This window comes from Stenotrophomonas veracruzanensis (assembly GCF_032911525.1).
In the GTDB taxonomy this organism is placed as follows: Bacteria; Pseudomonadota; Gammaproteobacteria; order Xanthomonadales; family Xanthomonadaceae; genus Stenotrophomonas; species Stenotrophomonas africana.
Genome location: NZ_JAWJTI010000030.1, coordinates 1 through 48,580 on the forward strand (window position 1 = coordinate 1; position 48,580 = coordinate 48,580).

At 66.8% G+C, this 48,580-nt stretch carries 45 protein-coding genes and 4 tRNA genes; 22 read left to right on the forward strand and 27 right to left on the reverse strand.

Features of this window, described 5'->3' with window-relative positions; translation table 11 throughout:
- From R1H25_RS15710 to R1H25_RS15735, 6 genes are all read right to left on the reverse strand, one after another.
- The coding region (locus tag R1H25_RS15710; protein ID WP_317224057.1) for a GTP-binding protein at positions 1–661 on the reverse strand (661 nt) is incomplete at its 3' end.
- Positions 662–702: 41 nt separating this feature from the next.
- A tRNA-Thr gene (locus R1H25_RS15715) sits at positions 703–778 on the reverse strand.
- A gap of 49 nt (positions 779–827) precedes the next feature.
- Positions 828–901: transfer RNA gene (locus R1H25_RS15720), tRNA-Gly, on the reverse strand.
- 24 nt (positions 902–925) lie between these two features.
- Positions 926–1,011, reverse strand: a tRNA-Tyr gene (locus R1H25_RS15725).
- Between the two features lie 137 nt (positions 1,012–1,148).
- Positions 1,149–2,165, reverse strand: a complete 1,017-nt coding sequence (locus R1H25_RS15730) for an isoaspartyl peptidase/L-asparaginase family protein (protein WP_154348567.1) — start codon at positions 2,163–2,165, stop codon at positions 1,149–1,151.
- Positions 2,166–2,270: 105 nt separating this feature from the next.
- Complete coding sequence (locus tag R1H25_RS15735; RefSeq protein ID WP_317224058.1) at positions 2,271–3,290, reverse strand: cyanophycinase; 1,020 nt, start codon at positions 3,288–3,290, stop codon at positions 2,271–2,273.
- Positions 3,291–3,460: 170 nt separating this feature from the next.
- On the opposite strand from R1H25_RS15735, the gene R1H25_RS15740 reads away from it, so the two are divergent.
- Positions 3,461–6,199, forward strand: a complete 2,739-nt coding sequence (locus tag R1H25_RS15740) for a TonB-dependent receptor domain-containing protein (protein ID WP_317224059.1) — start codon at positions 3,461–3,463, stop codon at positions 6,197–6,199.
- 616 nt (positions 6,200–6,815) lie between these two features.
- Here R1H25_RS15740 and ychF read toward each other — a convergent pair.
- From ychF to R1H25_RS15780, 8 genes are all read right to left on the reverse strand, one after another.
- Positions 6,816–7,907, reverse strand: coding sequence for a redox-regulated ATPase YchF (ychF, locus tag R1H25_RS15745; RefSeq protein ID WP_014036087.1), 1,092 nt, complete (start codon positions 7,905–7,907; stop codon positions 6,816–6,818).
- A 150-nt stretch (positions 7,908–8,057) separates the two neighbouring features.
- Complete coding sequence (gene pth, locus R1H25_RS15750) at positions 8,058–8,636, reverse strand: aminoacyl-tRNA hydrolase (RefSeq protein WP_317224060.1); 579 nt, start codon at positions 8,634–8,636, stop codon at positions 8,058–8,060.
- A gap of 48 nt (positions 8,637–8,684) precedes the next feature.
- A complete protein-coding gene (locus R1H25_RS15755) occupies positions 8,685–9,302 on the reverse strand; it encodes a 50S ribosomal protein L25/general stress protein Ctc (RefSeq protein ID WP_107379152.1) in 618 nt (205 codons plus the stop codon).
- 110 nt (positions 9,303–9,412) lie between these two features.
- Positions 9,413–10,372, reverse strand: coding sequence for a ribose-phosphate diphosphokinase (locus R1H25_RS15760; protein WP_005415400.1), 960 nt, complete (start codon positions 10,370–10,372; stop codon positions 9,413–9,415).
- Between the two features lie 139 nt (positions 10,373–10,511).
- Positions 10,512–10,588: transfer RNA gene (locus tag R1H25_RS15765), tRNA-Gln, on the reverse strand.
- Between the two features lie 11 nt (positions 10,589–10,599).
- On the reverse strand, positions 10,600–11,469 hold the full coding sequence (gene ispE / locus R1H25_RS15770; protein WP_317224061.1) for a 4-(cytidine 5'-diphospho)-2-C-methyl-D-erythritol kinase: 870 nt from the start codon (positions 11,467–11,469) through the stop codon (positions 10,600–10,602).
- Positions 11,466–12,125, reverse strand: a complete 660-nt coding sequence (gene lolB / locus R1H25_RS15775; RefSeq protein ID WP_317224062.1) for a lipoprotein insertase outer membrane protein LolB — start codon at positions 12,123–12,125, stop codon at positions 11,466–11,468. The genes ispE and lolB overlap by 4 nt, the downstream gene beginning before the upstream one ends.
- The gene (locus R1H25_RS15780) at positions 12,122–13,807 is read right to left on the reverse strand and encodes a tetratricopeptide repeat protein (protein ID WP_317224063.1); all 1,686 of its coding nucleotides are present in this window, start codon (positions 13,805–13,807) and stop codon (positions 12,122–12,124) included. Before R1H25_RS15780 ends, lolB begins: the two co-directional genes overlap by 4 nt.
- Positions 13,808–13,870: 63 nt before the next feature.
- Between R1H25_RS15780 and hemA the strand changes: the two genes are divergently transcribed.
- From hemA to R1H25_RS15795, 3 genes are read left to right on the forward strand one after another with little or no spacing between them, the layout of a single operon-like run.
- Positions 13,871–15,154 carry a glutamyl-tRNA reductase gene (gene hemA / locus R1H25_RS15785; protein ID WP_049444762.1) on the forward strand — a complete coding sequence of 428 codons (1,284 nt, stop codon included), beginning with the start codon at positions 13,871–13,873 and terminating at the stop codon, positions 15,152–15,154.
- Positions 15,132–16,214: a peptide chain release factor 1 gene (prfA, locus tag R1H25_RS15790; protein ID WP_057501638.1), complete on the forward strand. Its 1,083-nt coding sequence runs from the start codon at positions 15,132–15,134 to the stop codon at positions 16,212–16,214. Before hemA ends, prfA begins: the two co-directional genes overlap by 23 nt.
- Before the next feature lie 5 nt (positions 16,215–16,219).
- Entirely contained in the window at positions 16,220–17,932 is a 1,713-nt protein-coding gene (locus R1H25_RS15795; protein ID WP_317224064.1) for a tetratricopeptide repeat protein, read from the forward strand.
- Positions 17,933–17,969: 37 nt separating this feature from the next.
- Here R1H25_RS15795 and R1H25_RS15800 read toward each other — a convergent pair whose 3' ends face one another.
- Positions 17,970–18,914, reverse strand: a complete 945-nt coding sequence (locus R1H25_RS15800; protein WP_317224065.1) for an IS481 family transposase — start codon at positions 18,912–18,914, stop codon at positions 17,970–17,972.
- Between the two features lie 223 nt (positions 18,915–19,137).
- Between R1H25_RS15800 and ppk2 the strand changes: the two genes are divergently transcribed.
- Positions 19,138–19,920: a polyphosphate kinase 2 gene (gene ppk2 / locus R1H25_RS15805; protein ID WP_019661160.1), complete on the forward strand. Its 783-nt coding sequence runs from the start codon at positions 19,138–19,140 to the stop codon at positions 19,918–19,920.
- A gap of 524 nt (positions 19,921–20,444) precedes the next feature.
- Here ppk2 and R1H25_RS15810 read toward each other — a convergent pair.
- Together R1H25_RS15810 and R1H25_RS15815 are read right to left on the reverse strand one after the other, a co-directional pair.
- A complete protein-coding gene (locus tag R1H25_RS15810) occupies positions 20,445–21,020 on the reverse strand; it encodes a TlpA disulfide reductase family protein (protein WP_317224066.1) in 576 nt (191 codons plus the stop codon).
- Positions 21,017–22,291 carry a YihY family inner membrane protein gene (locus R1H25_RS15815; RefSeq protein ID WP_049447343.1) on the reverse strand — a complete coding sequence of 425 codons (1,275 nt, stop codon included), beginning with the start codon at positions 22,289–22,291 and terminating at the stop codon, positions 21,017–21,019. The genes R1H25_RS15810 and R1H25_RS15815 overlap by 4 nt, the downstream gene beginning before the upstream one ends.
- 77 nt (positions 22,292–22,368) lie before the next feature.
- On the opposite strand from R1H25_RS15815, the gene wrbA reads away from it, so the two are divergent.
- The 3 genes from wrbA (at position 22,369) to R1H25_RS15830 (ending at position 23,859) form a co-directional block, all read left to right on the forward strand.
- Positions 22,369–22,962 (forward strand): NAD(P)H:quinone oxidoreductase, encoded by a 594-nt coding sequence (gene wrbA / locus R1H25_RS15820; protein ID WP_012510135.1) that lies wholly within the window; start codon positions 22,369–22,371, stop codon positions 22,960–22,962.
- Positions 22,959–23,294, forward strand: coding sequence for a DUF2069 domain-containing protein (locus R1H25_RS15825; RefSeq protein WP_049447338.1), 336 nt, complete (start codon positions 22,959–22,961; stop codon positions 23,292–23,294). The genes wrbA and R1H25_RS15825 overlap by 4 nt, the downstream gene beginning before the upstream one ends.
- Positions 23,295–23,373: 79 nt before the next feature.
- Positions 23,374–23,859 carry an asparaginase domain-containing protein gene (locus tag R1H25_RS15830; RefSeq protein ID WP_041864473.1) on the forward strand — a complete coding sequence of 162 codons (486 nt, stop codon included), beginning with the start codon at positions 23,374–23,376 and terminating at the stop codon, positions 23,857–23,859.
- Positions 23,860–23,948: 89 nt separating this feature from the next.
- Here the strand turns inward: R1H25_RS15830 and R1H25_RS15835 are convergent, their stop codons facing one another.
- The 3 genes from R1H25_RS15835 to sufT all read right to left on the reverse strand — a co-directional run bounded on the left by R1H25_RS15835 (position 23,949) and on the right by sufT (position 27,851).
- On the reverse strand, positions 23,949–25,691 hold the full coding sequence (locus R1H25_RS15835; RefSeq protein ID WP_049447337.1) for a S8 family peptidase: 1,743 nt from the start codon (positions 25,689–25,691) through the stop codon (positions 23,949–23,951).
- Positions 25,692–26,145: 454 nt separating this feature from the next.
- Positions 26,146–27,240 carry a branched-chain amino acid aminotransferase gene (locus tag R1H25_RS15840; protein WP_317224067.1) on the reverse strand — a complete coding sequence of 365 codons (1,095 nt, stop codon included), beginning with the start codon at positions 27,238–27,240 and terminating at the stop codon, positions 26,146–26,148.
- A 59-nt stretch (positions 27,241–27,299) separates the two neighbouring features.
- Entirely contained in the window at positions 27,300–27,851 is a 552-nt protein-coding gene (gene sufT, locus R1H25_RS15845) for a putative Fe-S cluster assembly protein SufT (RefSeq protein WP_024957743.1), read from the reverse strand.
- A 122-nt stretch (positions 27,852–27,973) separates the two neighbouring features.
- Here sufT and R1H25_RS15850 point away from each other — a divergent pair, with 122 nt between their 5' ends.
- The gene (locus tag R1H25_RS15850; protein WP_317224068.1) at positions 27,974–28,393 is read left to right on the forward strand and encodes a hypothetical protein; all 420 of its coding nucleotides are present in this window, start codon (positions 27,974–27,976) and stop codon (positions 28,391–28,393) included.
- A gap of 305 nt (positions 28,394–28,698) precedes the next feature.
- Here R1H25_RS15850 and R1H25_RS15855 read toward each other — a convergent pair whose 3' ends face one another.
- Together R1H25_RS15855 and R1H25_RS15860 are read right to left on the reverse strand one after the other, a co-directional pair.
- Positions 28,699–30,159 carry an NAD(P)(+) transhydrogenase (Re/Si-specific) subunit beta gene (locus R1H25_RS15855; RefSeq protein WP_317224069.1) on the reverse strand — a complete coding sequence of 487 codons (1,461 nt, stop codon included), beginning with the start codon at positions 30,157–30,159 and terminating at the stop codon, positions 28,699–28,701.
- A complete protein-coding gene (locus tag R1H25_RS15860) occupies positions 30,156–30,476 on the reverse strand; it encodes an NAD(P) transhydrogenase subunit alpha (RefSeq protein WP_005408173.1) in 321 nt (106 codons plus the stop codon). The genes R1H25_RS15855 and R1H25_RS15860 overlap by 4 nt, the downstream gene beginning before the upstream one ends.
- A 98-nt stretch (positions 30,477–30,574) precedes the next feature.
- Between R1H25_RS15860 and R1H25_RS15865 the strand changes: the two genes are divergently transcribed.
- The 3 genes from R1H25_RS15865 to R1H25_RS15875 are packed head-to-tail and all read left to right on the forward strand — an operon-like array spanning position 30,575 to position 31,947.
- Positions 30,575–31,159 carry an RNA polymerase sigma factor gene (locus R1H25_RS15865; RefSeq protein ID WP_317224070.1) on the forward strand — a complete coding sequence of 195 codons (585 nt, stop codon included), beginning with the start codon at positions 30,575–30,577 and terminating at the stop codon, positions 31,157–31,159.
- Positions 31,156–31,482, forward strand: a complete 327-nt coding sequence (locus R1H25_RS15870) for a hypothetical protein (RefSeq protein ID WP_049447330.1) — start codon at positions 31,156–31,158, stop codon at positions 31,480–31,482. Before R1H25_RS15865 ends, R1H25_RS15870 begins: the two co-directional genes overlap by 4 nt.
- Positions 31,483–31,485: 3 nt before the next feature.
- Positions 31,486–31,947, forward strand: coding sequence for a DUF3106 domain-containing protein (locus R1H25_RS15875; protein WP_317224071.1), 462 nt, complete (start codon positions 31,486–31,488; stop codon positions 31,945–31,947).
- A gap of 100 nt (positions 31,948–32,047) precedes the next feature.
- On the opposite strand, the gene R1H25_RS15880 is transcribed toward R1H25_RS15875, so the two are convergent.
- Together R1H25_RS15880 and R1H25_RS15885 are read right to left on the reverse strand one after the other, a co-directional pair.
- Positions 32,048–33,127 (reverse strand): NAD(P) transhydrogenase subunit alpha, encoded by a 1,080-nt coding sequence (locus R1H25_RS15880; protein WP_317224072.1) that lies wholly within the window; start codon positions 33,125–33,127, stop codon positions 32,048–32,050.
- A gap of 52 nt (positions 33,128–33,179) precedes the next feature.
- A complete protein-coding gene (locus R1H25_RS15885; protein ID WP_317224073.1) occupies positions 33,180–35,501 on the reverse strand; it encodes a DUF1631 domain-containing protein in 2,322 nt (773 codons plus the stop codon).
- 331 nt (positions 35,502–35,832) lie between these two features.
- Between R1H25_RS15885 and R1H25_RS15890 the strand changes: the two genes are divergently transcribed.
- The 4 genes from R1H25_RS15890 to R1H25_RS15905 are packed head-to-tail and all read left to right on the forward strand — an operon-like array spanning position 35,833 to position 38,693.
- On the forward strand, positions 35,833–36,411 hold the full coding sequence (locus tag R1H25_RS15890; protein ID WP_317224074.1) for a nitroreductase: 579 nt from the start codon (positions 35,833–35,835) through the stop codon (positions 36,409–36,411).
- Positions 36,412–36,425: 14 nt separating this feature from the next.
- Positions 36,426–37,352, forward strand: coding sequence for a 5'-3' exonuclease H3TH domain-containing protein (locus R1H25_RS15895; protein WP_373695570.1), 927 nt, complete (start codon positions 36,426–36,428; stop codon positions 37,350–37,352).
- Positions 37,349–37,903 (forward strand): NUDIX hydrolase, encoded by a 555-nt coding sequence (locus R1H25_RS15900; protein WP_010481791.1) that lies wholly within the window; start codon positions 37,349–37,351, stop codon positions 37,901–37,903. Before R1H25_RS15895 ends, R1H25_RS15900 begins: the two co-directional genes overlap by 4 nt.
- Positions 37,896–38,693 (forward strand): N-formylglutamate amidohydrolase, encoded by a 798-nt coding sequence (locus tag R1H25_RS15905; RefSeq protein WP_317224075.1) that lies wholly within the window; start codon positions 37,896–37,898, stop codon positions 38,691–38,693. Before R1H25_RS15900 ends, R1H25_RS15905 begins: the two co-directional genes overlap by 8 nt.
- A gap of 136 nt (positions 38,694–38,829) precedes the next feature.
- Here R1H25_RS15905 and R1H25_RS15910 read toward each other — a convergent pair whose 3' ends face one another.
- Positions 38,830–40,248, reverse strand: a complete 1,419-nt coding sequence (locus R1H25_RS15910; RefSeq protein WP_317224076.1) for an MFS transporter — start codon at positions 40,246–40,248, stop codon at positions 38,830–38,832.
- A gap of 104 nt (positions 40,249–40,352) precedes the next feature.
- On the opposite strand from R1H25_RS15910, the gene R1H25_RS15915 reads away from it, so the two are divergent.
- On the forward strand, positions 40,353–41,237 hold the full coding sequence (locus R1H25_RS15915) for a LysR family transcriptional regulator (protein ID WP_317224079.1): 885 nt from the start codon (positions 40,353–40,355) through the stop codon (positions 41,235–41,237).
- Positions 41,238–41,297: 60 nt separating this feature from the next.
- On the opposite strand, the gene pip is transcribed toward R1H25_RS15915, so the two are convergent.
- Entirely contained in the window at positions 41,298–42,239 is a 942-nt protein-coding gene (pip, locus tag R1H25_RS15920; RefSeq protein ID WP_014646006.1) for a prolyl aminopeptidase, read from the reverse strand.
- Between the two features lie 48 nt (positions 42,240–42,287).
- On the reverse strand, positions 42,288–43,145 hold the full coding sequence (gene prmC / locus R1H25_RS15925) for a peptide chain release factor N(5)-glutamine methyltransferase (protein ID WP_317224077.1): 858 nt from the start codon (positions 43,143–43,145) through the stop codon (positions 42,288–42,290).
- A gap of 343 nt (positions 43,146–43,488) precedes the next feature.
- Between prmC and ahpC the strand changes: the two genes are divergently transcribed.
- The 5 genes from ahpC to R1H25_RS15950 all read left to right on the forward strand — a co-directional run bounded on the left by ahpC (position 43,489) and on the right by R1H25_RS15950 (position 48,453).
- On the forward strand, positions 43,489–44,052 hold the full coding sequence (gene ahpC, locus R1H25_RS15930) for an alkyl hydroperoxide reductase subunit C (RefSeq protein WP_019337037.1): 564 nt from the start codon (positions 43,489–43,491) through the stop codon (positions 44,050–44,052).
- Positions 44,053–44,277: 225 nt separating this feature from the next.
- Complete coding sequence (gene ahpF / locus R1H25_RS15935; protein ID WP_088480036.1) at positions 44,278–45,870, forward strand: alkyl hydroperoxide reductase subunit F; 1,593 nt, start codon at positions 44,278–44,280, stop codon at positions 45,868–45,870.
- Between the two features lie 85 nt (positions 45,871–45,955).
- Positions 45,956–46,918, forward strand: coding sequence for a LysR substrate-binding domain-containing protein (locus R1H25_RS15940; RefSeq protein WP_049447316.1), 963 nt, complete (start codon positions 45,956–45,958; stop codon positions 46,916–46,918).
- 123 nt (positions 46,919–47,041) lie between these two features.
- Complete coding sequence (rnk, locus tag R1H25_RS15945; RefSeq protein ID WP_057499605.1) at positions 47,042–47,446, forward strand: nucleoside diphosphate kinase regulator; 405 nt, start codon at positions 47,042–47,044, stop codon at positions 47,444–47,446.
- 50 nt (positions 47,447–47,496) lie between these two features.
- Complete coding sequence (locus tag R1H25_RS15950) at positions 47,497–48,453, forward strand: transaldolase (RefSeq protein WP_208044170.1); 957 nt, start codon at positions 47,497–47,499, stop codon at positions 48,451–48,453.
- The last annotated feature ends 127 nt before the right edge of the window (positions 48,454–48,580 follow it).

The following is a 48,580-nucleotide window of genomic DNA, read 5'->3' on the forward strand; positions in this document are numbered from 1 at the left end:
ACACGTCTTCCACCGGCATCAGGAACGGCTTGTCGATCGCGCGCTCCGGCTCCGGGATCCAGCTGTCCAGGGCATCGACCAGCTTCAGGATGGCCGGCACGCCGATGTCGCTCTGGTCGCCTTCCAGCGCCAGACGGGCCGAACCGGCGATGATCGGGGTGTCGTCGCCCGGGAAGTCGTACTTGCTCAGCAGCTCGCGCACTTCCATCTCGACCAGTTCGAGCAGCTCGGCGTCGTCAACCATGTCGGCCTTGTTCAGGAACACGACGATGTACGGCACGCCGACCTGACGCGACAGCAGGATGTGCTCGCGGGTCTGCGGCATCGGGCCGTCAGCGGCCGAGCACACCAGAATCGCGCCGTCCATCTGGGCGGCACCGGTGATCATGTTCTTGACGTAGTCAGCATGGCCCGGGCAATCGACGTGGGCGTAGTGACGGACCGGGGATTCGTATTCGACGTGCGCGGTCGAGATCGTGATACCACGAGCCTTTTCTTCCGGAGCGGCGTCGATCGAGGAGTAATCCTTGAACTCGCCACCGAAGCGCTCGGCACCGATCTTGGTCAGTGCGGCGGTCAGCGTGGTCTTGCCGTGATCGACGTGACCGATGGTGCCGACGTTGACGTGCGGCTTGGTGCGCTCGAACTTACCCTTGGCCATGGCTGCTTATCTCGAATTCGTCTGAGAGGTGATGCTTAAGATGGTGCTCACGAAAGGAATCGAACCTTCGACCTCTTCCTTACCAAGGAAGTGCTCTACCGACTGAGCTACGTGAGCCGAGTTTTGCATTATGACATGAACTCGATAATATTCAAAGTTCATTCAATGGAGCGGGAGACGGGAATCGAACCCGCACCATCAGCTTGGAAGGCTGAGGTTCTACCATTGAACTACTCCCGCGCCGGGAATGTCACAACGTGAAACTGGTGGAGGGAGGTGGATTCGAACCACCGAAGGCGTAAGCCAGCAGATTTACAGTCTGCCCCCGTTGGCCGCTTGGGTATCCCTCCTTACCACCCCATTCCGTTGCCGCCGAAGCGTTGCGGTGTGTGGTGGTGAGCCGCTTATTCTGCTGATGGGACGGGGGGCTGTCAACGCTTTTTTCCACTTTTTTCACACGCTGTCGCAAACCCATTGATACGCAAGGTTATTGCCCCGGGACCGGCAGGGTCTCGTTGGCGAAAATTGCGACATGAGGGACACCGTCGGCGCCAATCCAGCCCCGATACATGCCCTGGGTGTTGAACGGCGTGGCCATTTTGCCGTCTGCGCCGAGCACGATCGCACCGCCGTCGCCCCCCATCTGCGGAATCGCCTCGTTGATCACGCCCTTGCCTGCCTGTTCCGGGCTCTGTCCCTGGTAGCGCATGCGCGCGCAGATCTCGTGTGCGGCAGCAGTGCGGATGTAGTACTCGCCCCAGCCGGTGCCCGATACCGCACAACGCGCATCGGCCCATGTGCCTGCACCGATGATCGGCGAGTCACCCACCCGGCCATAGCGCTTGTTGGTCATGCCGCCGGTGGAGGTACCGGCGGCCAGGTGCCCCTGTGCATCCAAGGCGACCGCACCGACGGTCCCGAAATGCTTTGCGGTCTCCAGATCGGCGTGTGCCTGGCCACTGGCCTCTTCCTTCAGTGCACGCTGCAGCTGCTGCCAGCGCTTCTCCGTGCGGAAGTAGGAGGGATCGACCAGAGACATCCCCTGCTCGACCGCGAAGGCTTCGGCGCCCTGCCCGACCATCATCACGTGCCTGGATTTCTGCATCACGGTCTGCGCGAGCAGGATCGGGTTGCGCACGCGCTGGACGCCCGCCACCGCGCCCGCCGCTTGGCTTGCGCCATCCATGACAGCCGCATCCAGCTCGTTGTGGCCGTCGTGGGTGAACACTGCGCCCTTGCCGGCGTTGAAGGTGGGATCGTCCTCCAGCACGGTGATCGCCGCAGTGACCGCTGCAAGCGCCGGGCGACCGGCCGCCAGTTCGGCATGGCCCTTCAGCAGCGCAGCGCGCAACGCATCGCGTGCAGCCTTCTCTTCGGACGGCGACAGGTCCTTGCGCTCGACACCGGCGCCACCGTGGATGACCAGCAGCGGTGAGGTGGCCGGCGCGGCCTGGGCAAGCATGGGCAGGGACAACAGCGCGGACAGCGCCAGGCGCAGTTTCATCGGGTACGTCTCCAGCAGGACGAGGAAATGGATTGCAGGGTAGCGCCGGCCGCTGGCCGGCAAGGGGCGCGTCAGGGAAGGTGAGTTGCCGGCCAGCAGCCGACACTACCGAAGCGTGAACTCCATCTCGCCGTCGCTGATGTCTGCCACCGCCTGATAGTCGGCGTCGGCCTGGACGTCATCCAGGCGCATGCGGCTGCCACTGGCGACCACGGTTACCGGGACGGCACGGAAGCGCAGCGGCTCGCCTTCCACCAGACGGTCGGCATCACGACCGGGGCTGACCACCCAGACCTTGCCTTCGCCATCGGCGCTGTAGACCTGGGCCTGGCCATCGGGCTCCACGCACAGGGCGGTGTCCTCGTCAACGCCGATGCCGACGATGTCGGGATCACCGCTGTCCTGGGCGGCGCGCGCCACGAACACGATCAGGCGGCCGAGCCGATCGCGCTTGTCGAAATGGGTGTCGGTGACCACGCGCTGCAGGTAAGGCATCTGCAGGAAGCCACTGTCCATGGTCACCGCGCTGCCCATCGGGTCGGCCAGCGCACCCGCGGAGGTGATGCTGCCGCCGTCCATCGCGCCGTAGGCATAGCCACCGAGGATGGCGAGCCCGGCACTGGTGCCGGCTATCGGTTTGCCGGCGCGCACATGGGCGTTCAGCGCGCGGTTGAGCGCAGTGCCCTTCCAGAAGCGGATGTAGCGCGACTGGTCACCACCGGCAATGAAGATGGCATCAGCTGCGGCAACCACGCGCAGCACGGCCGGATCGTCGGCGCCGCGGCGGCTGTCGAAGACCAGCGTCTGCACTGCGGTGGTGCCGCCGATCTCGCGATACAGGCGGTCCTGCAGCTCGTCACTGCCAGAAGCGCGCAGGATCAGCACGCGGCCATTCCCGGCCTGCTTCAGCCACCACTGAAAGGCTTCCGGCACCCATTCGCCACCGCCCATCAGCATCATGGCTGGCACGCGCGGACCGGGCCGGGGTGCGTCGAGATCCCCGGTTTCGTAGTAGGCGAAGCCCGGACCCTGCAGGTCCTGCGCAAGGGCGGCCAACGGCATGGCCAACACCAGCAGCGCCAGCCAGGCAAAGGGGGTACGCAGGATCCGATGGAGGCGTCGCATCTTGATCTCCCTGAACAGAATCGACTTGCAAGCGTTTTCACTCTTTGCCAGATAGGGATCCAGTAGTCAAGGACATAAAAAAGGCGTTAAATGCGCGCGCCCATTCCGGATATCTGAATGGGGGACAGGGCCCCTCCTCTGCGGGCCGGCTTCATTTCCGAGAATTCCTCATGCGTAGAAAGGCGATGGCGTGGTCGATCCAGCTGGCGTTGATGGGCGTGGCTGCTTCTGCGGCGGCCCAGGCACCGGCTTCCTCCTCGGTTCGACAACTGGATGCGGTGCAGGTCACCGGTTCGCGCATTCCGCGCGCCCAGGTGGAAGGCCCCGCCCCGATCACGGTGATCAACGCCGAACAGATCCGCTCCAGCGGCTTCACCAGCGTGCCGGACGTGCTGCGTGCGATGACCCAGAACGGCGGTGAGACGCAGAGCCAGCAGTCCTCCAGTGGCGCCGATTTCTCGCCGGGCGCCCAGCAGGTGGACCTGCGCGGCCTGGGCCCGAACCACACGCTGGTGCTGGTCAATGGCCGCCGTATCGCCGACTTCCCGATGCCGTTCAAGGGCCGCAGCAACTTCACCGATGTCTCCAACATCCCGCTGGGGATGATCGAGCGCATCGAAGTGCTGACCGGCAGCGCCTCGGCCATCTACGGCTCGGACGCGATCGCCGGCGTGGTCAACTTCATCCTGAAGAAGAAGGCCGACGGCACCACCATCGACATGCGCATGGGCACCACCAGCGAAGGCGGTGGCGAGTCGTTCGACATGAGTCTCGCCAGCGGTTTCAGCCGCGGCAATTTCAACGCGGTGTACAGCGTTGAGCTGCAATCGCAGACCCCGCTGTGGGCGTACGAGCGCGACATCCAGGATTCGACCCAGGACGGCCCGACAGAGGGCTCGCGCATCGCCCGCCGCGCTTACCTGCGCACCGACTACAACGATGACTACCTGGACCCGGGCGCGGCCACCTGCGAAGCGCTGGCTGGGCAGAACCAAGGCAGCACCTACCGCGCCTACCGCCCGCGCTATGGCTATTACTGCGGAAGCGACAGCTCGATCGGTTACGGCACCATCCTCAGCAAGCGCCGTGGTGCCAATGGCTACGCCTCGCTGAGCTACGACTTCGACAATGGCCAGCAGTGGTTCGCCGATGTGCAGCTGGGCTACCACACGATGTCGCTGATGCGCGACGTCACCAAGTGGGGCCGCATGGACGCCAACGGCGATGAGTCGGGTTACTTCAACAACGAAGCCACCGGCGAGATCGAGTTCTGGCAGCGCCAGTTCTCACCCGAGGAAATGGGTGGCCTGCGCAATGCGATGGTGCGCAGCACGCAGAAGACCTTCAGCGTGACCACCGGCTTCAAGGGCAACCTGACCGGCAACTGGGATTACGAAGCGGCATTGAGCCATTCGCAGTACCAGTCGCGGATCAGCTGGGCACAGATCATTGCCGCCAAGGCCAACGACCTGTTCCTCGGCCCGCAGCTGGGCGTGGACGACGACGGTTTCCCGATCTACAACGCTGATCCGTCACGCCTGTACCGGCCGCTGACCCGCGCCGAGTACGACTCGATCGCGGCGCGCACCACCTACACCCCGAAGTCGCGCACCGAGACGGCTGCGTTCACGCTGACCAACTCCGCGCTGTTCGGCCTGCCGGGGGGCGATGCCGGTTTCGCCGCGACCGTGGAAGTGGGCCAGCAGGCGTATTCGCTCAATCCCGATCCGCTGGCGACCCAGTACTACTATTACAGCTGGAAGGATTCGGACGGCCAGGGCTCGCGCAACCGCTGGGCCACGGCGGCCGAGCTGCGCATGCCGCTGCACGAGACGGTCAACCTGAGCGTGGCCGGCCGCTATGACCAGTACCGCTATTCCGGCCACATCATCGGCAAGGCGACCTGGAGTGGCGGCCTGGAGTGGCGCCCGATCGACACCCTGCTGGTGCGTGGCTCGTACGGAACCGCGTTCCGCGCACCGGACCTGCACTATGTGTTCGCCGGACCGGGCAACGACGAGACCACCGCCGAAGACCTGTACAGCTGTCGCGCCGACGGTGCCACGGACTGCGCCGACTACGAACGCAACCTGATCCGCAGCCGCACCGGCAACCGCCAGCTCGATCCGGAAACCAGCACCTCGTGGAGTGCCGGCTTCGTCTGGTCGCCGGCGATCGGCCTGGACCTGTCGGTGGACTGGTTTGACATCGACATGCGCAAGCAGGTGCAGGACATGGACGTGCGCACGATCCTGGCCAGTGAAGCGAACTGCCGCCTGGGTACTGCCGACGTCAACTCGCCGACCTGCGTGGATGCGCTCGCACGCATCACCCGCAGCAACGACGGGCGCCTGTATGGCGTGCGCGTGGAGCCGATCAACGTTGCGCGCGAGTCCACCTCCGGCATCGACGTCGGCCTGCGCTACCGCCTGCAGACCGGCATCGGCGACTTCATCCTCAACGGCACCCACACCTGGGTGAAGAAGCACGACTTCCAGCGCTACCCCGGCGACCCGGTCGAAGATCAGTTCGCGGTCAACAGCGGCTTCGACATCCCGCGTACCAAGACCAGCCTGAGCGTGACCTGGGAGAAGGATGCGTGGTCTGCAACGGTCTATGGTTCGCGCCTGGGCAAGCTGCCGACCTCGGACAGCTACGACCAGCTCTTCGACTGGGACAGCGGTGACAGCCCGTACATCAAGGCGACGTACCGCTACAACGCTTCGCTGCAGTACCGCTTCGACGACCACTCGCGCCTGTCGCTGTCGGTGGTCAATGTGTTCAACAAGATGCCGCCGAAGGACCTGACCTATACGGCCTATCCGTACTACGACGTGTCCTGGTTCGACAGCGTCGGCCGCACCATCAACCTGCAGTACACCCACAAGTTCGGTGGCAGCGCGCTGTAAGGCACGCCGCATTGCAGAACGTGGACGACAAGGCCCGCCACTGGCGGGCCTTGTTGTTTGCGGCCCTGGTAGATGCCCACCTTGGTGGGCACTGTTTCGCCGCGCGCCCACCAAGGTGGGCGACTACCAGAGCGGGCTACCCGGGGTTTTCCACACCGCACGTGGAAAGCAATGGGAACTTGGTGTGGACAAGTGGGTTCGAGCGTTGCGGTGCAGGCGTTTCCGGACGTGGTGATTTTTTGTCCACGGCCCCGATTTTTTTCCACACGGTACGTGGAGAGCGATGGGAACTTGATGTGGACAAGTGGGTGCGAGCATTGCAGCGCAGGCGTTTCGAAGCGCGGTGAAAATTTGTCCAGGTCGCGCGGACGAGCCCCTTGTAGAGCCGAGCCCACGCTCGGCTCCGGCTGGCATCAGCCGAGCATGGGCTCGGCTCTACATCAGGTTCGTCGGTTTTCCACACATGGCGTGGAAAGCGATGGGAGTTTGCTGTGGACAAGTGCCGGCGAACGTCACGCCGCAAGCGTTTCGCAGCGTGGTGATTTTTTGTCCATCGCCAGAAACGCAAACGCCCCGCACAAGGCGGGGCGTCCGGGGTCGATCCGATGCCGCTGGATCAGACGTTGAAGCGGAAGTGCAGGATGTCGCCTTCCTGCACGCGGTATTCCTTGCCTTCCAGCCGCAGGCGACCGGCTTCCTTGGCGCCAGCTTCGCCCTTGTACTTGATGAAGTCGTCATACGCGATGGTTTCAGCGCGGATGAAGCCCTTCTCGAAGTCGGTGTGGATGACCGCGGCAGCCTGCGGGGCGGTGGCACCCTTGCGCACGGTCCACGCACGGACTTCCTTCACGCCAGCAGTGAAGTAGGTCTGCAGGCCGAGCAGGCTGTAGGCCGCGTTGATCACGCGGTTCAGGCCCGGCTCGCTCAGGCCCAGGTCGGCCAGGAAGGTATCGCGGTCTTCGTCATCGAGCTGGGAGAGCTCTTCTTCAATCGCGGCCGACACCGGCACCACCTGCGCGCCTTCGGCGGCGGCGTGCGCGCGCACGGCTTCCAGGTGCGGGTTGTTCTCGAAGCCGTCTTCGAGCACGTTGGCGATGTACATCACCGGCTTCAGGGTCAGCAGGAACAGGTCGCGCACCAGCGCCTTCTCTTCCTCGTCCAGGCCCACCGACCGGCCGGACTTGCCGTCGGACAGTGCCGCCTGCAGCTTGGCCAGCACCGGCTTGCGCGCCGCCGCGTCCTTGTCACCGCCCTTGGCCGCGCGTTCGGCACGGTTCAGCGCCTTCTCGACGCTGTCCAGGTCAGCCAGCGCCAGTTCGGTATCGATGGTTTCGATGTCCGAGATCGGGTCGACCTTGTTGTTGACGTGGATGACGTCGGCGTTCTCGAAGCAGCGCACCACATGGGTGATCGCATCGACTTCGCGGATGTGCGCCAGGAACTTGTTGCCCAGCCCTTCACCGCTGGCGGCACCGGCCACCAGGCCGGCGATGTCGACGAACTCGACCGCGGTCGGGATGACCTTCTGCGGGTTGATGATCGCTGCCAGCTCGTTCAGGCGCGGATCCGGCACCGGCACGATGCCGACGTTCGGCTCGATGGTGCAAAACGGGAAGTTCGCCGCGGCGATACCCGCCTTGGTCAGCGCATTGAACAGGGTCGACTTGCCGACGTTGGGCAGGCCGACGATGCCGCATTTGATACCCATGGGTGACAGCTCTCTGGGGTGAAAGTGATTGGTGAAACAGCGCGCGCGCTGCTTGGCCAATCCATCTCGGCGTTCAACATCTGCCAACCAAGGTTGGCAACTACCGGGCCGGTTGATGCCCGTTGCCGACCAACGGTCGGTACCTACCGGTTATTTCGGGGTGTGCAGCCGCTTCATCGCTTCGCTGAAATCGCCCTGCACTGCCAGCGGCATCACGTCGATCGCATCGTCGATGGCGCGCGCGATCAGCACGTCGTCGTCCTTGGAGGGGCGGCCGAGCACCCAACCCACCACGCGGTCCTTGTGGCCGGGATGGCCGATGCCCACGCGCAGGCGGTGGAACTTGCCGTGGCCGAGCAGGCGCATGGTGTCACGCAGGCCGTTCTGGCCGCCGTGGCCACCGTCGAACTTCAGCCGCGCCACGCCGGGCGTCAGGTCCAGTTCGTCGTGGGCCAGCAGGGTTTCTTCCGGCTCGATCTTCCAGAACCGCTGTGCGGCGGTGACCGACTTGCCGCTGAGATTCATGAAGGTGGCGGGCTTGAGCAGCCACACCGTCTGCCCGGCGATCTCGACCTTGGCGGTCTCACCGAACAGCTTGCTGTCCACATTCCATCGCGCACCGGCCTTTTCCGCCAGGGCCTCAACGAAATGAAACCCGGCATTGTGCCGGGTCCGGGCGTGTTCCGATCCGGGGTTGCCCAGACCGACGATCAGTCGCAGTCCTGCCATGGTTCCTTCCAGTACGGTGCCTGCCCGGAGGCAGGCACCGTAGCGGTATTACTCGGCGGCAGCCGCTTCTTCGTCAGCCGCGTCGACCTTGCCGGCCTTGGCGGTGACGATGGCGTCGTCGTGGTCCTTGCCCAGCGCCAGGGCCGGGATTTCCACGCCCTTCGGCAGCTTGATGTTGGACAGGTACACCACGTCACCGGCCTTCAGCTCGCCCAGGTCGACTTCGATCGACTCCGGCAGGTCCTTCGGCAGGCAGGTGATGGTCACTTCCTTCAGTTCGTGGGTGACCACGACGTCGGCAGCCTTGCCGGCCGGCGAGGTGTCTTCGTTGATGAAGTGCAGCGGGACCGAAGCGGTCAGGGCTTCGTTCTCGTTCACGCGCTGGAAGTCCAGGTGCATGATCAGCTGCTTGTACGGGTGGCGCTGCATGTCACGCAGCAGGACCTTCTGCACCTGGCCGTCCAGGTTCAGGTCCAGGATCGAGGCATAGAACCACTCGTTCTGCTGGGCCAGCCAGATTTCGTTGTGGTCCAGGCTGATGGCGACCGGCTCGGCGTTGCCGCCGTACACGATGGCCGGGATCACACCAGCGTGACGCAGGCGGCGGCTCGCACCCTTACGCTGCAGTTCACGTTTGGTGACCTTGATTTCATGGGTCTTCGACATTTTCGACTACTCAGGTTGTTGCCTCGCCCTGCGGCTTGGCGGTTGAAGATGCTTCCGCGACCAGAAGCACCCGGGGTATGCCCCCGCCGTTGCCGGCAGGGACGAAAAACTCAGTCGACGTACAGCGAGCTGACCGACTCGCCGAAGGCGATGCGGCGCATCGTTTCGGCCAGCATTTCCGCCACGCTCAGCTGGCGGATCTTGCTGCACACCCGCGCTGCGTCCTTCAGCGGGATGGTGTCGGTCACCACCAGCTCGTCGAGCTGGGAATTGGTGATGTTGTCCACCGCCGGGCCCGACAGCACCGCGTGGGTGCAGTAGGCGGCGACCTTGAGCGCACCGCGCGCCTTCAGGGCAGCGGCAGCGGCGCACAGGGTGCCGGCGGTATCGACGATGTCATCGACCATCACGCAGGTCTTGCCTTCGACGTCACCGATGATGTTCATCACGGTGGAGACGTTGGCGCGCGGGCGGCGCTTGTCGATGATCGCCAGGTCGGCGTCATCCAGGCGCTTGGCCACCGCACGGGCGCGGACCACGCCGCCCACGTCCGGCGACACGACGATCAGGTTCTCGGTGCCGTAGGCGCGCCAGATGTCGGCCAGCAGCAGCGGGGACGCATACACGTTGTCCACCGGAATATCGAAGAAGCCCTGGATCTGGTCGGCGTGCAGGTCGACGGTCAGCACGCGATCAGCGCCAGCGGTGCTGAACATCTTCGCCGCCAGCTTGGCGGTGATCGGCACGCGCGAGGAACGCATGCGGCGATCCTGGCGCGAGTAGCCGAAGTACGGCACCACGGCGGTCACGCTGGCCACCGATGCGCGCTTGAGCGCGTCGATCAACACCAGCAGTTCCATCAGGTTTTCCGCGCTCGGCGCGCAGGTCGGCTGGATCACGAAAACGTCCTGCTTGCGGACGTTCTCTTCGATTTCCACCTGCACTTCACCATCGGAGAAGTGCGAGACCAGCGCCTTGCCCGGGCGAACCCCCAGTTCCTTGCAGATGTTCTGCGCCAGACGTTTGTTGGCGTTGCCGGAAAAGACCAGCAGGTTCGGGGACTCTTGCATCATGATTGTCTCGGGCGGGGACGAGTGGCGGGGATCCGGGGTCGGCAAGGACCCGATGGACCCTTGCTGCTGACAACACCGCGGTTGTTTCCACGTCCCGCGCAGGTGATGCGCTGGAAGGCGCGGACACAGCCGCTATTGGCAGGGGCGGTAGGATTCGAACCTACGAATGCCAGGATCAAAACCTGGTGCCTTGGGCCTCTTGGCGACGCCCCTGCATTGATAAATCAGTGTTGCTCGAGTGCATCCAGCAGTGGCGAACGCGCAACGCCCGCTGCCACCCTTGCCCGCAACTCCTTCGGCAACTTCGACCGTCCCTGCTCTGCGGCAGACTGCGATGCGAACTCGACGAAACAACCACTTCCCGAACCGGTCAGCCGCGCCGTGCCGATGTCGCTCAACGCGGCGAACGCTGCCTCGACGGCAGGCTCACGGCGGCGCAGCACCGGTTCGAACGCGTTCCCGACCAGGGTCCCGGAAGCGAAGTCCTCTATTTTCGCCACTGGGCTGTCGCGCGTCAAATCCGGGTCTGCAAACAGGGCCGGGGTGGGAACATGAACGCCCGGCTCAACCACCACATACCAGGCCGGTGTCAGCACGATCGGCTGCAGGCGCTCGCCCACCCCTTCGGCCCAGGCGTTGCGCCCGCGCACGAACACCGGCACGTCCGCGCCCAGGCGCAGGCCAAGCGCGGCAAGCGCGTCCTCGTCCAGCCCTGCCCGCCACAACCGGTTCAGCACGACCAGCACGGTGGCCGCGTCGGAGGAACCGCCACCGAACCCCCCACCGGCAGAAACGTGCTTTTCAACGATGATGTCTGCGCCTTGCGCGATATTGGCCGCATCTTTCAGAAGCCGCGCGGCGCGGACCGCCAGATCATCGGCCTCGGCCACGCCGGCCAGGCCCTCGCCCTGCCGATGCACCAGGCCGTCTTCACGCAGGCGCAGGCCGATGCGGTCACCCCAGTCCAGCAGGCGGAATACGGTCTGCAGCTCGTGGTAACCGTCGGCCCGGCGGCCGGTGATGTGCAGGAACAGGTTCAGCTTGGCCGGGGCCGGCCACCAGGACCAGCCCGTGCCATCGGCTACCCCACTCATGGAGCGCCCTGCCCCCACTGGTCCACCAGCAGGCGCACCTTGGCATCACCATTGCTGGCCTCGATCCGGCGCGGCAGCGCTGGGCGCCCGGCCTCGGCGGGATACCAGTCCAGGTACTGCACCTGCCAGCCCATCTGCTGCATGCGGCGCGGCCGGCCTTCACCGTCGCGCTCGACCTTCTCCGGACCGGCAGCATCGCCAGCCACCAGGCCACGAATCCACTCCGGCAGCTGGTTGACCGGGATGTCCCAGCCAGTGGCTTCCAGCAGCAGCTGCTGGGCGTCCTCGCCGGCACGCGGCCCGCCAGCCAGCCCTTCCAGGCGGCCGGCTTCGGAATGGGTATCGCCGGTCAGCTTCCAGCTCTGCCGGGTCACCGGCGCGCTCAGCTCGACCACATAACGGCGCCCTTCCTGCTTCCAGTCGATGCGACCGCTGCCGCCGTCCTTGCCCTTGCTGACCGCGACCCGGCCCTGGAAGGCCCAGTCCGGCTGTGCCTGCAGCGCGGCCACGCGCGCCGCCTCGGCCTGCGCCGCTTCGGCAGACACGGTATCGACCACCGCTGGCGCCGGGGTCTTCTGCGTGCCCACGCTGGTGCAGGCGCTGACCATCAGGGTCGCGGCCGCCAACAGCAGCGGCCGGATCAGGGAAACACTCATGGATTGAACTTCTCGCGGGCGCGCAGCAGCGCGCGGTTTTCAGGGTCGAGCTTGGCCGCTTCCTCGAAGAAGTGGCGGGCCTCGTCATGCTTGCCCAGCACCCACAGCACTTCGCCGACGTGGGAAGCGATCTCCGGGTCCTTGGCCAGGGTCCAGGCCCGGCGCAGCTGCACCAGTGCCTCTTCCTTGCGGCCCAGGCGATACAGCACCCAGCCATAGCTGTCGACGATGGCGGCGTTGTCCGGTTCGGCCACGCGGGCGCGGTCGATCAGCTCCAGAGCCTCCTGCAGGCGACCGGTGCGATCGGCCAGGGTGTAACCCAGCGCGTTCAATGCCGGTACGTTCTCCGGCTCGGTCACCAGGATCTTGCGTAGATCGGCCTCGGCGCGTGGGATGTCGTCACGGCGTTCCCAGGTGAGCGCACGGGCGTACAGCAGGCCGTTGTCATCCGGGTAAGCGGCCAGCCCCCGGGCCAGCGCATCCAGTTCACCGGCGCTATCGTCTGCGCGCTGGCGCAGTTCGGCTTCCAGCAGGTAGGCGTCGCGGCGCACATCGTCGTCGACCACCGCATCGGACTGGATCGCGTGCACTTCATCCAGCGCCAGCTGCAGGCGCCCGGCCAGGGCCTGGGCGTTGGCCGCGCGCAGGCGCGCTTCGCTCAGCTCATCGCCACCGGGCACGCTGTGATACCACTGCACCGCCTCGGGGTAGCGCTTCAGATATTCGGCGATCTTGCCCAGCAGCAGGCGCTGCGCCGGGTCCGGCTTGGCCGCCTGCCGCGACAGTTCGTTGTAGAGGTTGGACAGCGCGGCCTTGTCGCCCTGCTTGGCCAGCAGCGAAGCGCGCATGCCCCAGGTCTGCACGTCCTGCGGGCCGAAGGCCAGCACGCGCTCGGCGGCGGACGGCTGGCCGAGGCTGTCGTAGGCGATGGCCACCGCATTGCGCAGTTCCGGGTCCTGGCGGGTCTTCGGCTCCACGTCGTGCAGCAACGACAATGCCTTGTCGGTCTCGCCCGCCTGCTGCAGCTGGCTGGCACGCAGCAACGCCACGCGCGGCTCCTCGGGGAAGCGCTTGACCACTTCATCGATCATGCGCCGCGCCAGCTCGGGCTTTTCCATGCGCAGGGCCAGGCGGCCGAATTCCTGCCAGGCTTCGATCTTCGGCGGAATGGCGTTGGCGTCGACCAGCTCACCCAGCACCTGTGCGGGCACCGCCGGATCACGGCCACCACCGATCAGCGCGGCCAGCGCGAACTTCCAGCCGCGCTCGTCGGGGTCGGCCAGAAGGGCCTGCAGCTCGGTGCGGGCGGCCTTCACATCGCCCTGTCGCATGGCCAGCGCACCGGCGGCGCTGCGCATGGTCAACGAGCGTGGGGCGCGCTGCTGCCACAGGGCCAGGCCCTTGGCGGCGCTGGCATCGTCGTTGGCGAGCATGGAAATGCGGGTCGCGCGCTCGGCCAGGCCGGCGTCGCCGTCGGTCTGCTGGGCTGCCTGCAGGTACCAGCGCGCGGCGTCGGCCAGCTTGCCGGCCTGCAGCGCGAACTCACCGGCCATCACCGGTTCCAGCGCCAGTTCCTCAGTGGCTGGGGCCCGTACGGGGGCCTTGGCCGGCACTGCCGCCAGGGCCTGGCAGCAGGCCAGAGACAGCAGCAGAACACTGGGGATGCGAATCAATGCGGGCATCGTCGGCATCGGGGCCTTAAAATGTCGTCCAATGGCCAGCAGCTTATCGCAAGCAACTGAACAATGACCCTGTGGGTGCTCGGACTGAATCACCAGACCGCACCGGTGGAGCTGCGCGAGCGCGCGGCCTTCGCCGGTGAGGCGTTGCCGCGCGCGCTCGGTTCGCTGCGCGATACCCCGCAGATCGCCGAGGCGGTGCTGCTGTCCACCTGCAACCGCACCGAACTGTACGCCGTGGCCGATTCGGCGCAGGCACTGGACCAGTGGCTGCACAGCCAGGCCGGCGACCTGCAGGGCTACCTGTACCAGCATGCCGATGCCGAGGCCGTGCGCCACCTGTTCCGCGTCGCCACCGGGCTGGACTCGATGGTGCTGGGTGAACCACAGATCCTCGGCCAGGTGAAGGATGCCTGGTCGACCGCGCGCGACCACGGTCTGCTTGGCCAGCGCCTGGACCGCCTGTTCCAGCAGACATTCTCAGTGGCCAAGCGTGCGCGCACCGATACCCAGGTCGGCGCCAACCCGGTGTCGGTCGCCTCGGCGGCGGTGCGCCTGGCGCAGAACGCGTTCGCCCGGCTGGACGATTCCACCGTGCTGCTGGTCGGTGCCGGCGAGACCATCGAACTGGCTGCACGGCACCTGAGCGAGGGCAAGGTCCGCCGGCTGCTGATCGCCAATCGCACCCTCGCCCACGCGCAGGAACTTGCCAGCCGCCATGGCGGCGTGGCCCTGCCGCTGACCGAACTGGACCGCCACCTGGGCGAGGCCGACGTGGTGTTCTCGGCCACCGCCGCGCGCGAGCCGGTGATCCATCGCGAGATGGTGGCCAAGGCCCTGCGTGCGCGCCGGCACAAGCCGATGCTGCTGTTCGACCTGGCCGTGCCGCGCGACATCGAGGCCGAGGTCGGGACGCTCAACGATGCCTTCCTCTACACCGTCGATGACCTGGAACGCGCGGTGGAAGACAACCGCCGTGGCCGTCGCGAGGCCGCCGCCGAAGCCGAGGCGATCATCGACCTGCAGGTGTCGCGCTTCGTCGAGACCCAGCAGGCCAGCGCCCACCAGGCGCCGCTGCGGCAGCTGCGTGCGTTCGGCGAGGCCACCCGCGCCGAGCTGCTGGAGCGCGCACGCCAGCAGCTGGCCAACGGCAAGCCGGCCGATGAAGTGCTGGAACTGCTGGCCCACGGCCTGACCAACCGCCTGCTGCATCCGCCGACCGCCGCCCTGCGCGCTGCCGCGCTGAGTGGCGATGCCGACCTGACCCGCGCCGCCGAGCGCCTGTTCCCGGCCACGCCGGGTTACCGCCACCCACCCGTGAGACCCGATGACGCCGACCCTGCGCCGTAAGCTGGAAGCGCTGGCCGAGCGCCGCGAAGAACTGGAACGCCTGCTCGCCGAACCCGATGTGGTCGCCGACAACACCCGTTTCCGCGACCTTTCGCGCGAATTCGCCCAACTTGAACCGATCGCCATCGCCCTCGCCGATGAAGCCCGTGCCAAGGCCGACCTGGCCGCCGCCGAAGGCATGCGCGCCGACCCCGACCTGCGCGAGCTGGCCGACGAGGAAATCGCTGCGGCACAGGCGCGCCTGCAGGAACTGGAGCAGGAGCTGGCGCTGCTGCTGGTGCCGCGCGACCCGCGCGATGAAGGCAACCTGTTCCTGGAAGTGCGCGCGGGTACCGGCGGCGATGAGGCCGCGATCTTTGCCGGCGACCTGTTCCGCATGTACGCCCGCTACGCCGAGCGCCAGGGCTGGAAAGTCGAAATCGAATCGGACAGCCCGGGCGAGCATGGCGGCTACAAGGAAGTGGTGGCGCGCGTGGTCGGCCGTGGCGCGTTCTCACGCCTGAAGTTCGAATCGGGTACGCATCGTGTGCAGCGCGTGCCAGCCACCGAATCGCAGGGCCGCATCCACACCTCGGCGGCCACCGTAGCGATCATTCCCGAGGCCGATGAGGTCGATGACATCGTCATCAACCCCGCCGACCTGAAGGTGGATACGTTCCGCTCGTCCGGCGCCGGTGGCCAGCACGTCAACAAGACCGAATCGGCCATCCGCATCACCCACGTGCCGACTGGCGTGGTGGTGGAATGCCAGACCGAGCGCAGCCAGCACGCCAACCGCGACAAGGCGATGAAGCGCCTGAAAGCACAGCTGCTGGACGCCGAGCGCCAGCGCCAGGACGCCGCGCAGGCCGAATCACGGCGCCTGCAGGTCGGCAGCGGCGACCGCAGCCAGCGCATCCGCACCTACAACTTCCCGCAGGGCCGGATCACCGACCACCGCGTGGAAGGCCTGACGCTGTACGACCTGCCCAACGTACTGGCCGGCGACCTCGACCCGCTGCTGCAGCGGCTCAGCCACGAACACCAGGTCGACGCCCTGGCCCAGTTGTCGGCGAGCTGAGTCGCATGTCGGCCTGGCAGCAGCGGCAGCACCTGCAACAGGCGATCACACGCCAGCCCGGCGACTTCGTCGCCTGGGTGATGCTGGCCGACCTGGAACTGGAGGCCGGCGACATCGCCGCCGGTGAGCAGGCCGCACGACGTGCGCTGCAGCTGCGCCCGAACCACCCCGAGGCACTGGCACGGCTGGGCCGCGTGGCCTGGATGGCCGGTGCGCATGCCGACGCGGCCAGGCTGCTCGGCCAGGCCTCGGCTTTGGCCCCGCAGCACCCGGGCATCGCGCTGTGGCTGGGCCATGCGCTGGAAGACGCCGATGATGCTGAAGGCGCAGCAGCGGCCTATCGCCGCGCGCATGCGCTGATGCCGGATGAACCCTATATCGCCGCGCAGCGCCTGGCCTGGCAGCGCCGCCTGTGCGACTGGCAGGACGTGGACGCGTTGGCTGCGCAGGTACGCGCCGCGCTCGCCGCCGGCCAGGGTGCGGTGGAGCCGTTCGCCTTCCTCAGTGAAGACGCCAGCGCGGCCGAGCAGTTGGTCTGCGCGCGTGCGCGCGCCGCAGTCGTGGCGTCGGCGGTGCGCCCCCTTCCTGCAGTGAAGGTTCGCGAGCATGGCCCGCTGCGCGTCGGCTTCCTGTCCAATGGCTTTGGTGCCCATCCCACCGGGTTGCTGACCGTGGCCCTGCTCGAACAGCTGCGCCATGATCCTGCTCTGCAACTGCACCTGTTCGCACTGAACCACGACGACGGCAGCCGCATCCGCAAGCGCCTGCAGGCGGCGACGCACCTGCACGACATGTCCGGCCTGCGTCATGCCGACATCGCCACCCGCATCCGCGCACAGGGCATTGACCTGCTGTTCGACCTGCGCGGCTGGGGCGGTGGCGGCACGCCGGAAGTCCTGGCGATGCGCCCAGCCCCGCTGCAGCTGAACTGGCTGGCCTATCCCGGCACGTCAGGCGCGCGATGGCTGGATGCCGTGGTCGCCGACGAATTCGTGCTGCCGGCATCACTGGAATCGCACTTCAGCGAACGTGTCCTGCGCCTGCCACGTGCCTTCCAGCCCTCGGACAGCACGCGTGTGCTTGAACCGGCACCGTCCCGCGCCGAGTGCGGCCTGCCCGAGCACGGCGTGGTGTTCTGCTGCTTCAACAACAGCTACAAGCTCAACCCGCGCAGCATGGGCCGCGCCTTCGCAGTGCTTCAGGCCGTGCCCGGCAGCGTGCTGTGGCTGCTGTCCGGCCCCGGCCAGGCCGACGCTCGCCTGCGCACTGCCGCGCAGACCGCCGGCCTGGATCCGGCACGCCTGGTGTTCATGGCCAAGCTGCCGCATCCGCAGTACCTGGCCCGCTATCAGCGGGCCGACCTGTTCCTCGACACGCATCCGTACAACGCGCACACCACCGCGTCGGACGCGCTGTGGGCCGGCTGCCCGGTGCTGACCTGCCCCGGCGACACCTTCGCCGCGCGCGTGGCCGGCAGCCTCAATCACCATCTGGGGCTGGCGCGAATGAATGTCGCTGACGATGCGGCGTTCATCGCCACCGCCAGCGCGCTGGGCAATGACCCCGCGGCACTGGCCGCGCTGCGTGCCGATCTGGCGCAGGCGCGCGAGCGCAGTGGATTGTTCGACATGGACGGGTTCGCCCGCGACCTGTCGGCGCTGCTGCAGCGGCTGGCGCGCGAACACGGCTGGCTGGGAACAACCGAACCGACCGGGTAATGTCGATTGGATGATGTCGACTGGGTAGAGTCGACTGTTAGTTGTGTAAACCCACCACGTTGTTCAGCAGGACTCTGGAAATAGGTGGTTGGCCACCGATCCCCATGTGAGGGCGGTGCCAGTTGTAGTGGTGCAGCCATTGGGTCAGCACGGAATTGCGCTGGTCCGAGGAGGCGTATTCGCGGGCGTAGGCCCATTCGCGCAGGCTGGTTTGGATGAAGCGCTCCGCTTTGCCGTTGGTGCGCGGCGTGTAAGGTTTAGTGCGCATGTGCTTGATCCCAAGGGACTTAAGTAGCTTTGCGAATGCAGCGGAGCGATAGCACGCCCCGTTGTCGGTCAGAATTCGTTTGAAGGTGATTCCCAGGCTGGCGTAGTACTCCAAGGCACCCAGCAGTGCCTGGCAGGCCGTTTCCTTTTGTTCGTTGGGGTGGACGCTGCTGTAGGCGACACGGGAGTGATCGTCAATAGCCACGTGCACGTAGCCCCAGCCGCCGCCACCGGCATTTCCTCGGCGCTTGGCGTCGGTTCTATGGCCCGGCCGCTGGAAGTTGCCCAGCTTCTTGATGTCCAGGTGTAGCAGCCCTCCGGGCTGATCGTATTCGTATCGGATGACCTCCTTAGGCAGATCCAGCCGACACAAACGATTGAGGCCGTGGGCGCGCATCAGCCTGGAAATGGTGTTGTGGCCGATCCCCAAGGTCTTTGAGATGGTCAGATAGGTCTGCCGTTTACGGCGACACTCCTTGATCTGCTCCACCACCGGTGCAGATGTCGCATGTGGTGTCCGGTGAGGACGTGAGCTGCGGTTTTCCAGCCCCGACACCCCGAACTCCCGGAATCGGGCCAGCCATTTGTAGGCCGTACGCACACTTACGCCGCATGCTTGGGCTGCTTCCTCTGGGCGCAGGCCCTCGTGGAGGATGCGGCGAACAAGAAGTGCTCGACTATGGACGGTCAAACGGGCATTTTTATGGTGGTTCATCCGGGCTCTTTGGGGTCTGGAGAGGTGTGGTAACCACCATTTTCCAAAGATGTCCCGGATGAACAACCTACAGAGAGATCACAGTTAGTCGACTGCCTTCGGCAGGAAGCCTGAAACCCCGCGCTGCGCGCGATAGTCGACTGACAGTCGACTCTACCAGGCGTCGACATCGCCTGAGCCATCCCTGCGCTACGCTCGGGCTTCCTCTCCGCGTGGTGTGACGATGGCCAAGCTCAAGCGCAAGGACTACGACGAACTGCTGCTGCCGCTGCAGCTGGAACTGACCGCCATGGCGCGCTGGGTGCAGCACAGCGGGCAGCGCCTGCTGGTGCTGTTCGAAGGCCGTGATACCGCAGGCAAAGGCGGCGCGATCCAGGCCATCAGCCAGCACCTCAACCCGCGCCAGTGCCGGGTGGTGGCGCTGCCCAAGCCCACCGACCGCGAAGCCACGCAGTGGTATTTCCAGCGCTACGCCTCGCATCTTCCCGCCGCCGGCGAGATCGTGCTGATGGACCGCAGCTGGTACAACCGCGCCGGCGTCGAGCGGGTGATGGGCTACTGCAGCGAAACCGAGTACCAGCAGTTCCTGCGCCAGGCGCCGGTGTTCGAGCAGCTGCTGGTGGATGACGGCATCCTGCTGTTCAAGTACTGGCTGTGCGTCGACCAGGAGCAGCAGGAGAAGCGTTTCGCCGAACGCCACCTCGATCCGCTGAAGGGCTGGAAGCTGTCCCCGGTCGACCTGAAATCGCGCAGCAAGTACAGCGCCTATACCGAAGCCCGTGAGGCGATGCTGCGCGCGACGCATCGCGAGGCGGCGCCTTGGACGCTGGTGGATTTCAACGACCAGCGGCTGGGGCGACTGACCCTGGTGCGCAACCTGCTGGACCGGTTGCCGGACACGCGGGTGGATGCGCCGTTGCCGGAGCTGCCGAAGCTGAAGGGCAAGCTGCATCGCGAGCACTACGATGTACTGAAGCCGATCGAGGACTTCCCGGTCGAGGAATAGGGTGGGTCGGCAGGGTTGCACCCTGCACCTGCCGAAGCCAGAGCAACGGCAACAGCAACAGCGGGTATTCCGTGGGATGGTGGGGCGGTGCCGGAGTGCAGGGACGCCGCAAGTACGTCCTTGTAGGCTTGGCAGCCGCATCCATGCGGCTGACACCCCGCACTCCGGCACCGCCCCACCTCTGACAGATCTCCGCGATCTGATGGATCCACGCCATGCGTGGATGACTCTCAATCGAAATCGAATATTTCGATATCTGTGAGATTTGAGCCGAGCATGGCTCGGCTCTACAGAAAGCAATACCGACAGCTCGCAGAAAACTGTCGAAGGCGGGGTGGGTCCGGTTGCGGGGGCGTGAGCCGCATGGATGCGGCGACCGAGCTTACATGGACGTACTTGCAGCGGCCCCCGCAACCGGCCCCACCCCGCCATCCCTCAGGAGACCCGCCTTTGCTCCGGCTGTTGCCGTTGCTGTTGCTCTGGCCTCCACGGGTGCAGGGCCGCAGGCCCTGCCGACCAACCCACTACTTGGCAGCAGCGATCTGCTTTTCGATGTCGGCGGCCGTCACCGGGCCAAGGAACGTGTGCGCCAGCTTGCCCTGCGGATCCAGCAGGTGCGTCAGCGGCAAACCGCGCGGTGTGGCGAAGTCCGCCGGCGGATCGAACGGGTCCACGATCACGATCGGATAGGTCACCGGATGCTTGGTCAGGAACGACTGCATCTCCGGCACTTCGATGTCCTCATAGGCCAGACCGACCACCTCGATGTTGCTGCGCATCGCATGCAGCGCCGACAGCTCGGGCATCTCCTTGCGGCACGGTGCGCACCAGGTGGCCCAGAAGTTCACCACCACCCACTTGCCACGATGCGCGGCCAGATCGTAATCACTGCCATCCACCGCCTTCATCTTCAGCGTCGGGAACTCGGCGGTGGTGCGCTCGGCCGGGGTTTCATCGACCGGCACCGGTGCGGCCGGCGTCGGTGCCTGTGCCGGCGGCTGGCTGCTGGCCGGGGTCGGCTCCTGGGCCGGCTTGCAGGCCGACAGGGCCAGCAGCAGGGTCAACGGGAGCAGCAGCGGCAACGTCGTCTTGCGGGTCATGGCATGTCTCCGGAATCGGTATAGATATCACTGACCTTGCGCTTCAGGCGTTCACGCAGGGGCAGTCGCAGATCGTCCAGCGCCGCCAATGCGGCACGGCCCAGGCTGTCGTCGCGGTACGGCAGGTGCTGCTCGGCTACCGGGATGCGCAGCTGGGTGCATTCGTACAGATCGGCCAGGCTCACCTGGTTCAGGTCACGCGACAGCAGCCACTCGCCGCGCTCGTCACGGCGCAGCAGGTCGATCTCCTGCAGGTTGCAGACCAGGTCATGCAGCAGGGAGTCGGTCAGCATCGGCTCCAGCCGCAGGATTTCATCATCGGCCAGGCCCCTGCCCTTGGCGCGTGCATGGTGGAAGCGGCCGAGCAGGCGCAGCAGGCCGTAGAACTCGTAGCCCTGGGGCAAGCGCAGTTCCACTGGCTGGTAGCGGAAGGCGGCCATCGACGAGGACAGCGACGCGCCCAGCAGCACCGCCACCCAGCATAGGTAGATCCACAGCAGCAGGATCGGCACGAAGGCGACCGTGCCATAGAGCTTCTGGTAGGACTGGAAGCTGCCCAGGTAGGCGCCGATGCCCCACTTCACCAGCTCCAGGATCACCGCGGCCAGGATTGCGCCGGGAACTGCGTGCCGCCATTTCACCGTGTGATGCGGCACCACCCGGAACATCAGCGTGATGCACACGAACTCGATCAAGATCGGCGCCACCCGCAGCGCAAGCTCGGCCAGCCAGCGGCCCTCCTGCGTGCCGAACAATGGCATTGCGAACACCCGCGCCGATACTGCCAGCGAAGCAGCGGCGAGCATCGCGCCCAGGGTCAGCACGGTCCAATAGACCAGGAAGCGGGTCAGCTTGGGCCGGGTCGAGCCGACCCGCCAGATCTGGTTGAAGGTCTCTTCAACACTGTTGAGCGTGATCAGCAGCGAGACCACCAGCGCGATGAAGCCGGCGGCGGTGAGCTGGCCGGCACTGGCCGAGAACTGCCGCAGGTAGCCCTCCGCGGCGCGCGCAGCGTTGGGCACGAAGTTGGAAAAGACGTAATCGCTGAGCTGGTCGCTCCAGCGGTCGAAGACGGGGAAGGCCGAGAGCACGCCGAACACCACGATGGCCAGCGGCACCAGCGCGAACACCGTGGTGTAGGCCAGCGCCGCCGCTGCCTGGAACAGGCGGTCGTCGAGGAAGCGATGCCACAGGAAGCGGCCGAAACTGATGGCCCGTGCGCGATCCCGCGCGCGCTCCATCCACAGGTTGAGCGTATCCAAAGGTTCCATCGGTGGAAGGGTACCCGATGCGGAATGCTGGCAGGATAGCCATACTGGCGACCACACGACGAGGAGAAGCGGGCACGATGGGCGAGATTCTGGTGCTGTACTACAGCCGGGGCGGTTCGGTGGCACGGCTGGCGCGCCAGATCGCGCGGGGCATTGGCGAAGTGCCGGGCATGACCGCGCGCCTGCGCACGGTGCCGCCGGTGGCCGCCGTGACCCAGACCGCACAGCCGCCGGTGCCCGACGATGGCGCGCCCTACGTGAGCGTGCAGGACCTGGTGGAATGCCAGGGCCTGCTGCTCGGCAGCCCTACCCGCTTCGGCAACATGGCCGCGCCGGTCAAGCATTTCCTGGACGGGCTCGGCGCCGAATGGGTCAACGGCACCCTGTCAGGCAAGCCGGCCGGCGTATTCACCTCCACCGCCTCGATGCACGGCGGGCAGGAATCGACCCTGCTGTCGATGCAGGTGCCGCTGCTGCACCACGGCTGCGTGATCGTCGGCATCCCGTTCACCGAACCGGCGTTGAGCCACACCACCAGTGGCGGCACGCCCTATGGCGCCAGCCACGTGGCCGGCGCCGCCGATGACCCGCAGCCGACCGATGACGAGGCCGTGCTGGCCCGCGCGCTGGGCCGCCGGGTGGCCGACATCGCGCAACGGTTGGCCCGATGAGCCGCCCGGCTCGCACGGTCCTGCTGCTGGCCCTGATGGGGCTGGCCGCGCTGTTCGCCGGCTGGTTCATCAATGACAAGCACTGGCTGGCCACCCAGCTGGTGTTCACCGCGCCGCCACTGGCGTTGGCTGTTGCCCTGCAACTGGGTTGGCGCAAGGCCGGCTTCTGGGCTTCGGTGCTGGCGCTGGGCTGGTTCAGCCATGGCGTGATGAGCGCCTGGAGCCACCCGGAGACGCGCTGGCTGGCGTTGATCGAGATTGCATTGGCCCTGCTGGTGATCTTCAGCGCCAGCCTGCCGGGGCTGCGCGCCCGCTTCGGCAAGCGACGCTGACGCTGCGGCCGCCGGGCCGTATCATCTGTGTTCCTGGCCCCGCGCCGCTGCACCTGTCCTGGTTTCGCGCATGCACATGATGGAAGAGCTCCTGGTCGTCACCACCGGTGGCACGATCGACAAGATCTACTTCGACGACAAGTCGGACTACCAGATCGGCGACCCCCAGATCGGCATGATCCTGCGCGAGCTGGGCGTGACGTTCCGCTTCAACGTGATTCCGATCCTGCGCAAGGATTCGCTGCACATCAACGATGAGGACCGCGAACTGATCCGCGCCACCATCGCCGCGCAGCCGACCCGGCACGTGCTGGTGACCCACGGCACCGATTCGATGGTGCAGACCGGCCAGGTGCTTGCGACGATTCCAGAAAAGACCATCGTGATGACCGGCGCGCTGAGCCCGGCACGCTTCCGCGGCTCGGATGCCGAGTTCAACATCGGCTGCGCGATCGGTGCGGTGCAGTCGTTGCCGAGCGGCGTGTACATCGCCATGAACGGCCGGATATTCGATCCGCAGCACGTGCGCAAGAACGTGGCCGCGAACCGCTTCGAGTCGGTCTGAGGAACAGCGTGCCGACCAAGGTCGGCACCTACCCAAAGAGAAAACGCCCCGGCCTGGGCCGGGGCGTGCCCATGGAGAGGGACTTGGGCTCAGTACTGGGCGCTGAGGGTCAGGCCCGAGAAGGTGCTGTACGCCTTCACCCGCACATACCAGGTGCCGGCGGTGGGACTGTTGATGGTGCAGGTCTCGCTGTTTCCGCTCAGGTACGGACGGCAGGTGTAGGTGGTATCGGTCGGGGCACTGCCCTGGCGCACGTACAGGTCGGCATCACCGCTGCCGCCACTGATCGCAACGCGCAGCTGGGTGCTGCCGGCCGGAACGGCGACGGTGTAGTTCAGCTCGGCACCGGTCGCGGCGCCCAGGCCGGTCACCGGCACGTTGTTCTGCAGCACGTTGCCGCCCGGGTTCGGATTGCCGCCACCGTTGATCGCTGCAGCCACAGCGGCATTGGCGTCGATGATGCCGGCGCCGCAACCACCCGAGCAGGCACCCGGCAGCGGACGTGCCGTGCTCTTGATGATGCTCTCGACCTGCGCCGGGCTCAGCGCGCTCGGCGCCACCGACTGCATCAGTGCGACCACACCGGCCACATGCGGCGCCGCCATCGAGGTGCCGTTGTAGGACGCGTAGGTGGCGCTGCCCGGCGTGGTGGTGCCGGTGTTGAGGGTGGACAGGATGCTCTGGCCCGGGCCGGAAATGTCGATGCCGGCGCCATAGTTGGAGAAGCTGGCACGCGCACCGGCCGAGGTCGTGGCCGCCACCGCGATCACGTTCGCGCAGTTGGCCGGCACCGACGAGGACACGTTGGTGTTGCTGTTGCCGGCGGCAACCACCACGGTGGTACCACGGCTGACCGCGCCATTGATCGCGTTCTGGTAGGTAGCCGAGCAGGTGCCGCCACCGCCCAGGGACATGTTGATGACTTCGGCCGGGTTGGCATTGGCCGGCACGCCACTGACGGTGCCGCCGGATGCCCACACGATCGCATCGGCGATGTCGGAGGTATAACCACCGCACTTGCCGAGCACGCGCACGGGGACGACCTTCGCATTGAACGCCGTGCCAGCCACGCCGGTGCTGTTGTTGGTCACGGCCGCCACGGTGCCAGCAACGTGGGTGCCGTGCCAGCTGGAATTGGAGGCCGGGATGCCCGAGCCACACTCGTTGGCGCCGTACCAGTCGCCTTCGTCGTTCGGATTGTTGTCGCGGCCACCGCCATCACGGGCCATCGCGGCGTCGCTGATGAAGTCGTAGCCGGGCAGGATGTTGGCGTTGAGGTCGGGATGGTTGGTGATGCCCGTGTCGATCACGGCCACCACCACGCCGGTGCCGGTGGACTTGTCCCAGGCCGGCTGGATGTTGATGCCGGCACTGGAGGTGCCAAAGCCCCACTGCTCGCTGAAACGAGTGTCGTTCGGGGTCAGCGTCGCGCGCATGATCTGGTCGACTTCGACGTATTCCACGTTCGGATCGGCGGCGAGCTTGCGCATCAGCAGCTCGGATTCGGCCTGGTCGAGCGGACGGTCGGTCTTGACCAGGGTCGGGCCCACGGCCAGCTTGCGGACCTGCTGCAGGCCCAGCGCGCGGCCCTGGCTCGTGGCCATGCCAGCGGCGGCGCTCTTCAGCGAAGAGGCCAATGCGGTGGTGTTGGCCACCGGGGCACTGCCGTCGCGGTACTTCACGATGAAACGCTGGTGGGTCGGCGCGGACTGCAGGCCGCTGAGCTGGACATCACCGGCCAGCGCAGGCGTGGCCAGCAGCAGCGATGACAGAACGGACGCACCAAGGACCACCCACACTCGACGCACACGCGGTTGCGTTACCTGGGACATCGTATTTCCCTTTCTAGTGGTGTGAATGCCGGAATCGGCAGAAGCACCGGCCGAACCATGGGCTGGCTTTCGTTGGCGAGGTTCGAAGTCCGGCGAGTCAGCGGATTCCCCTATCAATCCGCCGTGCAGATGACGCTAATGACCAAAACCGGACACCACAAGATTTTCAGCGTCTTTTCAGCAAGATGAAATGTCTGATCTGAGACTTTACGGGTCGAGGGTTTGTGAAGGTGAAGGAACTTTCTCGTGCCCTGCACAGACCTGACTGGGTCGTCACGTGTCCTGGAATGACTTTGCCGACATCGGCGTCCTCCGTCGGCGCGCACGGACCGTCCGGTAGCGCCGGGTCATGCCCGGCGGCCTGACCAGAACGCAGAAAGCCCGTCACGGGGACGGGCTTTCCAGAAGAGCAGCCGAGCGTCGGCTCGGCTCTACAGTTCAGCGTGGGCGATCCTCAGCCCAGCTTGACCAGCCAGTGGTGGCGGTCCGGCAGGCGGCCGTACTGGATGTCGGTCAGTTCCTTGCGCAGCGACATGGTCACTTCGCCGGCCGGCGCGTTGATGTCGCCGACCGAGAAGCCCTCGCCCTTCAGCTGGCCGATCGGGGTGACCACCGCGGCGGTGCCACAGGCAAACACTTCGCTGATCGCACCGGAGGCCACGCCGTCCTTCCACTCGTCGATGCTGACCTTGCGCTCTTCGACCTTCATGCCACGGTCGCGCGCCAGCTGCAGGATGCTCTCGCGGGTGATGCCCTCGAGGATGCTGCCGGACAGTTCCGGGGTGACCAGCGTGCCGTCCTTGTAGACCAGGAACACATTCATGCCACCCAGTTCTTCCAGGTACTTGCCCTCGACCGGGTCGAGGAACAGCACCTGCGAGCAGCCCTGTGCCTGTGCCTTCTGCTGCGGCAGCAGCGAGGCGGCGTAGTTGCCACCGCACTTGGCGGCACCGGTGCCGCCCTTGGCCGCACGCGCGTACTCCGTCGACAGCCAGATCGACACCGGAGCGACACCCTTGGCGAAGTACGGGCCGGCCGGGCTGGCGATGACGTAGTAGCCGGCCTTGTGCGCGCCACGCACGCCGAGGAAGGCTTCGTCGCCGATCATGAACGGACGGAAGTACAGGCTCGACTCATCGGCCGACGGCACCCAGGCGCTGTCGACGGCAATCAGTTGCTTCAGCGATTCGACGAAGATCTCCACCGGCAGTTCCGGCAGCGCCAGGCGCTGCGCCGAACGCTGCAGGCGACGGCCGTTGGCGTCGGGGCGGAAGGTCCAGATCGAACCGTCGGCGTGGCGGTAGGCCTTGATGCCTTCGAAGATTTCCTGGCCGTAGTGCAGGACTGCTGCGGCCGGGTCCAGCTGCAGCGGGCCGTAGGCACGCACATTGGCGTTGTGCCAGCCGGTGTCCTTGTCCCAGCGCACTTCCACCATGTGGTCGGTGAAGTGCAGGCCGAAGCCCGGCTTCTCCAGGATCTGGGCGCGCTCTTCAGCGCTGCGCGGGTGGTCCGAACGGGTGACGGCGAAGCTGGGAATGGACTGGGACACCGGAGATTTCCTGTTCTGGTTGCGGGTAATGCCGGGCCCGCGTCACTGCGGGCCGTGGGTCAAAGCATGCCGGTCTCGAGCCGGGCCGCCTCGGACATCATGTGCTGGTTCCACGGCGGGTCGAACACCAGGTCGACGTCGGCCTCGGCCACCGTCGGGATCATTTCGAGCTTGCTGCGCACGTCGTCGACGAGGATGTCGCCCATGCCGCAGCCGGGTGCGGTCAGGGTCATCTTCACGTCGATCTCGCGCTTGCCTTCGTCCAGGTGCTTGATCTCGACTTCATAGACCAGGCCCAGTTCGACGATGTTCACCGGAATTTCCGGATCGAAGCAGGTGCGCAGCTGCTGCCATACCAGCTGTTCCACCTGTTCATCGGTGGCATCGGCCGGCAGTTCCAGCGGTGCCGGCGCCTCCTTGCCGATGGCGTCGCCGTCTTTGCCGGCGATGCGGAACAGGTTGCCCTCGACAAACACCGAATAACTGCCGCCCAGCGCCTGGGTGATGTACCCATAGCTGCCGGCGGGCAGGGTCACGGTATCGCCCTGCGGGACCATCACGGCCTCGCAATCGCGTTCGAAGTGGACAGGTTCGCTGCTACGGGAATACATGGGGACCGATATGGGGCCGTGGCCGCGGCCACGCAAGACGGCATTCTAGCCCAGCCGCCCTGCTGCCGCCGGTGCACTGCGGCAAACCACAGTATCCTGTGGGTGATCTTCAGGGAGCTTCGATGTCCTTCAATGCCGCGCGTGCCAGGACCGTGACCTGGCTCTGGCCCATCATGCTGTTGCTGGGCCTGTTTGTTGCTCCCCTCGCCTGGACGGTGCTGGCGCTGATGACCGGCCGGCAGGTCGGCTGGATGGCGGTACTGACCGCCCTGGAACTGGTGTTCATGCTGCGCATGGGTACGCTGGGCCCGGGCCGGCTGCGCATCGCTCTGGTCGTGCTGGGCACCCTGCTGGTGGCCGCCGTGGCCAACTGGACCATCGCCAGCGCCTGGATGGGCGGTTCGATCGGGCTGGACCTGTGGGACGCCACGATGCGGATGGGTCCGCACCTGGCCTGGACCCTGATTACCCTGGCCAACGGCGCGGTGGAATGGCTGTGGCTGGCCTTCGCCGTGGTCGTAGGCGCCTGGCTGGCGCGCTGACCGCGTAGATCCACGCGTGGATTCGGTAGTGCCGGCCGCTGGCCGGCAGAGCGTGCGGATCAAGGTCCGCACCTACCAGATCCAGCCGCAGCCTAATGCCCGCCGTAGATCCACGCCATGCGTGGATTCGGTAGTGCCGGCCGCTGGCCGGCAAGAGCGTGCGGACCAAGGTCCGCACCTACCAGATCCAGCCGCGGCCTAATGCCCGCCGTAGATCCACGCCACGCGTGGAAGGGGTCGTTCCGGCCGCTGGCCGGGAAAAAGCGTGCGGACCAAGGTCCGCACCCACCGGATGCAGCCGGATCTCAATGCCCGCCGTCGAGCGCTTTCAGTTCGCTCACCAGCGAGGCTGCCGCTTCCGCACCATCGCCGTACAGCATGCGCGTGTTGTCGGCATAGAACAGCGCATTCTCGATGCCGGCAAAACCGGTGCCCTTGCCGCGCTTGATCACCACCACGTTGCGCGCGTTGACCACGTCCAGCACCGGCATGCCGTAGATCGGGCTGGCCGGGTCGGTGCGTGCCACCGGATTGACCACGTCGTTGGCACCGATCACCAGCACCACGTCGGTGTTGGCGAACTCCGGGTTGATGTCGTCCATGTCGGCGATCAGATCGTACGGCACGCCCGCTTCGGCCAGCAGCACGTTCATGTGCCCGGGCATGCGCCCGGCCACCGGATGGATGGCGAACTTCACCTTCACCCCGCGCTGGCCCAGCCGCTGTGCCAGCTCCCAGATCTTGTGCTGGGCCTGCGCCACGGCCATGCCGTATCCCGGCACGATCACCACGCGTTCGGCGTAGGCCATCATCGCCGCAACGTCCGACGCTTCAATCGGCTTCTGCGCACCGGTGATCGCCTGCGCTTCGCCCCCGGCACCGCCGCCGAAGTTGGAGAACAGCACGTTGCGGATCGGCCGGTTCATCGCCTTGGCCATCAGCCGGGTCAGCAGGATGCCGGCCGCGCCGACCATCATGCCGGCGATGATCAATGCCTCGTTGCCCAGCACGTAGCCTTCGAACGACACCGCCAGGCCGGTGAACGCGTTGTACAGCGAGATCACCACCGGCATGTCGGCGCCACCGATCGGCAACGTCATCAGCACGCCCAGCGCCAGCGCCAGCACGAAGAACGCGACGATCGCCCAGGTATTGAGGGTGCTGGCCGCGATGATCGCCAGCACCACCACCGCCAGTGCCACCAGCAGGTTCATCACCTGCTGGCCGGGCCAGGTCACGCGCTTGTCCAGGCGCCCGTCCAGCTTGGCCCAGGCGATCACCGAACCGGACAGCGACACCGCACCGATCGCCGCGCCGACCACCGCCAGCAGCAGCACCATGCCCGATGGCTGGCGCCCGGCCAGGTCGGCCAGTGCCTGTGCACTCCAGTGGCTGGTATCGCGGTTGGCGAGGAAGGCGTAGCGCAGCAGTTCCACCGCGCCGATGGCCGCCGCCGAGCCACCGCCCATGCCGTTGTACAGCGCCACCATCTGCGGCATGTCGGTGATGGCAACCTTCCCGGCCGACCACCAGGCCAGGCCCGCGCCCAGCAGCAGCGCCACCAGGATCAGCGGCACGTTGTGCAGTTCGGGAAGGAAGAACGTCGCCACCGTGGCCAGCAGCATGCCCAGCCCGGCCCAGCGGATGCCGCTGCGCGCGGTCAGCGGCGAGGCCATGCGCTGCAGGCCCAGCAGGAACAGCGTGGCGGCGACGAGGTAGCTGGCCTTGACCAGCCAATCGAGCAGTTCGACGGTGCTGATGTTCAAGCCTGCGGCTCCTTCGGCTCATCCTTGCCGCCCTTGGGCGCACTCGGCTTGAACATTTCCAGCATGCGCGCGGTGACCACGTAGCCACCGGCGGCGTTGCCGGCACCGAGCACCACGGCGAGGAAACCCAGGGCTTTCTCCAGCGGTGTCTGCGCGTGCCCCAGCACCACCATCGCGCCGATCAGCACGATGCCGTGGATGAAGTTGGAGCCCGACATCAGCGGGGTATGAAGGATCACCGGCACCCGCGAAATGATCACGTGGCCGGCGATGGCCGCCAGCATGAAGATGTACAGCGCTACGAACCCGTCACTCACTGGCAACGCTCCTGCTCTGTCTTCGTCGTCCCATCATAACCATGGGCTGAACCCGGTGCGCGCCCGGCGTCAACCGAAGCCGCGCTCACGCGTTGTCGATGGTGACCCCAAGCGAGGAACCGTACCCTGTGCTGGTGAGCAGCCCCGTCCCCCCGAGCGCCGAGACCGATGCCCTGCCGGCATCGCTGGAGGCGTTCCTGGCCAGCGTCGGCCCGCGTGCGTTCCGCTTCGCCGAGGCCGGGTTGCGCCAGCGCGAAGACGCCATGGACGCGGTGCAGGACGCGCTGTTGCGCATGCTGGACTACGCCGACAAGCCGGCCGCCGAATGGGCGCCGCTGTTCTGGAGCATCCTGCGCCGGCGCGTGATCGACGTGCAGCGCCGGCGCCGCTTCCGCCTGCCGTTCTGGCGCGACAACCAGGACGCGGACGGCGGCGGGATCGACTGGGCCGACCCCGGCCCGGACCCGGCACAGGCGCATGAACAGCGCCAGCAGTACCAGCAGCTGGTGGACGCGTTGCGCCGCCTGCCCGCCCGCCAGCGCGAGGCGTTCACCCTGCGCGTGCTGCAGGATCTGGACGGGGCCACCACCGCCCGCGCCATGGGCTGCAGCGAAGGCGCGGTAAAAACCCATCTGGCACGCGCCCGCCAGGCGCTGCAGGATTACCTGGAGATCCACCCGTGAACCGCTCCCTGCCTTCCGATGACTCCCTGCGCGGCCTGCACGCGCAGTCGCTGCGCGCGCTGTCGCCGGCAACGCTGGCCCGGCTGCGGCAGGCTCGCCACGGCGCCACGGCCACCCATCGCGGGCGCTGGCGCTGGTGGCTGGCCAGTGCCTGTTCGCTGGTGGTGGCGCTGGGCATCGGCCTGCAGTTCACTGGCCATGGCACGCTGACGGGCCCTGCGCCGGCACCTGTGCTTGCCTCGGTGGAAGACAACAGCGCGCTCTACGACGAAAATCCCGATCTGTACCTGTGGCTGGGCGATACCGACCTGGCGATGGAGTGAATGATGTCCCGACTGCACGCCCTGCCCCTGCTGATGACCCTGTTGCTGCTGCCGGCCCTCCCGGCACTGGCGCAGAGCGCCGCGCCCGCCCCTGCCGCGCGCCCCGCGCCGGCCGGACCGCTGCCGGCCTGGGAACAGCTGAGTGAAGCACAGCGGGAATCCCTGCTGGCGCCGCTGCGCGACCGCTGGAACAGCGCCGATGCCGGCCAGCGCCAGCGCATGCTCTCCCATGGCCAGCGCTGGCAGTCGATGAGCCCTGAGGAACGCGACAAGGCCCGACGTGGCCTGCGCCGCTTCGAGCACATGAGCCCGGAACAGCGTGAGCAGGCCCGGGCCCTGTTCGGCCAGATGCGGGATCTGCCGCCCGCGCAGCGCGACGCACTGCGCGAGCGCTGGTCGCAGATGACGCCGGAGCAGCGCAAGGACTGGGTGCGCGAGAACCCGCCGCCGGCGAAGCCGCGGTAAGACCAGATTCAATCCTCTGTAGAGCCGAGCCCACGCTCGGCTGCTTCATCGCGTCTGCGCAAGCCGAGCATGGGCTCGGCTCTACAGCATGCGGGTCAGGTCACGCCTGCCAGCGCGTCTTGGCCAGCAACTCGTCTTCCCAGTCGAAACCGAGCTGCCCTTCGCGCACGAACAGCGCGACGAAGTTGAGCAGGTTGCGCGCATACATCTCGCTGGCCTGGGTCGCGCCGCGGCTGGCCAGGCCCAGCGGGCCATCGATGGTCACACCCTGATGTTCGATGCACTGCCCCGGCTGGGTCAGTGCGCAGTTGCCGCCGCTCTCCGCCGCCAGGTCCACGATCACGCTGCCGGTGGCCATGCCCTCCACCATCGCGGCAGTCACGATCGTCGGCGCCGGTCGCCCCGGCACCGCTGCAGTACAGATCACCACATCCACGCTGCGCAGGTGGTCAGCCAGCCGGCGCTGCTGCTCGGCACGTTCCTCATCGGTCAACGCACGCGCATAGCCGCCTTCACCGGCCGCACTCACGCCAAGATCGAGGAAGCGCGCACCCAGTGACTGGATCTGCTCGCGGGTTTCCGGGCGCACGTCGAAACCTTCCACCTGTGCACCCAACCGGCGCGCGGTGGCAATGGCCTGCAGCCCGGCCACACCGGCGCCGATCACCAGCACCTTGGCCGGCCGCACGGTACCGGCAGCGGTGGTCAGCATCGGGAAGAAACGCGGCGCCCGCTCGGCTGCGATCAGCGCGGCCTTGTAGCCGGCCATGCCCGCCTGCGAACTGAGCACATCCATCGCCTGCGCGCGGGTGGTGCGCGGCAGCTGCTGCAGCGGGAACAGCTGCAGGCGGTCGCCAGCGGCCAATGCCGCAAGCGCCGGATCACTGGCCGGGGCCAGCAGGCCGACCACGCTGGCAGCGGGCTTGAGCTGTTCCAGGACCGACGCCGGCGGCGCCTGCACGCACAGCAGGATGTCGATCTCGCCCCAACGGCCCGCGTCGAACACACGTGCGCCGGCATCGTCATAGGCCGCATCGGTGAAGCCTGCCGCCAAGCCGGCGCCGGCCTCGTACCAGACGGTAATGCCGAGGGCACCGAGCTTGCGCGCGGTTTCCGGCGTCAACGCCACGCGCCGTTCGCCCGGCGCGGTCTCCTTGATCCCCAGCAACGCCACGGCCATGCAGGTCCCCGCTGATCGGTGAGTTTTCCCGATCCTAGCAGGCGGCCACGGCTCAGTGCAGTGTTGCGCTGCCCGGGTCCAGCCGATCGATCACACCCTGCATCGCGCTGTCGAAGGCGCCATCGTCGACGTGGGCGCGCAGGCGGCCCAGCCGCACCATCACCGCCAGTTCTTCCGGCGAGGCCACGCAGAAGCGCACGCCACGACGATTGACGAACAGCAGGCGCGAGGAAATCGGGCTGACCCAGGACAGCTTGCCGGCCTGCACCTTGCCGTCCTTGTCGACGAAGTCCAGCCAGTTGCCGATTTCCATGCGGCGGAAGCGGTCGGCGTCGGCGTTGTCGAAGTCGTCGGCGTCGATCTGCCCGCCCAACTCGACCGCTGGCGATTCAGCCACCGGCGGCGCCGGCAAGGCGACCTGCGGCAGCTCCGGCAGCGCGCGCTGCAGTTCCGGCCGCGATTCGGCAATGCCCTGCAGGGTGTCATGCAGGGCATCGATGGCGCCGGTGGCGGCATCACCATGCACACCCACGCTGGCGAACACCTTGGCCAGCACCGGCTGCCAGGCCTGCAGCCACGGTTTGCCGACGATCTGGCGGCGGGCCTCGGCCACTTCCTCCAGCAGGCCGTCAGCCAGGCTCAGTGCCTCGGCCACCGACGCGCCCTCCTCGCCCTCGCGCAACAGCGCCAGGGTCAGGTGGTGCTGCCACGGCTGGCGCAGGAACTCGGCAATGGCCGGCGGCAGGGTGGCATCGCCGATGCGGCGGTCCAGTTCGGCACCGGCACGGCTGCGGGCCATTTCCAGCTTTTCCTGGCCGCGCTGCGTTTCGGCGGCGCGACGCTCGGCGATTTCCACGCGGCGGCGATGCTGTACGAGGAACTCGCGGAATTCTTCTTCCAGCGTCAGGAAGATCGCCAGATTCTCGTTGAACTCGGCCACCAGGCGTTCGATGATCTCCTCGACCTTGGCCATCAGCATGCGCTCGGCCTGGCTTTCGCCGGTATTGCCCTCGCAGGCTTCGGCCAGCGAGTTGAGCAGCTTGCGGGCCGGGTGGGTCTTCTGCACGAACATACGGCGGTCGAGCATGGCGACCTTGACGAACGGCACCACCAGGCGGCCGATCAGCTCGCGCGAGCGACCTTCCAGCTCGCGCTCGTCCAGCATCACGTCGAACAGCATGCCGACCAGATCGATCGCGTCCTCGTCCTGTGGGTCCAGGCGGGTCTGGCCGGGATCGACGCCGAGGCGGGTGGCGCTGGACAGCACTTCACTCTTCAACCGCTGCGCCAGCGATTCGCCATCCTCGCCGATGGCCGCACGCAGCGTCGCACTGGGCGTGGCCTGCAGCAGCGACAGCACCGACATCATCTCGCGCTGGCTCAACGGGCGGTGCTGGCCGACCGCGACCTGCGCGGCCGAGGTGGCGTCCTCGCGAACGTGGCGGGTCTGCTGCAGCAGCTCGTGCAGGGCCTCCAGCAACATGCCCTGCTGGCCGGCATACGCCTCGCCATTGCCGGCGTCCTCGCCCCCGAGATGCTGCTGCATGTGGCCACGGCGCTCGGACCAGCGCGCGGCGAAACGTTGCGCCCAGGCCGGCGCGGCCTGTTCATCATCACCGAATTCGGATTCGAAGCCCGCCGCGTGGCGCGGCTCGACCAGATCGTCCACCCCCGGCGCCATGCGCGGGTCGGGCGCGGTCGACAACGGACGCCGCGGCGCCCCCATCTGCGACATCACGCCAGCGGCGGCCAACTGCTCGTCCAGCTTCTCGTAGATGCGGCCCACCGGCGCGCGCAGGTCGCGCTCGCACAGTTTGATCAGCACCAGGTGCACTTCCGGCGCCAGCTCACAGCCGGCAAAAGCCTCATGGATGGCCACGCCCAGGTGTTCGGGGCTGACCGGGTTGTGGTCGGCATCCAGCTCGGCGCCGCCGATCAAGCGGCCCAGGCGACGGTCCAGCCGCGCCAGCACCGGCTTGAAGTCGCGCAGCAGCACGGTGGCGAAATTGCGCACCGCCAGCCGCGACTCCAGTACATGTTCAGCCAAAAGGCTCAGGCCATCCTCGGCCGGCCCGGACAGGGTGGTTTCGGCCGACAGCGGCTCGCCACCGGCCAGTGCATCCCAGGCCCGCTGCAGGTGGCCGGCGAAAGCGGCGGCGATGTCCTCGCGGCGGCGGCGCAGCTCGCGCATCGCATCCAGGAACAGCAGCTGCGACGAGCCTGCATTGCCGGCCCGGTCGAACAGTGCATCGTCGAAACGCGCCAATGCGGCCCCGAAAGCCTGGCACAGCGCCGGCAGGACCATGTCCCGGGCACGCTGAAGCTGGACCGGGTCACGGCCCGGCGATCCCATCGGTGTGGGCGCGCTCATCATTCGGGAAGGCTCCCCACCTTCTCTGGTACGACAGACAGCATGGACATCGCGACGACCGGCACACCCCATGTGCCGGTACGTCGATGGTAGGCCGGCCAGCCCGTCACGGACAGTGAAACAGTCCTCACTTCAAACCTCATGACCGGCGGCCCGGCAAGATGGATATCGTAAGCCGTGCGAGGCCCACGAGGCGAGAGGAAGCGGTCGTCCCTTTCCCGCCAGTGGCATGATGTTCATCACAGTTTGTTATTCAGGGGCCGGACGCGACACAGACGGCGTCATTGACCACCCCGACTATAATCAAGCACCCGTGATGACCGGTTCAGACTCCATGCCCGACCGCGCTGCCCTGCTTGCCCTGGATGCCCGCCGCTCGGTGCCCTCGCGGCAACTGGGCGAGCCCGGACCGGATGCGGCCACCCTGCACCGCATGCTGACCTCGGCCGTGCGCGTGCCCGACCACGGCAAGCGCGTGCCGTTCCGCTTCCTGAAGATCGCCGGCGATGCACGTCACACTCTGGGCGACTTCCTGGCCGAGCGCAGCCGCCAGCGCGACCCACATGCCGGCGAGGCGGTTTTCGAAAAGGACCGCCAGCGTTTCAGCCATGCGCCGCTGGTGATCGTGGTGGTGGTCAGCCCGCGCCCGGACCCGAAGGTGCCCGAACAGGAACAGCTGATGACCGCCGGCTGCGTCTGCTTTGCCCTGCTGCAGGCCGCGCAGGCGCTGGGCTTCGGTGCACAGTGGCTGACCGCATGGATGGCCTTCGATCCAGTCGTGCAGGCACACCTTGGCCTGACTGAGGGCGAGGGCATCGCCGGCTTCATCCATATCGGGACACCCAAGGCGGAGGTGCCTGAGCGCGAGCGGCCAAGCGTCGCGACCCTGCTGCAGGACTGGACCGGCCAGTGAGCGTGGTGAATGCCATGCCGCTGCCGCCGCCGCTGTATCTGGTGGATGCCAGCATCTACGTGTTCCGCGCCTGGCATTCGCTGCCGGACGAATTCCAGGACAGCCAGGGCTGGCCGACCAACGCAGTACACGGATTTGCCCGCTTCCTGCTGGACCTGCTGGAGCGCGAGCGCCCCCGGCACATCGCCATCGCCTTCGACGAGGCGTTGGACAGTGGCTTCCGCCACCGCCTGTACGCGGCCTACAAGGCCAACCGCGACCCGGCGCCGGAAGCGCTGAAGCGCCAGTTCGTGCACTGCAAGGCGCTGTGTGCAGCGCTGGGCCTGGTGGTATTGGCCCACCATGACTACGAGGCCGACGACCTGATCGGCAGTGCCCTGCACCAGCACCGGCACAGCCATCGCGGCCTGATCATTTCCGCCGACAAGGACCTGTCGCAGCTGCTGCTGGACCACGACGAACAGTGGGACTACGCACGCAACCAGCGCTGGGACGTGACCGGGGTGAAGGCGCGGCACGGCGTACACGCGCACCAGATCGCCGATTACCTGGCGCTGTGCGGCGATGCGGTGGACAACATCCCCGGCATCAGTGGCGTCGGCAGCAAGTCCGCCGCCGTGCTGCTGGCCCATTTCGGCAGCATGGATGCACTGTACGAACGCCTGGACGAAGTGCCGTTCCTGCGCCTGCGCGGCGCCGCACAGATGGCGGTGCGCCTGCGCGAGCAGCGCGAGCACGCCAAGCTCTGGCGCCAGCTGACCACCATCGCGCTGGACGCGCCGCTGGAAGGCAGCCAGCCCGGCCTGCTGCGCCAGGCCGCAGACCCGGAGCTGCTCGGTGGCTTGTGCCAGACCCTGCGCTTCGGCCCGATGACCCGCCGCCGGCTGTTCGAAGCCGCTGGCGTGGCCGACCCTCTTCCCACCCACAGCGAGCCCGCATGAGCCAGCGCAACACCGAAGCCCCGCGTGTCGTCTATGAAGGCAAGTACCAGCGCATGCTGGTGCGCGGCACCTGGGAATACAGCGAACGTACCCATGCCGGTGGCCTGGCGGCGATCATCATTGCCGTCACCCCGGAGGACAAGGTGCTGTTCGTCGAGCAGTTCCGCGTGCCGCTGCAGGCACCCACCATCGAGATGCCGGCCGGCCTGGTCGGCGACATCCACGCCGGCGAATCGATCGAAGTCTCGGCGGTGCGCGAGCTGGAAGAAGAAACCGGCTGGACCGCCGATCACGCCGAAGTGCTGATGATTGGCCCCACCTCCTCCGGCGCCAGCAGCGAAAAAATCGCCTTCGTGCGAGCTACCGGCCTGCGCCGGATCGGCGAAGGTGGCGGCGATGACAGCGAGGACATCACCGTGCATGAGATTCCGCGCAGTGAGGCTGCGGCCTGGCTGGTGCAGAAGATGGGCGAAGGCTACGAGCTGGACGCCAAGCTCTGGGCCGGGCTGTGGATGATCGAGCATCACCTGGACGGACGCCCGCGTGGCTGACGCCGACCTGCATGCACTGCCGGCGCTGCTGGGCGCCGATGATCCGGCAATCTACGCGATCCACCGGGCGCAGGGCGCGTCGCCGTACCTGCTGCTGGCCGACCACGCCGGCCAGCAGGTGCCGCGTGCATTGGCGGGCCTTGGCCTGGCCCAGGCGGAGCTGGACCGCCATATCGGTTGGGACATCGGCATTGCCGGCACCACCCGGGCACTGGCCGAGCGGCTGGATGCCTGGGCGATCGAACAGACCTATTCGCGGCTGCTGATCGACTGCAACCGTCCGCTGGCCTCGCCGACGCTGATTCCGGAAGTGAGTGACCACACCGTGGTGCCGGGCAATGCCGGGTTGTCGGCGGCACATCGCCAGCAGCGCATCGATGCGATCCACGCGCCCTACCACGCGCGCATCGACGCAGAACTGGATGCGCGCGGAGGTGCCGGCCGCCCCACCCTGTTGGTGATGATGCACAGCTTCACCCCGGCGATGAACGGCACGCAGCGACCGTGGCATGCCGGCGTGCTGTACCACCAGGACACGCGCTTCGCGCATGCCTTGCTGCAGGCACTGCGCGAGGAAGGCGATCTGACGGTGGGTGACAACGAACCGTATTCGGTCAGCAGCACCAGCGACTACGCGGTGCCGGTGCATGGCGAAGGCCGCGGGCTGGTGCATGTGGAACTGGAGATCCGCCAGGACCTGATTGCCGATGTGGCTGGGCAGCAGGCGTGGGCGGAGCGGCTGGCGCGGATCTTCAGCGCATTGCAGCCGCAGTTGCTGGCGTTCGGTTGAACGCGCGTGGATCCAGTCCGGATCGGTAGTGCCGGCCGCTGGCCGGCAACCTCAGGGTAGTTGGATCAATGTGTTTGCCGGCCAGCGGCCGGCACTACCGCAGGCATGGCACATCCCCCCACGGCAGCGCCTTCAATCATGCCTCGCTGACCGGGCAGACGGCGGCGGCCGATTCGACCGGCGCCGGGCGCAGGCCCAGCGCGATCACCACGCCGAGCGCGGCGAACATCGCGGCGCCGTACTGTGCATTGACCATGCCCTGCAGGGCGTCGGCACTGGTTGCTGCCTGCGTGCCGCGCGCGGCGTTGGCCACCATCACCAGCACCGCCAGTCCCAACGCGCCGCCGATCTGCTGTGCGGTGGCCGCCATGCCGGACGCGACACCCTGCTGCGGCCCCGGCACGCCCTGCCCGGCCACGATCCACATCGCCGTCCAGCTCATGCCCTGGCCGACGCTGAGCACCACGATGCCCGGCAGCAGCGGCCAGTAACCGGCGCCATGCGGCATCGCCAGCGCCACCGCAGCGATGCCGATGGCACCCGCAGCGAAGCCCCAGGCCAGCACCTGCCGTGGCGAACGGCGCCGCAGCATGCGTTCGGCAATACGGATGCCGAAGGTGCACACCAATGTCGGCAGCAGGAAGGCCATGCCGGCCTGCAGCGGGCTCCAGCCATAGCCATCCTGGAAGTAGAGCGCCAGGAAGTAGTACTGCACGCCATAGCTGCTCATGAAGGCGAAGGTCAGGCCAAGTGCCGCGCGCAGGCCGGGCAGGCGCAACAGCGAAAACTGCATCAGCGGGTCACGGCTGCGCTTTTCGATCTGTACGAACACCGTCAACAGTACGACTGAAAGCAGCAGGCAGATCAGCGTGGCCGGCGCCGTCCAGCCCCACTCCGGCCCTTGCACCAGGGTAGTGACCAGCAGGCTGCCACCGGCCGTGACAGTGACGCAACCGGCCAGATCGAAGGAGCGGCCGCGCACCCGGGGACCATCGGCCGGCAGCCATGTACCGGCGGCTACTGCGCAGGCGGTGGCCAGCGGCACGATCACCGCCAGCACCGCCGGCCAGCCGAACGCCTGGGTCAGTACGCCCCCGAGCAGCGTGCCCAGCGCCAGGCCGACCGCGCTGGCCATGCTCCAGATCGCCAGCGCGCGGTTGCGCACCGGGCCTTCGGCGTACAGCGTGTTGATCAGCGCCAGCGTGGCCGGGAACAGCAGCGCCGCACCGACGCCCTGTGCGGCACGCGCGACGATCAGCAGGGTGGCATTCGGCGCCAGCGCACCGAGCAGCGACGCCAGTGCGAACAGCAGCATGCCCAGCCGGTAGAAGCGGCGGCGGCCGATCAGGTCGGCGGCGCGGCCACCCAGCAGCAGGCTGCCGCCGAAGGCGACGGTGTAGGCACTGACCACCCATTGCAGCTGCTGCGCATTGATCTGCAGCGCGCGCCCCATGTCGTGCAGGGCGACGAAGATGATGGTGGCGTCCAGGGCGATGATCAGCTGAGCGGTGGCCAGCAGGGTCAGCGCCCAGCGCGGGTATTTGAGGGGAGGCATCGGCGGTCTGGATCAGTGGGGAGCGCAGTCTCATTGATGCGACCGAATCAATAAACCCCCTACCCGCCATTTCTGTCATGATTTTCCGCATGAATGCAGCCTCGATGGACCTCAATGCGGTGCGCATGCTGGTGCAGGTGGCCGAAGCGCGCAGTTTCACCGTGGCTGCCGGCCAGCTGGGCCTGAGCCAGTCCGGCCTGTCCCGCGCGATCGGGCGGCTGGAAGTATCGCTGGGGGTGAAGCTGCTGCAGCGGAACACCCGCAACGTGGCGCTGACCCCGGATGGCCGCCAGTTCGTGGAGCAGGTGGCACCACTGCTGGCCGGCCTGGACGATGCCGAGCGGCAACTGGCCGACCGCCCGTGCACGCCCTCGGGCACGTTGAAGATCAGCGCGCCGTCGATGTTCGGGCGCAAGGTGCTGGTGCCAATGCTGGCGCCGTTGCTGGAACGGCATCCGCAACTGCAGGTGGAAGCCGTGCTCAGCGACCGTCTGGTCGATCTGGTCGAGGAAGGTTTCGATGCCGCGCTGCGCACCGGCGTCATCGCCGACCAGCGCATCGTCGCGCGGCCATTGCGGCCGCTGCGCTGGGTGACGGTGGCCAGCCCGGGCTATCTGGGCCGCTGTAGCGCACCGGACAATGTGGCCGCGCTGCAGGATCACGCGTGCCTGGCGGTGCGCAACCTGCGCAGTGGCCGGCTGGTGGACTGGCAGTTCCTGCAGGACGGGCAACTGCGGGAGTTCACGCCACCGACGCGGATGGTGTTCGACAGCGGCGATCCACTGGTCGAAGCGGCCATCGCCGGCATCGGCATCGTGCAGGTGATGGATTTCGCGGTGGCCGATGCGTTGGCTGACGGCCGCCTGCAGCGCGTTCTACAGCCGTTTGAAGGCCGCAGCCGCGAACTGTCGTTGATCTACCCACCGTCGCGCCAGCATTCGCCGAAGCTGCAGGTGCTGGCCGACGCGTTGCTGGCTGGGGATTGGTAGCGCTGGCCGCTGGCCGGCGCTACCGGTAAGGCGTTGCCGGCCAGCGGCCGGCACTACCGATCAGGCGAAGCTATCGGTGGCACGCACCAGCGCGTCCACGTTCTCGGCTTCGAACGCCGAATGGCCTGAAGCCGGGGTGATTTCCAGCTTTGCCTTCGGCCACACCTTGGTGAGGTCCCAGGCATTGGCCAGCGGGCAGACCACGTCGTAGCGGCCGTGCACGATCACGCCGGGAATGTCGGCGATGCGGTGCGCGTCGCGCAGCAGCTGGTCTTCCACTTCGAAGAAGCCGCCGTTGACGAAGTAGTGGTTCTCGATGCGCGCGAACGCCAAAGCGAAATGCGGGTCTTCGTGGCTGTTGATGAAGTCGTCATCGACATGCAGGAAGCTGGTCGCACCTTCCCACACCGCCCACGCCTTGGCCGCTTCCAGGCGGGTGGTTTCGTCGTCGCTGGTCAGGCGGCGGTGGAAGGCGGAGATCAGGTCATGACGCTCCACCGACGGAATCGGCTTCAGGTAATGCTCCCACGCGTCCGGGAACAGGCGGTTGGCGCCTTCCTGGTAGAACCATTCCAGCTCCCAGCGACGCAGCATGAAGATGCCGCGCAGGACCAGTTCGGTCACGCGCTGCGGGTGGGTTTCGGCGTAGGCCAGCGCCAGGGTCGAACCCCAGCTGCCGCCGAACACCTGCCAGCGATCGACCTTCAGGTGCTCGCGCAGCTTCTCGATATCGGCAACGAGGTCCCAGGTCGTGTTGTCCACCAGGTCGGCGTGCGGGGTGGAACGCCCAGCACCGCGCTGGTCGAACAGGATGATGCGGTACTTGGACGGGTCGTGGAACTGGCGCATCTTGTCGCTGCAGCCGCCGCCCGGGCCACCGTGCAGCATCACCACCGGCTTGCCGTCCGGATTGCCGCACTGTTCGAAGTACAGCGTGTGGCGGTCGTCGACCTTCAGGGTGCCGACGTCGTAGGGGGTGATGGCGGGGTACAGCGTACGCATGCTTGCAGCTCCAGGGTGATGCCCTGCCGGGGCAGGAGAACCTCCATTCTAGGCCGGACGCCGGCCCTGGGTGATGCGGTCGCGCTGCTCCAGATCCTGCACGGTCTGCACCTCGGCAAAACCCGCTGCGTCGAACAGCGCGCGGATCGCCTCGCCCTGGTCCCAACCGTGCTCGATCAGCAGCCAGCCGCCGGGCAGCAGGTGGGCCTGACCGCCGCCGATGATGCGGCGGATGTCATCCAGGCCATCAACGCCGGAGGCCAGCGCAGTAGCCGGTTCAAAACGCAGGTCGCCCTGTTCCAGATGCGGATCGTCGCTGGCGATATAGGGTGGGTTGCTGGCGATCAGATCGAAGCGCGCGCCCTGCAGCGGCGCATACCAGTCGTGCCCGCCCTCGGCGAAGCGGACGTTGCGCAGCTCATGGCGGGCCGCGTTGCGGGCAGCCACCGCCAACGCGCCCGGGCTGGCATCGGTGGCCAGCACCTGCGCCTGCGGCCGTTCGCTGGCCAGTGCCAGGGCGATCGCACCGCTGCCGGTGCCCAGGTCGGCCAGCTGCAGCGCGCGGCCCGGCGGCACTCGCTCCAGCGCCAGTTCGACCAGCAGCTCGGTTTCCGGACGCGGGATCAGCGTGGCCGGGTCGACTTCCAGGTCCAGCGTCCAGAATCCGCGGCGGCCGGTCAGGTAGGCCACCGGCTCACCGGCCACGCGACGGGCCAGCAACGCCTCGAAGGCGGCCTGGTCATTGGCGGCCAGCGGATCGGTGGCGTGCGCGAACAACCAACTGCGCGGGCGGTCCAGTACGTGCAGCAGCAGCAGTTCCGCCTCGTGGCGGGCGTCGCTGCCGCCCAGGCGGGCGCTGGCATCGGCCACCACCTGGCGCAGGGAGGGTTCGGTTTGGGAAGACATTCCGCAATTGTAGATTCGAGCTTGCTCGACTGCTTTTGATTGAGATGACGGGCGGGTCCGGAAAAGCCGTCGAGCAAGCTCGACGCTACAAAAGCCGAGATCCGTTCAGGTTCTGGCGAACGGAATAAGGAGGGGCTATCGGCCCCATTCAGTGGCCCCGCAAGATTTTCCTTGTCACACAAAGAGTTGCAGGATGGACACCGCGAGGTTCAGTGCCGGCTCATGGCATTACGATAGACTCCATCTATCAAATAGATGCAATCAATGGATTGTTCTTATCGCGAGCGAATCGGTAACCTAGCTCCTGTCGATTCACCCACTCCCCTTCACCAGAGGAAAAACGATGTCCCTGATCAATACCCAGATCCAGCCGTTCGAAGCCAACGCTTACCACAATGGCGAGTTCATCAAGGTTTCCGACGCCAGCCTGAAGGGCCAGTGGTCCGTCCTGATCTTCATGCCGGCTGCCTTCACCTTCAACTGCCCGACCGAGATCGAAGACGCGGCTGACCATTACGCCGAGTTCAAGAAGGCCGGCGCCGAGGTCTACATCGTCACCACCGATACCCACTTCTCGCACAAGGTGTGGCACGAAACCTCGCCGGCCGTCGGCAAGGCCCAGTTCCCGCTGGTCGGCGACCCGACCCACAAGCTGACCCGTGCCTTCGGTGTGCACATTGAAGAAGAAGGCCTGGCCCTGCGCGGCACCTTCATCATCAACCCGGAAGGCGTGATCAAGACCCTGGAGATCCACTCCAACGAGATCGCCCGTGACGTCGCCGAGACCCTGCGCAAGCTGAAGGCTGCCCAGTTCACCGCCGCCAACCCGAACCAGGTCTGCCCGGCCAAGTGGAAGGAAGGCGAGAAGACCCTGACCCCGTCGCTGGACCTGGTCGGCAAGATCTAACGCAGTACCGGCCTGCCGTGGCCCCACGCCACGGCGCGCCTTTCATCCCCGTGCCGGTCCCCCCGCCGGCGTGGGGGTGAACCCAAGACAGCCAACGCTCGCCCGCCTTGGCCAGCCAGCCCCTTCCACGGTCGCTGTCTTGGGTTCACCCCTACCCCCTGCTGGTCCGCTACCTTCTACAGCGGTGCCACGCCCCCTGTTTGCCTGAAGCCAGGAGATGACCCGATGTTGGACGCCAACCTGCAGTCGCAGCTGAAGACCTATCTGGAGCGCGTGACCCGCCCGATCCAGATCACCGCGCACGCCGACGACGGCGCCAAGTCGCAGGAAATGCTGGACCTGCTGCAGACCCTGGAAAGCCTGTCGGACAAGATCACGCTGCAGGTCCTGCGCGATGGCCAGGGCCGCGTGCCGTCCTTCGACCTGGGCACCCCGGGCCAGGACATCCATCTGACCTTCGCCGGCCTGCCGATGGGCCATGAGTTCACCTCGCTGGTGCTGGCGCTGCTGCAGGTGGGCGGTCATCCGTCCAAGGCCACCGCCGAGCTGATCGAGCAGGTGCAGAACCTGGAAGGCGAGTACACGTTCGAAACCTACTTCTCGCTGTCCTGCCAGAATTGCCCGGATGTGGTGCAGGCGCTGAACCTGGCCGCGGTGCTCAACCCGCGCATCCAGCACGTGGCCATCGACGGTGCCCTGTTCCAGGACGAAGTCGAGAAGCGCGAGATCATGTCGGTGCCGACCGTGTACCTCAACGGTGAAGTCTTCGACCAGGGCCGCATGACCCTCGAACAGATCGTGGCCAAACTGGATACCAATGCCAGCAAGCGCGATGCCGAGAAGATCGCCGCCAAGGACGCCTTCGACGTGCTGGTGGTGGGCGGTGGCCCGGCCGGCGCAGCAGCGGCGATCTACGCCGCACGCAAGGGCATCCGCACCGGCATCGCCGCCGAGCGTTTTGGTGGCCAGGTGCTGGACACCATGGCGATCGAGAACTTCATTTCGGTGAAGGAGACCGAAGGCCCGAAGCTGGCCACGGCGTTGGAACAGCACGTGCGCGAGTACGAGGTGGACATCATGAACCTGCAGCGCGCCAGTGCGCTGGTGCCGGCCGGTGAAGACGGCCTGGTGCAGGTGCAGCTGGAGAACGGCGCGGTGCTGAAGTCGCGTTCGGTGATCCTGTCCACCGGCGCGCGCTGGCGGCAGATGAACGTGCCGGGCGAAGACCAGTACCGCAACAAGGGCGTGGCCTACTGCCCGCATTGCGATGGTCCGCTGTTCAAGGGCAAGCGCGTGGCGGTGATCGGCGGCGGCAACTCCGGCGTGGAAGCGGCCATCGATCTGGCCGGCATCGTGTCGCATGTAACCCTGCTGGAGTTCGATTCCAGCCTGCGCGCCGATGAAGTGCTGCAGAAGAAGCTGCGCAGCTTGGCCAACGTCACCGTGTTGACAAGCGCGCAGACCACCGAAGTGCTGGGCGACGGCAGCCGTGTCACCGGCCTGGTCTACAAGGACCGCGTCGGCGGCGACGCCCACCGCGTCGAGCTGGAAGGCATCTTCGTGCAGATCGGCCTGCTGCCCAACACCGAGTGGCTGAAGGACACCGTGGCGCTGTCGCCGCGTGGCGAGATCGTCATCGACGACCGCGGCCAGACCAACCTGCCGGGCGTGTTCGCTGCTGGCGATTGCACGACGGTACCCTACAAGCAGATCATCATCGCCATGGGCGCCGGTTCGACCGCCGCACTGAGCGCGTTCGACCACCTGATCCGCTCGTCGGTAAGCAACAGCAGCGGTGCCGTTGCTGAAGCTGCCTGATCCACCGTTCCCAGATCACCGGGAGCATTGTCTGCCTGTCGGGTAACCACGCCGTCAGCCGGTCCGTTACCCATGGGGTGTAAGGATGAACCTACGTGATCTGAAGTACCTGGTAGCCCTGGCCGACCACAAGCATTTCGGCCGGGCTGCCGCCTCCTGCTTCGTCAGCCAGCCCACGCTGTCCACGCAGATCCGCAAGCTGGAGGAAGAGCTGGGCCTGCCGCTGGTGGAACGCGCACCGCGCAAGGTGATGCTGACCCCGGCCGGCCAGGAAGCGGCGGCACGGGCGCGGGTGATCGTGTCCGAAGTGGAACAGCTGAAGGAAGCGGCGCGACGCAGCCGCGATCCGGAAGCCGGTACGGTGCGCCTGGGGATCTTCCCGACCCTGGGCCCGTACCTGCTGCCGCATGTGATCCCGCGCATCCGCGATCGCTTCCCGGAGCTGGAACTGCTGCTGGTCGAGGAAAAGAGCGATGTGCTGCTGGACCGCCTGCGCGAAGGCAAGCTCGACGCAGCACTGCTGGCACTGCCGGTGATCGACGACCAGCTGCATGCCGAGTTCCTGTTCGAGGAACCGTTCCTGCTGGCTGTTTCCGGACGCCACCCGCTGGCCCGTCGCGAACACCTGGACGTGCAGGAGCTGGCCACGCAGAAGCTGCTGCTGCTGGAAGACGGGCATTGCCTGCGCGACCAGGCACTGGAAGTCTGCCGCCTGTTCGGTGCCAACGAGAAATCCGAGTTCCGCGCCACCAGCCTGGAAACCCTGCGGCAGATGGTCGCCGCCGACGTCGGCATCACCCTGCTGCCGAGCCTGTCGGTGCAGCCGCCGGTGCCGCGTTCGAACAACATCCGCCTGCTCGACTTCACCGGCGAGGGCCGTCCCAGCCGCCGCATCGCCATGATCTGGCGCCGCAGCTCGGCCATGAACGATTTCCTGATGGAGCTGGCCGACCAGTTCAAGCGCCTGCCGCAGACACTGTTCACCCTGGAGGCGGTCAACGCCGCCGACGACACGGCCGCCCTGCCCGGCCCCGCGCTGAACGGCTGAACCCCCGCAGCACCGGCCTGGAATCGGCAGGAGTCGATTCCGGCCGCATTTGTCCCCACAATACAGACAGGCGGCGCCAGCAGGTGCCGCCTTTTGCATGGCTTTCAACCAAGGAGCTTCACCATGAACACCGCCAGCGGCCTGCCGCCGTCGATCACCGTTTCTACCTTCGACATGGACCGCCTGGACGCCATGCTCGAATCCCCTGCGCTGAGCCAGACGCCTGCCGCGCTCGCGCTTGCTGAAGAACTCAACCGTGCCACCGTGCTGGCAGCGGACCAGATTCCCGAAGGCATCGTCATGATGCATTCGCGCGTGGAGTGCGAAGATGAAGTGTCGGGCGAAAAGCACGTCCTGACCCTGGTCTTCCCCCGCGAAGCCAACGTCGATGAAGGCAAGGTCTCCGTACTGGCCCCGGTCGGCACCGCCCTGCTGGGCCTGGCCATCGGCCAGAGCATCGACTGGAACGCGCCTGGCGGCCGCAAGCTGCGCCTGCGCGTGACCGCGGTCCACAACGACCGCCCCTGATTACCGCTGCGCACCGCGCGCGATTCGATCCCCCTGCACCAGGAGCCGTAATGAGTACCCCGTCCAAACTGTCCCAGCTGCGCGAACTGTCCGTGGTCGTTGCCGATACCGGTGACTACGACGCGATCAAGCGCCTGCAGCCGGTGGATTGCACCACCAACCCGACCCTGGTGAAGAAGGCGCTGGACCTGCCGGTCTACGCCGAGCTGATCGAACGCGAACTGGCCTGGGGCCGCCAGCAGGGTGGCGACCGCGAAGCCGTGGTGCACGCCGTGGCCGACCGCCTGACCATCGGCGTCGGCGCGCTGCTGAGCACGCTGGTGCCCGGCCGCGTGTCCACCGAAGTGGATGCCGACCAGGCCCACGACACCGCTGCCACCGTGGCCAAGGCCCGCCAGTTCATCCAGATGTACGCCGATGCCGGCGTGCCGCGCGAGAAGATCCTGATCAAGATCGCCGCGACCTGGGAAGGCGTGGAAGCCGCGCGCATCCTGCAGGCCGAAGGCATCGACTGCAACCTGACCCTGATCTTCAACCCGACCCAGGCGCTGGCCTGCAGCGAAGCCGGCGCGTTCCTGATCTCGCCGTTCGTCGGCCGCATCCTGGACTGGTACGTGGCCAACGGCCAGGCCCCGGCCAGCATCGACGAAGACCCGGGCGTGAAGTTCGTGCGTGGCGTGTATGCCGAATTCAAGCGTCGCGGTTCGCCGACGGTGGTGATGGGCGCCTCGTTCCGTTCGACCGCGCAGATCGAAGCGCTGGCCGGTTGCGACCGCCTGACGATTTCGCCGGACCTGCTGGAGAAGCTGGACGCCGACCACGGCGAACTGCCGCGCAAGCTGGTGGCCGGTGTGGCCGATGGCGTGGCGGTGACGCCGATCGATGCGGCGAAGTTCGCGGCGGATCTGGCGGCCGACCCGATGGCGACCGAGAAGCTGGCGACCGGTATCGATGCGTTTGCCAAGGATCTGCAGGCGCTGCGCGAGCGCATTCGTTCGGAACTGTGAGGATTTCGGCCAACGGCTGAGCCCGTCGTGGCGGATCGATTTGTAGAGTCGAGCTTGCTCGACTGACTGCTAAAGCAAAAGCCGCGCTGGGTCGGGCGGGTTGGGTTCGCGGGAGACGCCGTGAATC

Excerpts from the sequence above, each read along its gene's own strand:
- ychF (WP_014036087.1), bottom strand. The coding sequence starts at position 7,907 with ATGGGTATCAAATGCGGCATCGTCGGCCTGCCCAACGTCGGCAAGTCG.
- R1H25_RS15755 (WP_107379152.1), bottom strand. The coding sequence starts at position 9,302 with ATGTCGAAGACCCATGAAATCAAGGTCACCAAACGTGAACTGCAGCGT.
- R1H25_RS15895 (WP_373695570.1), top strand. The coding sequence starts at position 36,426 with ATGCCGCTGCCGCCGCCGCTGTATCTGGTGGATGCCAGCATCTACGTG.
- R1H25_RS15800 (WP_317224065.1), bottom strand. The coding sequence starts at position 18,914 with ATGAACCACCATAAAAATGCCCGTTTGACCGTCCATAGTCGAGCACTT.
- R1H25_RS15735 (WP_317224058.1), bottom strand. The coding sequence starts at position 3,290 with ATGCGACGCCTCCATCGGATCCTGCGTACCCCCTTTGCCTGGCTGGCG.
- lolB (WP_317224062.1), bottom strand. The coding sequence starts at position 12,125 with ATGAGTGTTTCCCTGATCCGGCCGCTGCTGTTGGCGGCCGCGACCCTG.
- prfA (WP_057501638.1), top strand. The coding sequence starts at position 15,132 with ATGACGCCGACCCTGCGCCGTAAGCTGGAAGCGCTGGCCGAGCGCCGC.
- prmC (WP_317224077.1), bottom strand. The coding sequence starts at position 43,145 with ATGTCTTCCCAAACCGAACCCTCCCTGCGCCAGGTGGTGGCCGATGCC.
- R1H25_RS15780 (WP_317224063.1), bottom strand. The coding sequence starts at position 13,807 with ATGCCCGCATTGATTCGCATCCCCAGTGTTCTGCTGCTGTCTCTGGCC.
- R1H25_RS15835 (WP_049447337.1), bottom strand. The coding sequence starts at position 25,691 with ATGTCCCAGGTAACGCAACCGCGTGTGCGTCGAGTGTGGGTGGTCCTT.
- R1H25_RS15730 (WP_154348567.1), bottom strand. The coding sequence starts at position 2,165 with ATGAAACTGCGCCTGGCGCTGTCCGCGCTGTTGTCCCTGCCCATGCTT.
- R1H25_RS15825 (WP_049447338.1), top strand. The coding sequence starts at position 22,959 with ATGAGCCGCCCGGCTCGCACGGTCCTGCTGCTGGCCCTGATGGGGCTG.
- R1H25_RS15950 (WP_208044170.1), top strand. The coding sequence starts at position 47,497 with ATGAGTACCCCGTCCAAACTGTCCCAGCTGCGCGAACTGTCCGTGGTC.
- R1H25_RS15795 (WP_317224064.1), top strand. The coding sequence starts at position 16,220 with ATGTCGGCCTGGCAGCAGCGGCAGCACCTGCAACAGGCGATCACACGC.
- R1H25_RS15885 (WP_317224073.1), bottom strand. The coding sequence starts at position 35,501 with ATGATGAGCGCGCCCACACCGATGGGATCGCCGGGCCGTGACCCGGTC.
- ahpF (WP_088480036.1), top strand. The coding sequence starts at position 44,278 with ATGTTGGACGCCAACCTGCAGTCGCAGCTGAAGACCTATCTGGAGCGC.
- R1H25_RS15890 (WP_317224074.1), top strand. The coding sequence starts at position 35,833 with ATGCCCGACCGCGCTGCCCTGCTTGCCCTGGATGCCCGCCGCTCGGTG.
- R1H25_RS15810 (WP_317224066.1), bottom strand. The coding sequence starts at position 21,020 with ATGACCCGCAAGACGACGTTGCCGCTGCTGCTCCCGTTGACCCTGCTG.
- pip (WP_014646006.1), bottom strand. The coding sequence starts at position 42,239 with ATGCGTACGCTGTACCCCGCCATCACCCCCTACGACGTCGGCACCCTG.
- R1H25_RS15915 (WP_317224079.1), top strand. The coding sequence starts at position 40,353 with ATGGACCTCAATGCGGTGCGCATGCTGGTGCAGGTGGCCGAAGCGCGC.
- ahpC (WP_019337037.1), top strand. The coding sequence starts at position 43,489 with ATGTCCCTGATCAATACCCAGATCCAGCCGTTCGAAGCCAACGCTTAC.
- R1H25_RS15865 (WP_317224070.1), top strand. The coding sequence starts at position 30,575 with ATGGTGACCCCAAGCGAGGAACCGTACCCTGTGCTGGTGAGCAGCCCC.
- R1H25_RS15760 (WP_005415400.1), bottom strand. The coding sequence starts at position 10,372 with ATGCAAGAGTCCCCGAACCTGCTGGTCTTTTCCGGCAACGCCAACAAA.
- R1H25_RS15880 (WP_317224072.1), bottom strand. The coding sequence starts at position 33,127 with ATGGCCGTGGCGTTGCTGGGGATCAAGGAGACCGCGCCGGGCGAACGG.
- rnk (WP_057499605.1), top strand. The coding sequence starts at position 47,042 with ATGAACACCGCCAGCGGCCTGCCGCCGTCGATCACCGTTTCTACCTTC.
- ispE (WP_317224061.1), bottom strand. The coding sequence starts at position 11,469 with ATGAGTGGGGTAGCCGATGGCACGGGCTGGTCCTGGTGGCCGGCCCCG.
- ppk2 (WP_019661160.1), top strand. The coding sequence starts at position 19,138 with ATGGCCAAGCTCAAGCGCAAGGACTACGACGAACTGCTGCTGCCGCTG.
- sufT (WP_024957743.1), bottom strand. The coding sequence starts at position 27,851 with ATGTATTCCCGTAGCAGCGAACCTGTCCACTTCGAACGCGATTGCGAG.
- R1H25_RS15910 (WP_317224076.1), bottom strand. The coding sequence starts at position 40,248 with ATGCCTCCCCTCAAATACCCGCGCTGGGCGCTGACCCTGCTGGCCACC.
- R1H25_RS15940 (WP_049447316.1), top strand. The coding sequence starts at position 45,956 with ATGAACCTACGTGATCTGAAGTACCTGGTAGCCCTGGCCGACCACAAG.
- R1H25_RS15740 (WP_317224059.1), top strand. The coding sequence starts at position 3,461 with ATGCGTAGAAAGGCGATGGCGTGGTCGATCCAGCTGGCGTTGATGGGC.
- wrbA (WP_012510135.1), top strand. The coding sequence starts at position 22,369 with ATGGGCGAGATTCTGGTGCTGTACTACAGCCGGGGCGGTTCGGTGGCA.
- pth (WP_317224060.1), bottom strand. The coding sequence starts at position 8,636 with ATGGCAGGACTGCGACTGATCGTCGGTCTGGGCAACCCCGGATCGGAA.
- R1H25_RS15900 (WP_010481791.1), top strand. The coding sequence starts at position 37,349 with ATGAGCCAGCGCAACACCGAAGCCCCGCGTGTCGTCTATGAAGGCAAG.
- R1H25_RS15830 (WP_041864473.1), top strand. The coding sequence starts at position 23,374 with ATGGAAGAGCTCCTGGTCGTCACCACCGGTGGCACGATCGACAAGATC.
- R1H25_RS15815 (WP_049447343.1), bottom strand. The coding sequence starts at position 22,291 with ATGGAACCTTTGGATACGCTCAACCTGTGGATGGAGCGCGCGCGGGAT.
- R1H25_RS15850 (WP_317224068.1), top strand. The coding sequence starts at position 27,974 with ATGTCCTTCAATGCCGCGCGTGCCAGGACCGTGACCTGGCTCTGGCCC.
- hemA (WP_049444762.1), top strand. The coding sequence starts at position 13,871 with ATGACCCTGTGGGTGCTCGGACTGAATCACCAGACCGCACCGGTGGAG.
- R1H25_RS15875 (WP_317224071.1), top strand. The coding sequence starts at position 31,486 with ATGTCCCGACTGCACGCCCTGCCCCTGCTGATGACCCTGTTGCTGCTG.